Annotated in this window: 34 protein-coding genes; 21 read left to right on the forward strand and 13 right to left on the reverse strand. The window is 74.1% G+C overall.

Annotated features, from left to right (window positions below):
- Positions 1–242 precede the first annotated feature (242 nt).
- From ABTY15_RS34455 to ABTY15_RS34465, 3 genes are all read left to right on the forward strand, one after another.
- Positions 243–710 (forward strand): barstar family protein, encoded by a 468-nt coding sequence (locus ABTY15_RS34455; protein WP_350604616.1) that lies wholly within the window; start codon positions 243–245, stop codon positions 708–710.
- Positions 711–784: 74 nt separating this feature from the next.
- Positions 785–1,612: an arylamine N-acetyltransferase family protein gene (locus ABTY15_RS34460; RefSeq protein WP_350604618.1), complete on the forward strand. Its 828-nt coding sequence runs from the start codon at positions 785–787 to the stop codon at positions 1,610–1,612.
- A 169-nt stretch (positions 1,613–1,781) separates the two neighbouring features.
- Positions 1,782–2,366 carry a hypothetical protein gene (locus tag ABTY15_RS34465; RefSeq protein WP_350604621.1) on the forward strand — a complete coding sequence of 195 codons (585 nt, stop codon included), beginning with the start codon at positions 1,782–1,784 and terminating at the stop codon, positions 2,364–2,366.
- A 38-nt stretch (positions 2,367–2,404) separates the two neighbouring features.
- Here ABTY15_RS34465 and ABTY15_RS34470 read toward each other — a convergent pair whose 3' ends face one another.
- Positions 2,405–3,757, reverse strand: coding sequence for an LCP family protein (locus ABTY15_RS34470; RefSeq protein WP_350604623.1), 1,353 nt, complete (start codon positions 3,755–3,757; stop codon positions 2,405–2,407).
- Positions 3,758–4,116: 359 nt separating this feature from the next.
- On the opposite strand from ABTY15_RS34470, the gene ssuE reads away from it, so the two are divergent.
- From ssuE to ABTY15_RS34495, 5 genes are all read left to right on the forward strand, one after another.
- The gene (ssuE, locus tag ABTY15_RS34475) at positions 4,117–4,671 is read left to right on the forward strand and encodes an NADPH-dependent FMN reductase (RefSeq protein WP_350604624.1); all 555 of its coding nucleotides are present in this window, start codon (positions 4,117–4,119) and stop codon (positions 4,669–4,671) included.
- Positions 4,672–5,005: 334 nt separating this feature from the next.
- Positions 5,006–5,794, forward strand: coding sequence for an ABC transporter ATP-binding protein (locus ABTY15_RS34480; protein WP_502893659.1), 789 nt, complete (start codon positions 5,006–5,008; stop codon positions 5,792–5,794).
- Between the two features lie 19 nt (positions 5,795–5,813).
- Positions 5,814–8,384, forward strand: coding sequence for an ABC transporter permease (locus ABTY15_RS34485; protein ID WP_350604626.1), 2,571 nt, complete (start codon positions 5,814–5,816; stop codon positions 8,382–8,384).
- Between the two features lie 130 nt (positions 8,385–8,514).
- Positions 8,515–10,488: a hypothetical protein gene (locus ABTY15_RS34490; protein ID WP_350604629.1), complete on the forward strand. Its 1,974-nt coding sequence runs from the start codon at positions 8,515–8,517 to the stop codon at positions 10,486–10,488.
- A gap of 295 nt (positions 10,489–10,783) precedes the next feature.
- The gene (locus ABTY15_RS34495; protein ID WP_350604631.1) at positions 10,784–11,824 is read left to right on the forward strand and encodes a glycosyltransferase family 2 protein; all 1,041 of its coding nucleotides are present in this window, start codon (positions 10,784–10,786) and stop codon (positions 11,822–11,824) included.
- 20 nt (positions 11,825–11,844) lie between these two features.
- Here the strand turns inward: ABTY15_RS34495 and ABTY15_RS34500 are convergent, their stop codons facing one another.
- The 3 genes from ABTY15_RS34500 to ABTY15_RS34510 all read right to left on the reverse strand — a co-directional run bounded on the left by ABTY15_RS34500 (position 11,845) and on the right by ABTY15_RS34510 (position 15,724).
- A complete protein-coding gene (locus tag ABTY15_RS34500) occupies positions 11,845–13,443 on the reverse strand; it encodes an LCP family protein (protein WP_350604634.1) in 1,599 nt (532 codons plus the stop codon).
- Between the two features lie 199 nt (positions 13,444–13,642).
- Entirely contained in the window at positions 13,643–14,896 is a 1,254-nt protein-coding gene (locus ABTY15_RS34505; protein ID WP_350604636.1) for an LCP family protein, read from the reverse strand.
- A gap of 36 nt (positions 14,897–14,932) precedes the next feature.
- Positions 14,933–15,724, reverse strand: a complete 792-nt coding sequence (locus ABTY15_RS34510) for a TIGR03089 family protein (protein WP_350604638.1) — start codon at positions 15,722–15,724, stop codon at positions 14,933–14,935.
- 104 nt (positions 15,725–15,828) lie between these two features.
- Here ABTY15_RS34510 and ABTY15_RS34515 point away from each other — a divergent pair, with 104 nt between their 5' ends.
- Complete coding sequence (locus tag ABTY15_RS34515) at positions 15,829–16,944, forward strand: peptidoglycan recognition protein family protein (RefSeq protein ID WP_350604640.1); 1,116 nt, start codon at positions 15,829–15,831, stop codon at positions 16,942–16,944.
- A gap of 17 nt (positions 16,945–16,961) precedes the next feature.
- On the opposite strand, the gene ABTY15_RS34520 is transcribed toward ABTY15_RS34515, so the two are convergent.
- Complete coding sequence (locus tag ABTY15_RS34520; RefSeq protein WP_350604642.1) at positions 16,962–17,453, reverse strand: SgcJ/EcaC family oxidoreductase; 492 nt, start codon at positions 17,451–17,453, stop codon at positions 16,962–16,964.
- A 38-nt stretch (positions 17,454–17,491) separates the two neighbouring features.
- On the opposite strand from ABTY15_RS34520, the gene ABTY15_RS34525 reads away from it, so the two are divergent.
- Complete coding sequence (locus tag ABTY15_RS34525; RefSeq protein WP_502893660.1) at positions 17,492–18,412, forward strand: DNA-3-methyladenine glycosylase family protein; 921 nt, start codon at positions 17,492–17,494, stop codon at positions 18,410–18,412.
- 6 nt (positions 18,413–18,418) lie between these two features.
- Here the strand turns inward: ABTY15_RS34525 and ABTY15_RS34530 are convergent, their stop codons facing one another.
- From ABTY15_RS34530 to ABTY15_RS34540, 3 genes are read right to left on the reverse strand one after another with little or no spacing between them, the layout of a single operon-like run.
- Positions 18,419–19,711: a coenzyme F420-0:L-glutamate ligase gene (locus tag ABTY15_RS34530; RefSeq protein WP_350604644.1), complete on the reverse strand. Its 1,293-nt coding sequence runs from the start codon at positions 19,709–19,711 to the stop codon at positions 18,419–18,421.
- Positions 19,708–20,667 (reverse strand): 2-phospho-L-lactate transferase, encoded by a 960-nt coding sequence (gene cofD, locus ABTY15_RS34535; RefSeq protein ID WP_350604646.1) that lies wholly within the window; start codon positions 20,665–20,667, stop codon positions 19,708–19,710. Before cofD ends, ABTY15_RS34530 begins: the two co-directional genes overlap by 4 nt.
- Before the next feature lie 41 nt (positions 20,668–20,708).
- Positions 20,709–21,344 carry a cysteine dioxygenase gene (locus tag ABTY15_RS34540; RefSeq protein ID WP_350604648.1) on the reverse strand — a complete coding sequence of 212 codons (636 nt, stop codon included), beginning with the start codon at positions 21,342–21,344 and terminating at the stop codon, positions 20,709–20,711.
- 623 nt (positions 21,345–21,967) lie between these two features.
- On the opposite strand from ABTY15_RS34540, the gene ABTY15_RS34545 reads away from it, so the two are divergent.
- The 3 genes from ABTY15_RS34545 to ABTY15_RS34555 all read left to right on the forward strand — a co-directional run bounded on the left by ABTY15_RS34545 (position 21,968) and on the right by ABTY15_RS34555 (position 28,178).
- A complete protein-coding gene (locus tag ABTY15_RS34545) occupies positions 21,968–22,240 on the forward strand; it encodes a WhiB family transcriptional regulator (protein WP_063349134.1) in 273 nt (90 codons plus the stop codon).
- A 298-nt stretch (positions 22,241–22,538) separates the two neighbouring features.
- A complete protein-coding gene (locus tag ABTY15_RS34550) occupies positions 22,539–26,393 on the forward strand; it encodes a glycosyltransferase family 2 protein (protein ID WP_350604651.1) in 3,855 nt (1,284 codons plus the stop codon).
- A 6-nt stretch (positions 26,394–26,399) separates the two neighbouring features.
- A complete protein-coding gene (locus ABTY15_RS34555; RefSeq protein WP_350604653.1) occupies positions 26,400–28,178 on the forward strand; it encodes a DUF5719 family protein in 1,779 nt (592 codons plus the stop codon).
- 45 nt (positions 28,179–28,223) lie between these two features.
- On the opposite strand, the gene ABTY15_RS34560 is transcribed toward ABTY15_RS34555, so the two are convergent.
- On the reverse strand, positions 28,224–28,676 hold the full coding sequence (locus tag ABTY15_RS34560) for a metallopeptidase family protein (protein ID WP_350604655.1): 453 nt from the start codon (positions 28,674–28,676) through the stop codon (positions 28,224–28,226).
- A gap of 162 nt (positions 28,677–28,838) precedes the next feature.
- On the opposite strand from ABTY15_RS34560, the gene ABTY15_RS34565 reads away from it, so the two are divergent.
- From ABTY15_RS34565 to ahcY, 6 genes are all read left to right on the forward strand, one after another.
- The gene (locus ABTY15_RS34565) at positions 28,839–29,204 is read left to right on the forward strand and encodes a DUF3499 domain-containing protein (RefSeq protein WP_350604657.1); all 366 of its coding nucleotides are present in this window, start codon (positions 28,839–28,841) and stop codon (positions 29,202–29,204) included.
- A 133-nt stretch (positions 29,205–29,337) separates the two neighbouring features.
- A complete protein-coding gene (locus tag ABTY15_RS34570) occupies positions 29,338–30,723 on the forward strand; it encodes a phosphomannomutase/phosphoglucomutase (RefSeq protein ID WP_350604659.1) in 1,386 nt (461 codons plus the stop codon).
- An 87-nt stretch (positions 30,724–30,810) separates the two neighbouring features.
- Positions 30,811–30,993: a Trm112 family protein gene (locus ABTY15_RS34575; RefSeq protein ID WP_350604661.1), complete on the forward strand. Its 183-nt coding sequence runs from the start codon at positions 30,811–30,813 to the stop codon at positions 30,991–30,993.
- Positions 30,994–31,073: 80 nt separating this feature from the next.
- A complete protein-coding gene (locus tag ABTY15_RS34580; protein ID WP_350604662.1) occupies positions 31,074–32,324 on the forward strand; it encodes an SIS domain-containing protein in 1,251 nt (416 codons plus the stop codon).
- A gap of 81 nt (positions 32,325–32,405) precedes the next feature.
- Entirely contained in the window at positions 32,406–33,383 is a 978-nt protein-coding gene (locus ABTY15_RS34585; RefSeq protein ID WP_350604664.1) for a cation diffusion facilitator family transporter, read from the forward strand.
- A 379-nt stretch (positions 33,384–33,762) separates the two neighbouring features.
- Positions 33,763–35,211 carry an adenosylhomocysteinase gene (ahcY, locus tag ABTY15_RS34590; protein WP_350604667.1) on the forward strand — a complete coding sequence of 483 codons (1,449 nt, stop codon included), beginning with the start codon at positions 33,763–33,765 and terminating at the stop codon, positions 35,209–35,211.
- Between the two features lie 86 nt (positions 35,212–35,297).
- On the opposite strand, the gene ABTY15_RS34595 is transcribed toward ahcY, so the two are convergent.
- Both ABTY15_RS34595 and ABTY15_RS34600 read right to left on the reverse strand, forming a co-directional pair.
- Positions 35,298–36,395, reverse strand: coding sequence for a hypothetical protein (locus tag ABTY15_RS34595; RefSeq protein WP_350604669.1), 1,098 nt, complete (start codon positions 36,393–36,395; stop codon positions 35,298–35,300).
- The gene (locus ABTY15_RS34600; RefSeq protein WP_350604671.1) at positions 36,395–36,910 is read right to left on the reverse strand and encodes a SigE family RNA polymerase sigma factor; all 516 of its coding nucleotides are present in this window, start codon (positions 36,908–36,910) and stop codon (positions 36,395–36,397) included. Before ABTY15_RS34600 ends, ABTY15_RS34595 begins: the two co-directional genes overlap by 1 nt.
- Positions 36,911–37,063: 153 nt before the next feature.
- On the opposite strand from ABTY15_RS34600, the gene ABTY15_RS34605 reads away from it, so the two are divergent.
- Positions 37,064–37,699: a hypothetical protein gene (locus tag ABTY15_RS34605; protein WP_350604672.1), complete on the forward strand. Its 636-nt coding sequence runs from the start codon at positions 37,064–37,066 to the stop codon at positions 37,697–37,699.
- A 69-nt stretch (positions 37,700–37,768) separates the two neighbouring features.
- Here ABTY15_RS34605 and ABTY15_RS34610 read toward each other — a convergent pair whose 3' ends face one another.
- Positions 37,769–38,932, reverse strand: a complete 1,164-nt coding sequence (locus tag ABTY15_RS34610) for an RDD family protein (protein ID WP_350604674.1) — start codon at positions 38,930–38,932, stop codon at positions 37,769–37,771.
- Between the two features lie 201 nt (positions 38,933–39,133).
- Here ABTY15_RS34610 and ABTY15_RS34615 point away from each other — a divergent pair, with 201 nt between their 5' ends.
- Positions 39,134–40,138 (forward strand): stage II sporulation protein M, encoded by a 1,005-nt coding sequence (locus ABTY15_RS34615; protein WP_350604676.1) that lies wholly within the window; start codon positions 39,134–39,136, stop codon positions 40,136–40,138.
- A 166-nt stretch (positions 40,139–40,304) separates the two neighbouring features.
- Here ABTY15_RS34615 and ABTY15_RS34620 read toward each other — a convergent pair.
- Positions 40,305–40,541: hypothetical protein (locus ABTY15_RS34620; RefSeq protein ID WP_350604678.1), on the reverse strand; the 237-nt coding region annotated here is incomplete at its 5' end.

The raw sequence follows: 40,541 nt of genomic DNA on the forward strand, positions 1-40,541 counted from the left end.
CGTCCCGGGGGGTGTGTGCCGCCGGGTCCCTGTTCGTTTTGGGGCTCCCCGCCGGGGTGTGGTTTGGCGCCTGGCCGACTTCCCACTCCGGGGCGGTGGCGTTCCAGCGGGCCAGATCGGGCGAGCGGCCTGATCGGGCGCGCAGGCTTGATCGGGTGAGCGGGCCTGATCGGGTGAGCGCCCGGGCCCGCACCGGCGCGCCGGGAGCCGCCCGTGCCGCGGCGGCCGGTAGAGCTGGCCGGGTGACGGACCCCAGCCAGCACCCCAGCCCGCCGGAGCGACTGCTCGCCGCCGCCCGGTGGGACCTCCTGCCCGGCCACCCGTGGGCGGGCCTGGTGAGCACCCCGCCCGCGGAGGTGCGCCGGGTCGCCGTCGACGGCCGGCTCTGCCGGACCAAGGACGGGATGCTGAGCACCTGGGCGCGGGCGCTGGCCTTCCCCGAGTACTTCGGGCACAACTGGGACGCCTTCGAGGAGTGCCTCGGCGACATCCTCCACCCCGCCACCGCCCCGGACCGGCCGCGCCCGGGGCTCCTCCTGCTGCTCGACGAGGCCGACGCCCTGCTCGCCGACGCCCCGGAGGCCGAGCTCACCACCCTGCTGCGGATCCTGGACGCGGCCGCCGTCGACCACCTCCTCACCGTCCTGTTCACCAGCCGCGACCCGGTCGCCACCGCCTACCGCCTGCGCACCGCCGCCCTCTCCCTCTGAACCGCCCGCCCCACGCGTGGCGTAGGTCCAAGGACCGATGGCCGACCGGCCGGGTGCCCGGGTGGAATGGTCCGATGGATCACGACGAGCCGTACCGAGGACTGACCCCCGCCGTCCGGGACGCCTACCTGGCGCGCATCGGCCTGCCCGAGCCCGGGCGGCCCTCGCCGGAGGAGCTGGCGCGGTTGCAGGAGGCCCACCTGCGCGCGGTGCCCTTCGAGAACCTGAGCATCCACCTCGGGGAGCCCGTCGTCCTGGAGCCCGGGGCGCTGGTGGCGAAGCTGGTGACCCGCCGCCGGGGCGGGTTCTGCTACGAACTCAACGGCGCCTTCGCCGAGTTGCTGCGGTCGCTCGGCTACCGGGTGAGCCTGCTGGCCGCCCGGGTCTTCGACCCCGAGCAGCGGCCGGGCCCGCCCTTCGACCACCTCGCCCTGCGGGTGGACCTGGACGAACCCTGGCTGGTCGACGTCGGCTTCGGCCGGTTCAGCCGGCACCCGCTGCGCCTCGACGAGCGCGGTCGACAGGCGGACCCGCACGGCGTGTTCACCCTCGCCCCGGTCGCCGGGGGTGAGCAGTCGGACGAGCAGTCGGACGAGCAGTCGGACGAGCTGGACGTCGTGATGGACGGGAGCCCGCAGTACCGGCTCGGCCTGCGTCCGTACCCGCTGGCCGACTTCGTACCGACCTGCTGGTGGCAGAGCACCTCGCCGGAGTCCCACTTCACCCGCTCGACGACCTGCTCCCTGCTCGCCGCGGACGGCGGCCGGATCACCCTCAGCGGCACCCGCCTGATCCGCACCGGCCCGGCCGGCGACCGCACCGAGCGGCAGCTCACCCCGGACGAGGCGCTCGCCGCCTACCGCACCCACTTCGGCATCGCCCTGGACCGCCTCCCGGGCTGAGGATCCCAGCCGGCCCGGCCGTGGCTGGTCCCGGGGCAGAGTAGCGGGCACACGATCGACCGGGGCTGAAATCGCACAATCACTCCGCGCTGCGGTCCGGTCGCTCTAAGCTCTCCTCATGCGGCCGGAGCCGCGACCCAACTCGATTCTCCGGCAAGGTGGTTCAGCGATGGCACAGGGCGCCGACAACGCCGACAACGCCGAGACGACGTACGAGCAGGTCACCGTGGTCTCGCTGGCCGCGGGCGAGCCGCTCAACGTCGCCCGGATCCCGGTCCGGGTGGCCCGCGAGGGCATGACGCTGAAGCGGGTGGCGGGCTACTGGGTGCGCTGGGACGAACGCTGGGCCGAGGACGACATCCGCCACCACGCGCGCTGGGTCCCGGAGGAGGAGTACGTGCAGCCGGGCACCGGCAGCCTGGACGGCACGCTCACCGTGACGGTGGCCGCGTACTGGGCGTACGAGGCGGACGGCTGCCCGCGGCGGCGGTCCACCAGGACCCCGGTGGTCTTCCGGCCGGGCGTGACCGAGCACGAGCTCGTCCTGGAGCGGCCCGACCCGCACCGCCCGGCCGCCCTGACCGTGCACCTGCTGGACGCCCGGTGGGTGGCCGGTGGCGAGGGGCAGGCGATCCACTACGGCTTCGCGGGCGCCACCGAGGGCGTCGGCGGCGAGGGGGACTGGCTGGTCCGCCTCCCCGAGTGCGCCACCGGCCTCCTCCCGCACGCCGGTTGGGCCGGCCAGGCCGGCTAGGGCCTGGCCGCGATCCGTCAGGTGTGGTCCGGCTCCCGCTACTTGAAGTCCGGCACGGCGGTGTCGTTGCGGAAGGCGTCGAAGACCTGCTTGGCCTTGGCGGTGTCCCACTTGACCGCCGACTCGCCCGTGTTGGTGCGGTAGTCGGCGTTGCCGATCGGGACGGTCATGGACTTGCCGCCGCCGCCGTTGACGTCCTTCATGGCGAGGAACAGCGAGCCGAGGTCGGTGAGCCCGGCGTCGTCGTCGACGATCAGGGTGCCGAGGCCGGCGTCGATCAGCGGGTAGAGCGTGAACGGGTTGAGCACCGTGCCGGGCGAGGCGGCCTGGTGGGCGAGGGCGCTGAGGAACTTCTGCTGGTTGCGCATCCGGCCGAGGTCCTGGTCGGCCATCTGGTGGCGCTGGCGGACGAAGGCCAGGGCCTGCTTGCCGTTCAGGGTCTGGTCGCCGGCCTTGAGGTCGAGGCCGGAGTCCTTGTCCTTGATGTCCTGGTCGATGTGCATCTCGACGCCGCCGATCGAGTCGACGATGCCGACGAAGCCGGCGAAGCCGATCTCGGCGTAGTGGTCGATCCGGATGCCGGTGTTCAGCTCGACGGTCTGGACCAGCAGGCGGCCGCCGCCGGAGCCGAAGGCCGAGTTGATCTTCGCGGTGGAGGCCTTGACCGTCTTCCCGCCGGCCTGGTGCTCGGGGATCGGCACCCAGGAGTCGCGCGGGATGCTCATCAGGGTGTTCCCGTTGTCCCCGACGTGCAGGATCATCATCGAGTCGCTGCGCTTGCCCTCGGCGCCGTGGCCGGTGTGCAGGTCGTCCTGCTCGCCCTCGGTGAGGCCCTGGCGGCTGTCGGAGCCGACGATCAGCCAGTTGGTGCCCTTGCCGGCCGCCGGGCGGCCGGGGTAGTCGGCGAGCACGTTCTCGTGGTTGAGCTTGGAGTCGGCCCAGAACCAGGTGGAGACGGCGGTCAGCATGACGGCGATCAGGACGCCGAAGACCGACCACTTGACGATCCGGCGGCGCGGCCAGCGCCGGGCCCGCGCGGCGGGCGGCTGGGTGCCCCCGGGCGTACCGGGCCCGCCCGGACCGCCGGGACCACCCGGCCCCTGCGGCGGGACGCCGGGCCCACCGGGCCGCCCGGGCTGCGTGCCGGGCGCCCCCGGCCCCTGCGGCGGGACGCCGCCGAGCCGGGACGGCTCCGGCTGCCGCGGCGCCGGGGCACCCGGGCCGCGCGGGTTCAGCGAGGACGGCAGCGGCGGTTCGGCGGCCGTGCCGCCTCCGCCGCGCCCGCCCGCGCCGCCGCCCGCGCCGCCGCCGTTCGCGCCGCCCCCATACGGGTTCCCGCTCTGGTACGGGTTCCCGCCGCCGCCCGGGCGGCCCTCCTGCCACGTGTTCATGTGGTCGAGGATGCCCGACCCGGGTCGCGGTGACTCCCCCCGGGTGCCCCACCAGGCAGCTTGTAGCAGTTTTGATGCACGGGTCGGATCGTTCTGCGGCAACGTCCGGACGGCCCGCCGGTTCACCTGCCGAAACGATTCTTGACCGCTCAGAACGGCGCGTGTTTGCATTTCGGCATGGATCAGCGTTGGGCACTCACGCGTCGGCGGCACGTCGACCTGCGGCGTGGTGTGGCCTGTTCGCTCTGTTGCGACTGACGCGCGCCCTCGAAGAACACCCCCGCAGCCTCTCCAGGCTCCCTCCGCAGCCCCCTTCCCCGCTGCGCCGCGCCGTCCCCGCTTCCAGCCAGAGGTGAACCATGGCCACCGTCCTGTCCGTTTCCGGCTCCCCGTCCCCGACCTCCCGCACCACCCGCCTGCTGCGCCACGTCGACGCGCAGCTCGAAGCCCGCGGCCACCAGGTCGTCCCGTTCGAGGCGCGCAGCCTGCCCGCGCACGCGCTGCTCTCGGGCGACTTCGGCCACCCCGAGATCGTCGCCGTCACCGAACTGTTCGCCCGGGCCGACGCCGTCGTCATCGGCACGCCCGTCTACAAGGCCGCCTACTCGGGCCTGTTGAAGGCCCTGCTGGACGTCCTCCCGCAGTACGCGCTCGCGGGCAAGACCGTGCTGCCGCTCGCCACCGGCGGCTCGCCCGCGCACGTCCTCGCGGTGGACTACGCGCTGCGCCCGGTGCTCAGCTCGATGGGCGCCGGCCACATCACCCAGGGCTGGTTCGTGCTGGACCGCCACATCACCGTCCGGGAGGACGGCACGACCCTGGTCGAGCGGGAGACCGAGGTGCTGCTGGCCCCGGTCGTGGCGGGCTTCGCGGCGGCCCTGGAAGGGCTGGCCGCACCCGCGCTGACCGGCTGAGGAAACAGTTGACGGAGGGTCGAGCGGTCCCCGTACGGGGCGACCCCGAGACGGGCCGCGGCGACCCCTAGGGGGAGGGGCGCCGCGCCCCGTAGAACCTTGGTTGGGCCGCTTCATTCCGTCGGATGACGAGCGGATCTCCCGTCGCTCCTAACGTGGTTCACACATCCCCACCCTTCCGAAGCGGGCCCGATTCCGTCGGGTCGGCAGCCCGGTCCACCGGGAGGGTGGGGATAACTCCCGGTCGAGGACTATCGCCAGCACCATGTCGCGGGACAGGTGGCGCCGACCAGGCTGGGGGCCAACGGGTGGGCACACTTCCTAGGAGACTCCAGTGACGACGGCAGCAACAGCCGTGTACGACCCCCAGCTTCCCGGCGGAGCGTCCGCCGTCGCCGCGTCGGCCCGCCAGGTCACCAAGGCGTACGGCTCGGGCGAGACCAGGGTCACCGCGCTCGACGCGGTGGACGTGGACATCCAGCGCGGCCGGTTCACCGCGATCATGGGCCCCTCGGGCTCCGGCAAGTCGACCCTGATGCACTGCCTGGCCGGCCTCGACACGGTCACCAGCGGGCGGATCTGGATCGGCGAGACCGAGATCACCGGTCTCAAGGACAAGCAGCTGACCAGACTGCGCCGGGACAAGATCGGCTTCATCTTCCAGGCGTTCAACCTGCTCCCGACGCTGAACGCGCTGGAGAACATCACGCTCCCGATGGACATCGCGGGCCGCAAGCCCGACCAGGCCTGGCTGGACCAGGTGGTGGAGACCGTCGGCCTGGCCGGCCGGCTCAAGCACCGTCCGACCCAGCTCTCCGGCGGCCAGCAGCAGCGCGTCGCGGTGGCCCGGGCGCTGGCCGCCCGCCCCGAGATCATCTTCGGCGACGAGCCCACCGGGAACCTGGACTCCCGGGCCGGCGCCGAGGTGCTCACCTTCCTGCGCCGCTCGGTCGACGAGCTGGGCCAGACCATCGTCATGGTCACCCACGACCCGGTCGCCGCCGGCTACGCGGACCGCGTGCTCTTCCTCGCCGACGGCGTGATCGTCGACGAGATGCACGCGCCCACCGCCGACTCCGTCCTCGAACGCATGCGCCGTTTCGACGGCAAGCGCACCAGCTGAGCGGGCGGGACACGGAATCATGCTGCTCAAGACCTCCCTGCGGAGCTTCTTCGCGCACAAGGGCCGGATGGCGCTCTCACTGATCGCCGTGGTGCTCTCGGTGGCGTTCGTCTCCGGCACGCTGGTGTTCTCCAACACCGCGACCAGCACCTTCGACAAGCTCTTCGCCGCGACCGCCTCCGACGTCTCGGTCCAGCCGCCCAAGCCGGCCGAGGACGACGAACAACGCGTCGCGGACAAGCCGCTGACCGTCCCGGCCGCGCTCGCCCAGCAGGTCGCCGCGGTGCCCGGGGTGAAGACGGCCGTCGGCCAGGTGTCGGTCGACAACGCGACCCTGGTCAACCCGGCCACCAACAAGCTGGTCGGCCCGACCAGCGGCGCGCCGACCATCGTCGGCAACTGGACCGACACCCCGCGCAACGCGGTGCACATCACCACCGGCCACGTCCCGCAGAACGCGGGCGAGCTGGTGCTGGACGCGGACACCGCGAAGAAGGCCAAGCTGGGCACCGGCGACCGGATCCGGGTCGACAGCGGCACCGGCAAGCACGAGTTCACCATCGCGGGCATCGCCTCCTTCAGCACCACCAACCCGGGTGCCGCGCTGGCCTTCCTGGACACCCCCACCGCGCAGCGCACGCTGCTCGGCGAGTCCGCGTACACCTCGGTCGAGGCGTTCGGCGACGGCAGCCGCAGCGACGTCCAGCTGAAGGCCGACGTGCTGGCCAAGGTGGGCACCGGCTACCAGGCCAAGACCGCCGCGGAGCAGAAGGACGAGAACAACAAGAACGTCGGCGGCGGCCTGGACTTCATGAAGTACGCGATGCTCGGCTTCGCCGGTGTCTCGCTGGTCGTCGGCGGCTTCCTGATCATCAACACCTTCTCGATGCTGGTCGCCCAGCGCACTCGCGAGATCGGCCTGCTGCGCGCCGTCGGCGGCAGCCGGCAGCAGGTGAACCGCTCGGTGCTGGTCGAGGCGCTGATCCTGGGCGTGCTCGGCTCGACCCTCGGCATCGGGGTCGGCCTGGGCGTGGCGGTCGGCCTGATCAAGCTGATGAACGCGCTCGGCATGGGCCTCAGGGCGAGCGACCTGGAGATCGGGCCGGACGTCTTCCTGGCCGGCTACGCGGTGGGCGTCCTGATCACCGTGGTGGCGGCCTGGATCCCGGCCCGCCGGGCGAGCCGGATCGCGCCGATGGCCGCCCTGCGCGACCACGGCACCCCGGCGGAAGCCCGCTCCAACCTCGTCCGCACGGTCCTCGGCCTGCTGCTGACGGCGGGCGGTGGCGCGCTGCTGGTGCTCGCCGGGACGGCGGAGCAGGCGGCCACCGGTGGCCAGTACCTGGGCCTGGGCGTGCTGCTCAGCCTGATCGGCTTCGTGGTGCTCGGCCCGCTGCTGGCCACCGCCGTGATCCGGGTGCTCGGCGCGCTGCTGCCGGCCCTGTTCGGCCCGTCCGGCAAGCTCGCCCAGCGCAACGCGATGCGCAACCCGCGTCGCACCGGCGCCACCGCCGCCGCGCTGATGATCGGCCTGGCGCTGGTGATCGCCGCCTCGGTGTTCAGCTCCTCGGCCGTCACCTCGGCCAGTGCCCAGATCGACCGCTCGGTGGGCGTGGACTACATCATCGAGGGCGGCCGGACCCCGGTCACCACCGAGATGATCGACGCGGTGCGCAGGACCCCGGGCGTGGACCACGTCACCACCCAGAAGGTGTTCGAGGGCGCCAAGCTCGGCGCGCCGGACGGCGGGACGGGGAAGACGACCGTGGCCGCCGTGCCGCCCACCTTCTACGGCTCCGACTTCCACTTCCCGGTGCAGTCCGGCGCGGTGGACTCGATCGGCCGGGGCTCGCTGGGCATCGGCGAGACCTTCGCCCAGGACTTCCACCTCAAGGTCGGCGACCAGGTGACGGTCAACTACGGCCAGGGCCGCACCCAGACGCTGCCGGTGGGCGTCGTGTTCGGCAAGAAGTCGCTCTACGGGAACAGCGCCTTCGTCGACCTCGCCACCATGGCCAAGGTCGTCCCGGCGGCCGACCAGCCCGCGGACCGGGTGTTCTTCGCCAAGGCCGCGGCCGGCGCCGACGTCGCCAAGACGCTGACCGCGCTGGAGGACGCGCTCAAGGAGTACCCGCAGCTGACCATCAAGGACCAGGCGGGCTACAAGGAGCTCGTGCAGTCCCAGGTCAACACCCTGCTCTACCTGATCTACGGCCTGGTCGGCCTCTCCATCACGGTCGCCGTGCTCGGTGTGGTCAACACCCTGGCGCTGTCGGTGGTCGAGCGGACCCGCGAGATCGGTCTGCTGCGGGCGATCGGGATCTCCCGCCGCCAGCTGCGCCGGATGATCCGGCTGGAGTCGGTGGTGATCGCCCTCTTCGGCGCGGTCCTCGGCACCGGGCTGGGCCTGTCCTGGGGCGTCACCGCCCAGCGGGTCCTGCGGGACAAGGGCCTGGACACGCTGGCCGTACCGAGCACCATGATCGCGGTCACGCTGCTCGCCTCGGTGGTGATCGGGCTGCTGGCCGCACTCGTCCCGGCCTTCCGGGCGGGCCGGATGAACGTCCTCGCGGCCATCGCGACGGACTGACCCGGCGTCGGACCGACCCGGCGTCGGGGGGCGCCGGGGGAGGGGGAGCGGGGGCCGGGTGCGCACAGCACCCGGCCCCCGTGGTCGTCACCGGCCCGACCGGGTCCGGACAGGCTGGGATGATCGTCGGATGGTCACCCCGGACGCCCCGCCGCTGCCCAGCGCCGCGCCCCTCACCGCTGCCGCCGCCACCCGCTGGCGCGCCGCCCGCACCGCCTGGCGGCTGGACAGCCGCTGGCTGGCCCTGCTGCCGCTCGGCTTCCTGCTCCTCGCCACCGCGGTGGAACCCGGCGCCACCGAGTGCAACCCGCAGGGCGTCTGCCGGGACGGCTGGGGCAGCCAGCTGGCCGTCTGGTCGACCCTCACCGAGGTCGTCCTGCTGCTCGCCCGGGTCCGCTGGCGCGCGGCCGTCCCGCCGCTCGTCCTGGCGCTGCTCTGGTACCTCCCGGGCGGCCTGGTCACCACCGCCGGGCGGTGGACCGCCGTCCTGCTGCACGGCCTGCTCGCCGCCGTCCTGATCGCCGCCGAACTCGGCCGCCGCACCGCCCGTCAGCAGCTCGACGAGCTGATGGCCCCGCCCGTCCCGTTCCCCTGGTCGGCCGCCGACGCCCCCTCGCCGGTCCCGGCGGACCCCGGGCCGGCGCTGCGCCGGGTGCTCGCCTGGCTGCTGCTCGCGGCCGCCCTGGGACTGACCGGGCTCGGCTGCTCCGACTGGATCCGGGACCGGACCTCGGCCGAGCGCGCGGCCACCGTGGTCGGCACGGCCGGCCCCACCGACCAGGACGGCGTGCTGACCGTCCGCTACCGCCCGTCCGGCGGCGACCCCGAGCGCACCGCCGAACTGGACACCGTCTGGGTCCACCCGCCCCGCCCGGGCGACCAGGTGCGCCTGCGGGTGGACGGCGACTGGGTGCGGGCCGCCGGCGACGAGGAGCCGCTGCCCGACCTCTTCCTCACCGCCGCCCTGGTCGCCCTGCCCGGCCTGCTCCTGCTCGGCTCGGCCGCCACCGCCACCCGCCAGGGCCGCACCTCGGCCTTCCAGGGCGCCGCCCCCGCCCTCGCCGTCCGGGTCCGCGCCGACGCCCGCGGCCACCTGCTGGTGCGGCCGCTGGACGGCCCGCCGGACGGGCCCGCGCTCTGGCGCCTGGTCGAGCGCGACCGCTACCGCTGGGCCCGCTACGGCGCCCCGGACGGCGAGGGCCCGGCCTGGGTACCGGAAGACCTGGAGACCGACGGCGACGAACTGGACTACCCCGAGCCCGACGGCCGCGCGCCGGACGACCGCCTGCGCCCGCCGACCCCCGAGGCCGCCGTCGCCCGCTTCGCCCGGGCCGGGCGGACCGTCGACGCCGTGCTGTACCGGGGCCCGGACGGATTGGACCGGCAGCTGCTCGTCCGGCCCGGACTGCTGGCGCACGACCCGCACTGGGTGGCGGCCGTGGTCGCCCCCGCCGCCCGCGCCCCGCGGCTCGCCCGCAGCGGCGAGCGGTACCGCGAACGCGAGCTCGCCGTCGCCGCGCTGACCGCCGAGACGGTCGCCGCCGCCCCCGAGGCCGGACCGGACACCGAGCCGGTGCTCGCCCGGCGCTGGGAGATGCCGATCGTCCTGCGCGCGGCCGTCGGGCCGGTCACCGCGACGGCCCTGGCCTTCGCCGTCGTGCTGATCGGCGGGACCGGCTGGTGGCAGGGGCTGCTGCGCCCGCTCTGGATCGGCTGCACGGCCATCCTGGCCTGCTGCCACACCCTCTCCTGGCAGATGGTCGCCGACCGGAACGGCCTGCGGGTGGCCGGCCCGCTGGGCACCCGCTCGCTGCGCTGGGCGGACATCAACGCGGCGGCGGTGCACCGCAACCTGCTCACCATCCAGCTGCGCACCGGCCAGGAACTCACCGTCGGCAGCCGCCCGGCCGCCTGGCTGGCCGGCCACCTCGGCGAGCACTACGACCCGGTGGTGCTGGCCCGCACGGTCGCCACCGCCGCCCACCGGCCGGACCTGCGGCCGCGCACCGCCCTCCCGGACCGGCTGGGCCGGCCGCAGCACCTGCTCAACCGGATCTCGCTGGCCGGCTACGCGGTCTTCACCGTCGTTCACCACATGCTCTGAAAACCGTCGTCCACCACGCGATCTGAAACCGTCGTTCACCACGCGCTCCGAACCTGCGCCGAACCTGCACGGAACCCGCCACGTACCCCGCCACGGTCCCGCAGGCCCCGTCCGGGCCCGCGGGACCGGCCGGATCCGGCGCCGGTGGAGCCCGGACGGGGCCCCGCCGCGGGCCCGTCAGGGAAGCGGAGTACGGTGTGCCTGATCCACGGACCGGTCCCGCACGGCGAGGTGTCCGGAGCCGCCCAGACCGGGACAAGACGGAGACGCGTCCGCACCGGTACGGTTGGCCCCGATGAACACCAAGGCTGCTGAGGAGCTGCCGGCTGTCTCCGTGATCATGCCGGTGCTCAACGAGGAACGACACCTGCGCACCGCGGTCCGGCGCATCCTGGAACAGGAGTACCCCGGCCCGCTGGAGGTGGTGATCGCCCTCGGCCCGTCCACCGACCGCACCGCGGAGATCGCCGCCGAGCTGTGCGCCGAGGACCCGCGGGTGCGGACCGTGGCGAACCCGACCGGTCGCACCCCGGCCGGGCTGAACGCCGCGATCCGGGGCTCGCGTCACCCGATAGTGGTGCGCGTGGACGGGCACGGCCTGCTCACCCCCGGCTACATCACCACGGCGGTCCGGCTGCTCGGCGAGATGGAGGCGGCCAACGTCGGCGGCATCATGCACGCCGAGGGCGAGACCGAGTGGGAGCACGCGGTCGCCGCCGCGATGACCTCCAAGATCGGTGTCGGCAACGCGGCCTTCCACACCGGCGGCCTGGCCGGCCCGGCGGACACCGTCTACCTCGGCGTGTTCCGGCGCGAGGTGCTGGAGCGCCTCGGCGGCTACAACGAGGAGTTCATCCGCGCCCAGGACTGGGAGCTCAACTACCGGATCCGCCAGGACGGCGGGCTGATCTGGTTCACCCCGCAGCTCAAGGTCACCTACCGCCCCCGGCGGAACGTGAAGGCGCTGGCCAAGCAGTACAAGGACTACGGCCGTTGGCGCCGGGTGGTCACCCGCTACCACCGTGGCTCGGTCAACCTGCGCTACCTCGCCCCACCGACCGCCCTGCTCGCGGTCACCCTGGGTCTGGTGCTCGGCGTCGCCGTCCACCCGGCCCTGCTCCTGGCGCCCGGCGCCTACCTGATGGGCATCCTCGGCGGCGCCGTGGTCGAGGGCCGCGGCCTGTCGTTCAAGGCGAAGGCGATGCTGCCGGTGGCCTTCGCGACCATGCACCTCAGCTGGGGCTTCGGCTTCCTCACCTCGCCCCGCTCACTGGCCCGCAAGGTGATCCGCAGCGTCGGCCCGGCCCCCTCGGACGTGCTCTCCAGGGCGAGTTGACCCCTCCGGGGGCCCGGTAGCTACTTGGCGCAGATGTCGGTGTCGTCCGCCTGCACCCGCTGGAGGTCCTTCGGGGCCTCGGTCGGGGGCGCGGACGGCGTGGCGGGTGCGGCCAGGACGTCCTTGCCGAGCACCAGCACCAGCGGGCCCTTCGGGTCGGCCTTCGGGTCCGGCCGGACGGCGTCGCCGGGCAGTCCGAGGGCGGCGGCCAGCGCGGCGGCCTCGGCGTCCTGCCCGGTCGGGTAGGAGACCGTGGTGGTCGCCGCGGCGGGCGCGTCGGAGGCCGTCGCGGCCTTGGCGAAGCCCTTCGCGCGGAGCTTCTCCACGGTCGGCCCGGACTGTCCGCGCGTCCCGCTGCCGTTGCGCACGCTGACCCGGACGTCCTTGGGGTCCACCGCCGGGGTGGTGGCGCTCGGCGTCGCCGGGGCGGACGGGGCGGCGGCGGGGGCCGTGGTCTCGGGTGCGGGCGGTGCGGCGGTCTCGGTCAGCGAGCGGTCGCCCGCGATCATCGTGAACAGCTGCCCGGCGTCCGGCTGCTTGAGGACGAGCCGGTCCTTGTCCTTGGGGTCGTCCAGGACGGGCACGGTGGCGAAGGTGATGTTCCTGGTGTCCACCTTGCTGATGTCCAGCGCCAGGTCCTTGAGCTTGTCGACGCTGCCGATCCCGGAGTCCACGGTGAGCGCCTTGGTGGCGGCGTCCGCGAGCTTGTAGAGCTTGGTCGGGCTGGTCAGGGTGTCGTCGCTCTTGATCTTGCGGATCATCGAGCTGATGAACTGCTGCTGGAGCGGGATCCGGGTGAGGTCCCCGCCGAAGCCGACCGCGTGCCGGGTGCGGACGAAGGCTAGCGCCTCGTCGCCCTGGATCACGTGCCGGCCCCGGCTCATCCTCAGGTGCGAGTCCGGGTCGTTGATGTCCTTGGCCGCGCAGACCTCGACCCCGCCGACGGCGGCGGAGAGGGTCTTCACCGCCTCGAAGTTCACCTGTACGAAGTGGTCGACCCGGATCCCGGTGACCTTCTCCACCGTCTTCCAGGTGCAGCCCGGGTCGCGCCCCTCCTGGCCGAGGCTGGTGTTGAACATGTCCCGTGCCGAGCCCGGGATCTTCTTCCCGTCCGCGCTCTGGCACTCCGGGATCGGCACCATCAGGTCGCGCGGGATGCTGATCACCGTCGCGTTGGAGCGGTCCTTGGCGATGTGGAACAGCAGCGTGGTGTCGGCGTGCCCGGTACTGCCCTCGTCGCCGTACTCGCGCCCGAGGCCCTGCCGGCTGTCGGTGCCCAGCACCAGGACGTTCAGCGCGTCCCCGGCGGGCTTGGGCCGTTCCTCCTCGTTGCCCAGCTGCACCTTGACGGAGGTCAGGTTGCTGTTGAAGTGCTGGTACAGGTAGTACGCGCCGCCGCAGCCCGCGGCCATGACCAGGGCGCCGGCCCCGGCCGTCCACTTGAGCGCCCGACGGCGCCGCTGCCGCTTGGCGGCGGCGGCCGCGCGGCGCCGGCTGTCCCGGCGGCCCTCCCCGGCGGGGGCGGCGGCCGGCTCGGCGGTGCCGCGGCGGCGCTGCGGCGGGATTCCGGGGGCCGGATCCAGGCGTTGCCGGCCGGCTTCCGGGTGCTCCTCCTGCACGGGGTTCCCTCCCTCCGACCGGTCCTGTGCTCCGGCGCGCCCGTACGGCGGACCGATCCGGACACACTAGACGAGCCGAATGGGGGAATCGTTCCGGGTGTGACATCCGCCATGTTCAGGTAATCGCCCGGTAAAGCGGACGTCGATCGCGCATTCCCGGAAAACACCCCCGCCGACCTGCGGCGCCGCACTCAGGGCCTCAGTGCTGCGCGCAGGCGTCCACGTCGGCGGTCCGTCCCTCGAAGGTGGGTGACGCGCCCGCCGAGGGTGACGCCGGGGCTCCCGCGGCCCGGTCCGACCCGGCACCCGGCACCGGGCTCGCCGAGGCCCCGGCCGAGGCGCCCGCCGAGACGTCGGCTCCCGCCGTCGGCGAGGGCGTCGAGCCGGGCGGACGGACCGCCACCGGCCGGTCGTCGCGCAGCGCGGTGAACAGCTGCGTGGTCTGCGGCTGCACGAACTCGTCCCGGTCCGAGTCGTACCGGTACGGCCGGCGCGGCGCGGTCAGGAACACCACGTTCGCCGAGGGGACGCCGCGCAGGTCCTGGGTGAGGTCGTACAGCGCGCCGAGCGAGGAGAGCCCGCCGTCCGCCTTGACCGAGGAGGTCGCCGCGTCCAGCACCGGCCAGAGCCGGGCCGGGTTCAGCAGCACCCCTTGCGACTGCACCTTGCGGATCAGCGCGGCCAGGAACTGCTGCTGACGCCCCATCCGCTGGGTGTCGCTGCCGTCGCCCAGGCTCTCCCGGGCCCGGACGTAGCCGAGCGCCTGCTCGCCGTGCAGGGTCTGCCGGCCGGCGGGCAGGTCGAGCTTGGCGTCCTTGTCGTGGATGGCCTGCGGGACGCACACCTCGACCCCGCCGATCGCGTCCACCATCGTCTTGAAGCCGCTGAAGTCGAGGATCACGTAGTGGTCGATCCGGATGCCGCTCAGCTGCTCGACGGTCCGGATCGAGCAGGCCGCGCCGCCCATCTCGAACGCCCAGTTGAACTGCATCAGCCCGGGCTTGCTCCGGGTGCCGTCCGGCTTCTCGCAGGCGGGCACGGTGACCATGACGTCGCGCGGGATGGAGACGGCCGTCGCGTGCTTCCGGTCGGCGGCCAGGTGCAGCAGGATCGTGGTGTCCGAGCGCTGGTTGCCCGGCTCGCCGCCGTACGAGGAGTTCGTGCCGGAGCGGTCGTCGCTGCCGATCAGCAGGATGTTCTCGGAGCCCTTGGCCCCGGCCGTCCGGCTCGGCCGCTCCGCCTCCAGCCGGGCCAGCAGCCGGTCCGTGGTGGTGTCGGTCTGGATGTTGCCGTCCAGCTTCCGGTAGGCGATCCAGAGCAGCACCCCGGTGGCGACCAGCAGGAACGCGACGACGCCGGCGGTGATCATCAGCCACCGCCGGCGCCTGCGCGGGCGTCCGGGTTCGGTCGGGGGGTTGTCGGTCGGGGGGTGCGCGGTGTCGTCCTCGGCCATGGCAGGGATCCCTACCCGCCGGGCCGGGCCCGGGGGTTACCCGAGGCGCAGTGTCACCCGTTCGGATTCGGTCCGCCGCTCCCACTGTTCGGGCGTCAGCCCCTGCGAGTTGCGGCAGAGCACCACCGAGGCGCCCGCCGCCAGCGGCGCCAGCAGGCCCGCCTCCAGGCCCGTCCAGTCGTCGTACGAGAGCGTGGACAGGACCCGGTCGCCGGGGTTCAGGCCGAGCCGGGAGACGCCCTCGCGGGCCAGCGCGACGGTCTGTTCCCCGGTCAGCTTCAGCGACAGCCCGTCCACGGCGGTCTCCAGCGCCTGTCCGTCCGGGGTGACGGGGGAGTACGGCGCGAAGCGGTCGCCCTGGCCGGGCACCTCGGCGGCGTAGTCGAGGAAGCCGTCCGGGCGCTGCGGGAAGCGCCCGCCGAGCGGCCGCAGCGCGAGCGCCACCCGCTCGCCCTCACAGGCCTCGGCGGCGGTCAGGCCGTCCGGGCCGCTGACCACCAGATCGGCGGCGGCCGGGTCGCCGCCCGGCACCGCGGTCACGCCGACCGACCAGCAGGCCAGCAGCCAGACGGCGCTCTGCCAGTGGGCGGGCAGCAGCAGGGCGGCGCGGTCGCCCGGGCCGGCGTTCAGTTCGTCCTGCAAGAGGTTGGCGGTCTTGGCCACCCAGTTGTCGACGGTCCGGGCGGAGAGTTCCACCCGTTCGCCGGTGGCGTCGTCGTAGAAGGTGACCAGCGGGGCCGCGGGGTCGACCGAAGGAGTGCCACCTCGCAGGTATGCGTGCAGCAGCTCGACGGGGGTGCGGGCATCGGCAGCGAAAGGCGCAGTCATGGTGCGCCCCAGCCTACGGCCTTCGGGTGGGCCGTCGGGAGGGGTGGCGGACCGGGCGGCGGGCGGCGTGGCGGACCGCCCGATTTGCCGTCACCATCCCGTTTATGAGCCTTTCACTCCCGGCCGCGCTGCTCGCCGGATGCACCGCCGCCCTGCTCCTCCAGCCCGCCGCCACCGCCGCCCGCGCGGATCCCACCGACCCCGCCGCGCAGCGCCGCGAGTCCGCGGGCGGCGGCTCGGTCACCTCGCTGCCGTTCCCGGACGGCCACGGCCTCGCCCCCCGCACCACCCGTCCGTTCGAACTCCTCGGGGTCGGCTGGGACGGCTCCCCGGACGCCCTGGCCGGCGGATCCGTCCGGGTCCGCACCCGGGACGCCGTCACCGGCCGCTGGGGCGACTGGCACCAGCTGGAGACCGACTCCGAGGACGGCCCCGACCGCTCCCCGCACGGCGCCACCGCACCGCTGTGGACCGGCCGCAGCGACGGCGTCGCGGTCGAGGTGCGGCCCGGCCCGGCCGGACCGCCGCGCGGCCTGCGGCTCGAACTCGTCGACCCCGGCCAGGGTGCGGCCTCACCCGCCGCCCGGGTCCTGCCCGGAGCTCCCGCGGACGGCCACCAGGCCCCGCGCCCCGGCATCGTCACCCGGGCCGGCTGGGGCGCCGACGAGTCGCTGCGCGACCCGACCTTCGAGTACACCGGCCCGGTCCGCGAGGTGTTCATCCACCACACCGCCACCGCGACCGACTACGCCTGCTCCGACGCTCCCCGGGTGATCCGGGGGATCTACCAGTACCACGTTCAGACCAGCGGCTGGCGGGACATCGGCTACAACTTCCTGGTCGACCGCTGCGGCACCATCTACGAGGGCCGCGCGGGCGGCGTCGACCAGCCCGTCCACGGCGCCCACACGCTCGGCTTCAACACCGACTCCTCGGGCGTCGCCGCCATCGGCACCTACGGCTCCGACAGCCCGCCCCAGGACATGCTCGACGGCCTCGCCGCGATCGCCGCCTGGAAACTCGGCCTCACCGACCGCGCCGCCGACGGCCACGCCCAGCTCACCTCGTCCTCCGACGCCAGCCGCTACCCCAAGGGCACCGTCGTCGACTTCGACGCCATCTCCGGCCACCGCGACGCCTTCAACACCGAATGCCCCGGCAAGTCCCTGTACGGGCGACTCCCGGACCTCCGCCGGACCGCGGCCGACCTCCAGTCCTGACGGTCCGTCCCCCGCCGTCACCGCGGTTCCGGCCCCCGCCCGATCAGCCCCCGCAACTCCGCGGTCAGCGCCGCCGCCAGATCCGGCCGGAGGTCGAACCGCGCCGGGGTGTTCTGCATCAGCGCGATCCGCCACCCGGACCCGGCGTTCACCGCGATCACCGTCTGCACCGCGTTGAGCGCCGGGTCCAGGTCCTCCGCGTCCGCCGGCACCAGCCCGGCCACCGCGTCCAACTGCGCCACCCCCGCCCCCAGCGCCCGGACCCGGCGCACCTCGGCCACGTACTCCGGGGTGGCGTGGTCCGCGAAGATCCGCCCGAGCTCGGCGGCGATCACCGACCGCCCGCAGTGCCTGGTCCCGTCGTGGCCGACCACCTCGCCGTCCTCGGCGAACGGCCCGGCGAACGCGGAGCCGTCCCGCCGGTTCCACCCCTCCAACGCCCGGTGGTGGAGCGCCCGCACCGCGTTCTCGTCCCCGGAGGACAGCTCCGGCAGCCGCGTATCGTTCATATCCCCATGGTCGGCGAAGGCGTGAAGGAGGCGCGGCAGTGACGGGCGGCGAGTCGGTACGGCGCTGGCGGCCGGGCTTCCCGCTGGACGCGGCCCGCACCCTGCTGCCGCTGCGCCGCGGCCCCGCCGACCCCTCGTACCGGACGACCGGCGACGGCGCGGTCTGGCGGGCCTCCCGCACCCCGGCCGGGATCGGCACGCTGCGGGTGCTCGCGCACCCGGGGGCGGGTGAGGTGGAGGCCCGGGCCTGGGGCCCGGGCGCGGAGTGGCTGCTGGAGCGGCTGCCCGCGCTGCTGGGAGCGGAGGACGACCCGCAGGCGCTGGTCCTGCCGCCCGGCCCGCTGCGGGACGCCCAACGCCGCACCGCCGCGGTCCGGTTGACGAAGACCGGCCTGGTACTGGAGTCCCTCGTCCCGGCCGTCCTGGAGCAGAAGGTGACCACCGACGAGGCGTACCGCGCCTGGCGCACCCTGCTGCGGGACTTCGGCACCCCGGCGCCGGGCCCGGCCGAGGGCATGCGGGTGGCGCCCTCGGCCCGCGAGTGGGCGCTGGTGCCGAGCTGGGAGTGGCACCGCGCGGGGGTGGATCCGAAGCGCTCGGCGACGGTCATGCGGGCGGTCCGGCTGGCGCCCCGTCTGGAGGAGGCCTCCGCGATGGGCCACGCCGAGGCCTTCGCCCGGCTCACCGCCGTCCCGGGCATCGGGATCTGGACGGCGGCCGAGACGCTGCAACGCAGCAACGGCGACCCGGACGCGGTCTCGGTCGGCGACTTCCACCTGCCCAACCTGGTCGGCTGGGCCCTGGCCGGCCGCCCCCGCAGCGACGACGCCCAGATGCTCGCGCTGCTGGAGCCCTACCGCCCGCACCGCTACCGGGTCTGCCGCCTCCTGATGGCCACCGGCGCCCGCGCCCCCCGCTACGGCCCGCGCCTCACCCCCAACGACCACCGCGGCAGGTGACCGGGCCTACCGCACCTCGATGAAGGCGTCCGCACTGCGCTCGGGCCGCGGGCGCGGGGGTTCGGCGGGGCGGCCGACGGCGACGGCGCCCATCGGGTCCCAGTCGGCCGGGAGGTCGAGGGCTTCGCGCACGGTGTCGCGGCAGAACATGGTGGACGAGACCCAGGCCGAGCCGTAGCCCTCGCCGGTCAGCGCCACCAGCAGGTTCTGCACCGCGGCGCCCGCGGCGACGGTGAACATCTCCCGCTCGGCGGTGGCGCGCCGCTGGTCCGGGTAGTCGTGCGAGCCGTCCATCACCCGGCAGGGCACCACCAGGTACGGCGCGTCGCGCAGCACGTCGCCGCGGGCGGTGCGGCGGGCGATCCGGGCCTCGTCCCAGCCGTCGAGTTCGCGCAGGTCGCGCCGCCAGGCGTCGAGCATCGCGTCGAGCAGTCGGGTGCGGGTGGCGGCGGACTCCAGCAGCACGAACCGCCACGGGGTGGTGTGGTGCGGCGCGGGCGCGGTGACCGCGGCGGCGACCGCGCGGCGCACCGCGGCCGGGTCGACGGGCTCGGCGGTGAAGGAGCGGACGGTGCGCCGCAGCGTGACGGCCTGCCGCAGCGCCTCGGAGGTGCCGAGCCGGAACATGTCGTCGGCGGCCGGGCGGACCAGCGGCCGGGTGCCCTCGCCGTCCTCGGCGGTGACGAGGTGGCCCAGCCCGCGCACGACGGCCACCGGCACCCCGGTGGCCTTGCCCTTCACCAGGTCGGCGGCGGCGGCGAGTTCGTCGGCGGTCGCGGTGACGGTCAGCACCAGCTCGTTGCCGTGGCTGTCGGTGCGCCCCCGGTGGTCGTCCAGGACGGCCAGCCCGGCCGCGCCGATGGCGACGTCGGTGAGCCCGTTGCGCCAGGGCCGGCCGAAGGTGTCGGTGACGACCACGGCGAGCCGGCGGCCGGTCAGCCGCTGGAGTGCGGCGCGCAGCGCGCGGGCGGAGCCGTCCGGGTCCTCGGGCAGCAGCAGGACGGTGCCGGGGGCGGTGTTGGAGGCGTCGACGCCGGCGGCGGCCATCACGAAGCCGTTGCGGTTCTCGACGATCCGGGCCGGACCGCGCCGGGCGACCACCCGGACGGTCTCGGCATCGATCGCGGCCTCCCGGTCGGCGGCGTGCAGCAGCCGGCCCTCGGCCTTGCTGACGATCTTCGAGGTGACCAGCAGGATGTCGCCGTCCTGGTACGTCCCCGCCTTGGCGATGAGCGCGCCGAGGTCGGCCCCGGCCTCGACCTCGGGCAGCCCGGCGACCGGGAGGATCTCCACCGTCACGCGCGCACCTGCTCGGCGAGGGCCAGCGCGGCCCGTGCCATCTCCGCGGTGGCCTCGACGTCGGTCATCAGCAGCGGGACGGCCCGGCAGGCGATCCCGGCCGCCTCGACGGCGGCCACCGCGTCGGCGTCGGCGGTGTCGACCAGCCACCCGTCGAGCAAGGCGGAGCCGTAGTTGACCGCGACCGCCTCGGCGGTGGCCTCGACGCCGACCGCGGCGAGCACCTTGTCGGCCATGCCCCGGACGGGCGCCCCGCCGATGATCGGGGAGAGCCCGACGACCGGCGCCGGGGCGGCGGCGACGGCCTCCCGGATGCCGGGTACGGCGAGGATGGTGCCGATGGAGACGACCGGGTTGGACGGCGGGAAGAGGATGACGTCGGCCTGGGCGATCGCCTCCAGCACGCCGGGCGCGGGCTTGGCGGTGTCCGCACCGACCGGGATGATCGCCTCGGCGTCGACGGCGGCGTGCAGCCTGACCCAGTACTCCTGGAAGTGGACGGCCCGGGTGCCCTGCTCGTCGGTGATCCGCACGTGCGTCTCGACCCGGTCGTCGCTCATCGGCAGCAGCCGCACGCCGGGCTTCCAGCGCACGCACAGCGCCTCGGTGACCTGGCTGAGGCTGTACCCGGCGGTGAGCATCTGGCTGCGGACGAGGTGGGTGGCGAAGTCGCGGTCGCCGAGCCCGAACCACTCGGGGCCGACGCCGTACTCCTTCATCTCGGCCTTGATGGACCAGGTCTCGTCCTGCCGGCCCCAGCCCTGTTCCTCGTTGATGCCACCGCCGAGGGTGTACATCACGGTGTCGAGGTCGGGGCAGACCTTGAGACCGTAGAGGTGGATGTCGTCGCCGGTGTTGCCGATGACGGTGATCTCGTCCTGCGGGCCGACCGCCGCGAGGAGTCCGCGCAGGAAGCGCGCCCCGCCGATTCCGCCTGCCAAAGCCACGATGCGCATGCGCCCATCCTGCCACGGCCCGACTGCCCGTCAGCCGTCGCTCAGTGCGTCTCGGCCTGGGCCTGCGGGTGCTGCTCGGGGACGGTGGCGCCGCCGCCGTACTGGTTCATCTCGGTGAGGCCCGGCGTGTAGAGGTGGATGGAGACGGCGGGCTCCAGCGCGCCGTTGACCACCTCGTGCAGGTAGCCGGCGGAGAACACGCGCTGCCCGCCGGGGCGCAGCGTGCGGGCCCCCTCGCCCGCCTGGGTGAGGGAGCGCTCGATGAGCTCGCCCTGGACGACGGTCATCACGCCGGAGGACTCGCCGTGGTCGTGGAAGCCGCTGCTCTGGCCGGGCAGCCAGCTGAGCAGCCAGACCTCGTAGCCGGGGCCGGTCTCCAGCCGGGCGTACCAGCGGGTGAGCGCGTCGTAGCGGACCAGCGGCTCCCAGCGGGTGCGGTCGGCGGCGATCTCGCGGACCAGCCGGGCGTAGCCGGCGACGGTGGTGGGGTGGGCCGGCAGGTCGGTGCGGGCCAGGTGCGGGAAGGCGAGCGGGTCGCCGGCGATGGAGACGTCGCTGAGGCCGTCGGTCCAGCGCCGCACGGGCGCGGCGGGCGCGACGGTGGTGACGGGGGCGTGGCCACGGCGGGCGGGCTTGTTGCGGTCGCGGTTCCGCTTGCGGATGCGGGTCATGCGCACGGGAGTCGTCCTCGGATCTGCGGCTGGTTCGTCAGGGATCAGCCGGATCCGGGATGTCCTGGGACGGGAATCGCGGGCGGCCTCTGTGCTTCCTGGGGGCGGCGCGCGGTGGGACGCGGGCGCCTAGATACAGCAGGAACAGAGGCGACAACAAGAGTTCACGGCACGGCGGAGCGTGGAACCGCTCCGGGGGCTGGTGAACTCTGACATGGGGGAAAGGAGACCTCATCGGCAGGTGCGGTGTCAAACCCTGACTTGCGGCATTCGAGGGGGTTAGGTCCGGAAGTTTCCCTGATGGGGTGATTAATCACGCTCTATGTTTCGATGAGAAGATCGCCGGGAAGGGAGCCGGATGACCGGCCTGTGACGGTGACCGGGCGTCACTCGGCGGATGGTTGTGGATGGTTCGACGCCGTCCGGCACTTTCGGGCGAAACGCCCGATGTGTCCAATTATGTACACTATTCGTAATGGCTTGGTGCCGGGGAGTGAATCCTGACCCCAATACCAGAGCTCGGCTTGACTGGGCCAGAGTGACGCAACTGTAATTTCACTCGTGTCGTCGGCCGCACGAGGCAACGGCAACCACGGGGACGCCAAGTAGGGGCAGAGGAGGCGCGCCACATGAGCGAGCTCTTTGAGCTGTTGATCGGTGACGGCATCGCGGAGGAAGAGGAAGAACTCGGTTGGCAGGAGCGCGCGTTGTGCGCCCAGACCGACCCGGAGTCCTTCTTCCCCGAGAAGGGCGGCTCCACCCGCGAGGCCAAGAAGGTCTGCCTCGCCTGCGAGGTCCGCTCCGAGTGCCTGGAGTACGCCCTCGCCAACGACGAGCGCTTCGGGATCTGGGGCGGCCTCTCCGAGCGTGAGCGCCGCCGGCTCAAGAAGAGCGCGGTCTGACCGGGGTGGCCCCTGACCCCCGCTGACCCTTCGACAACCACACAGCAGTACGGGCGCCTCACCGCGGTGGTGGGGCGCTTTCGTGTTCCCCGGGCCCGCTCCCGGCCCGCCCCGGGCCCGGTCCCGCCCCTGGTCCCGGGCCCGGTCCCGGCCCGCTCCAGGCCTGGTCGAGGCCCGTCCTTCACCGGTTCCGCACCGGCACCGCGGACGAAGGCGCCACCTGGAGCCGTTAGTGTGGTGCGCCATCCGGTTGCCGTTCACCGGCTGTGTCCACCGAGAACTGGGGCCCGCGCACTCGATGACCGTCTACAGCCACCAGAGCGGCTTCACCGCTGCCAGGCCGCCCGCCTATCCGCGCCACCTGGTCACCGCCGTGATCGTCTCGCACGACGGCGCCCGCTGGCTGCCGCAGGCCCTCGCCGGCCTGCTCGGCCAGGACCGCCAGGTCCAGCGGGTACTCGCGGTCGACACCGGCTCCACCGACAACTCCCCGCAGCTGCTCGCCGACACCCTGGCCGACTGGCTGCCCGAGAGCGGGCCGACCGTCCTCGGCCGCCGGGCCGGCTTCGGCACCGCCGTCGCCGAGGCGGTCTTCAACAGCCCGCCGCTGCGCCCCGAGGACCTGCCCTACCGGCTCGACCCCTCCGGCTACGACCCGGTCACCGGCGGCTGGGACGACTTCGGCGACCCGCTCGCCCAGGAGGACGACCTCGGCCGCGGCGGCCCGCGCGAGACCCAGCCGGTCGAGTGGCTCTGGCTGCTGCACGACGACTGCGAGCCGCAGACCGACGCGCTGCGCCGCCTGCTCCAGGTCGCCGACTCCACCCCCAGCGCCGCCGTCGTCGGCCCCAAGCTGCGCAGCTGGTACGACCGCCGCCAGCTCCTCGAGGTCGGCGTCACCATCGCCCGCTCCGGCCGTCGCTGGACCGGGCTCGACCGCCGCGAGCAGGACCAGGGCCAGCACGACCAGGTCCGCCCGGTGCTCGCCGTCTCCAGCGCCGGCATGCTGGTGCGCCGCGACGTCTTCGAGGAGCTCGGCGGCTTCGACAAGGCGCTGCCGCTGATGCGCGACGACACCGACTTCTGCTGGCGGGTCAACGCCGCCGGTCACCGGGTCGTGGTCGCCCCCGACGCCGTGCTGCGGCACGCCGAGGCGGCCAGCCGTGAGCGCCGCGCCATCGACTGCGGCCCCTCCCACCCGCACCGGGTGGACAAGGCCGGTGCCGTCTACACCCTGCTCGCCAACTGCAAGGGCGCGCTCTTCCCCTACGTCCTGCTCCGGATGGTGCTCGGCACGCTGCTGCGCGCCGTCACCAACCTGCTCGGCAAGGACCCGCGCCAGGCCTTCGACGAGCTCGCCGGCCTCGGCCACGAACTCGTCCGCTTCCCCCGGCTGCTCGCCGCGCGCAAGCGCCGGGCCCGTACCCGGGCCGCCGACGCCCTGGACGACCGCACGCTCTTCCCGGCGCCCGGCGCCACCGCCCGGCTCGCCGTCGAGGGCGTCATCGGCTCGCTCGGCATAGGGGGCGGCGACGACTCCGGCGGCCGGCACGGCTCGGTCGAGGCCGGCGGCGACGAGGACGCCGAGGACCTCGTCGTCGAACAGTTCGCGCTGATCAAGAAGCTGGCCCGGCGCCCGGCGCCGGTGCTGTTCGCCGCGCTGCTGGTGTTCGCCCTGGTCGCCTGCCGCGGCCTGCTGGGCAGCGGCGAGCTGTTCGGCGGCGCCCTGCTCCCGGCCACCGACGGCGCGGGCGGCCTCTGGTCGATGTACGCCGACGCCTGGCACCCGGTCGGCACCGGCTCCACCGCCGCCGCGCCGCCGTACCTCGGCGTGCTCGCGGTGCTCTCCTGGATCCTGTTCGACCACGCCGACCTCGCGGTCACCGTGCTGGTCGTGCTGGCGGTGCCGCTGTCCGCGGTCAGCGCCTACCTGGTGTCGCGGCCGCTGCTGGACTCCAAGCTGGTCCGCGCGTGGGCCAGCGCCACCTACGCCCTGCTGCCCGCCGCGACCGGCGCACTCGCCCAGGGCCGGATCGGCACCGCCGTCCTCGCGGTGCTGCTGCCGCCGCTGGCCCGCGCCGCGGCGATCGCCGCCGGCCTCGGCATCCGCGAGGAGAGCGCGGCCAAGGGCGCCCGGCCCGGCTGGCGGCCGGTCTGGATGGCCGTCCTGCTGCTCACCCTGGCCACCGCCTTCGTGCCGCTGACCTGGGCGCTCGCGGTGCCGCTCTGCCTGGCGACGCTGGCCGTCGCCGTCGTGCGCGGCGGCGCCTTCGGCTCCGGCGGGGCTGCACTGCGGCTGCTCGGCCTGCGCGTCCTGGTGATCCTCGCGGTGCCGGTGCTGGTGCTCGCGCCGTGGTCGCTGACCGTGCTGTCGCACCCGCAGTGGCTGCTGCTGGAGGCCGGTCTGCCGGGCCTGCACGGCACCGGCGCGAGCGCGGCCGGCCTGCTGCTGGTCAACCCCGGCGGCGCCGGGGTGCCGCCGGTGTGGCTGTCGGCCGGTGTGGTGCTCGCCGCGCTCGCCGCGCTGCTGCGCGCCGACCGCCGCCGGGCGGTGCTCGCCGCCTGGGGCGCGGCCGGTGCGGGCCTGGTCTTCTCGGTCCTGGTCGCCGGCGCCTCGGTCACCCCGGCCCTCGGTGGCCCGGCGGTGCCCGCCTGGGCCGGCCCGGCCACCCTGATCGCCGGGATCGCCCTGCTGGCCGCCGCCGCGATCGGCGCCGACGGCGCCAACGCCCGCGTGGCCGGGATCGCCTTCGGCTGGCGCCAGCCGGTGGCCGCCCTGGTGGTGGCCGCCGCGGTGCTGGCCCCGCTGGGCACCGGCCTGTGGTGGGCGCTGACCGGCGCGGACGGTCCGCTGCACCGCGCCGCGGCCGGCCAGGTGCCCGCGTTCGTCGCCGAGGAGGCGGGCACCACCGACCGGGCCCGCACCCTGGTGGTCACCGGCGACCCGAGCGGCGGCTCGGTCCGCTACACCGTGGTGCGCGCCGCCGGTCTGACCCTCGGCCAGGCCGAGTCGACCGTCGACCCGGCGACCGGCACCCAGGACGGCCTCAACAAGGTGGTCGGCAGCCTGCTGGCCGGCTCCGGCGCCGACCAGGCCGGCGCGCTCTCCGGCTACGGCATCGCCTACGTGGTGGTCCAGCAGCCGGTGATCAACACCTACCGGGACGTCCTGGACACCACCCCCGGCCTGGTCAAGGCCAACCAGGACGGCAACGCCGCGCTCTGGCAGGTCAACGGCGCCCCGGCCGTCCGCGCGGTGATCACCGCCCCGGGCGCCGCCCCGGTGGTCGTCCCCTCCGGCGTCCGCGACGTGGACGCCACCGTCGCGGCCGGTCCGGACGGCCGGGTGCTGCGCCTGGCCGAGTCCGCCGCCCCGGAGTGGAAGGCCACCCTGGACGGCACCGCGCTGGAGGCCACCACGGTCGACGGCTGGGCGCAGGGCTTCAAGCTCCCGGCCGGCGGCGGCAAGCTGAGCGTCACCCGCGAGGGCAGCCTGACGCACACCGGCTGGATCTGGGCCCAGGTGCTGCTCGGCCTGACCACCCTGGTGCTGGCCCTGCCCGGCCGCCGCAGCCACAAGGACGACGACCTGCCGGAGGAGGTGGTGGCCGCCGCCGCGCTGGCCGCCGCCGCCCAGGCGCAGGCGCCCGCCCCGGGCAGCCGCCGGGCCCGTCGGATGGCCGAGCGCGGCGAGGGCGGCGAGGCCGGCGACGAGGACACCGGGGTCTACGCGGGCGCCGTCCCGGCCCAGCCCGCCGGCGAACCGGTGACCGAGGCGGTCCAGGCGGCCGCCGCCGCCCAGGAGGCCGAGCCCTACGCGGACCCGTACCAGACGTACCAGCAGGCCGACCCGTACAGCTACGACCAGTACGCGGCCCAGCAGCCGGTGGCCGCGCCCTACGGCGGCCAGGGGTACGACGGTCAGGGCTACGACGGCCAGGGGTACGAGGGCTTCCCGCAGCAGCCGGCGTACCCGCAGCAGGGCTACGAGCAGCCGTACCCGCAGGACGGCCAGTACGGCTACGACCCTTACCAGCAGACGGAGCACCAGCAGCCGTGGGCGCCGGGGCAGCCGCAGGCCGAGCCCTACTACGACCCGAACGACCCCAACGGCACGGGCCGGTACCCGCACCACCACGGATCGGGGAGCTGACCCGCGATGAAGAAGCCCGCCTTCAGGAAGAAGTCCGCCCAGGGCGCCGCCGACGACTTCGCGGCCGCCGAGGCCTTCGAGACGACCGAGCCCGCCGAGACCGCCGAGCCCGCCGGCACCACGCAGCCCTTCGAGGCCGGGCCGGGGGCCGCCCCGGCGGCGCCCGGCCGGTTCGCCGGGCGCTCCGGCGGCACCAGGACCACCCAGTCCCTGCTGGCCGCGGCCGCCGTGCTCGCCGTGGTGTTCGGGATCGCCCAGGTGCGCCCGCCGGCCGTGCCGGCCAAGGCCGACCAGGGCGGGTCCGCGGCCACCGCGCAGGTCGAGCGGACCGCGGTGGTCTGCCCGCAGCCCTTGCAGGGCCTGACCGGCTCCACCAGCCTCACCGCCTACACCCCGCCCGGCACCGGCGGCGCCACCGGCGGCGCCGGCTGGTTCTCCGACGCGGCCGCGCCCGCGACCCCGCCGACCACGGCCCCGTCCGCCCCGGCCTCGGCCGCTCCGGCGCCGACCGCCGCCGCGACCGGCTCGGCGGCCCCGGGTGCCGGGGACAAGGGCGGCGCGGACAAGGGCGGCGCGCCCTCCGACGCCCGGCTGACCCTGACCAAGCCGGGCACCCCGGTGACCGGTCCGGCCGCCAACGGCGACGCCGCGCCCGGCGGCGGGGCCGTCGCCACCGGCGCCCTCGCGCCCGGCTTCACCGTCACCCAGACCACCGTGGTCACCGAACAGCGCGGCCTCGGTCTGTCCGGCCTCACCTGCACCCCGGCCGGCACCGGCTTCTGGTTCGCCGGTGCCAGCACCGCGGACAACCGCGTCGACTACGTCAGCCTGGTCAACCCCGAGTCCTCGGCGGCCGTGGTCGACATCAAGCTGTACGGCGACAAGGGCCTGATCGAGAACGACGCCGCCAACGGCCTCACCGTCGCCGCGGGCAGCTCCCAGGCCATCCTGCTGTCGACCATCAGCAAGGGCGCGGTCGGCGACCTGGTCGTGCACGTGGTCGTCCGCAGCGGGCGGGTCGGCGCCGCGCTGCACGCCGCCGACGGCAACAAGGGCGCCGACTGGGTGCCCGCCTCGGCCGACCCGGCCGCCACCCAGGTGCTGCCCGGCCTGCCCGCCGACACCACGGCCGCCCGCCTGGTGGTCTGGGCCCCGCCGGAGGACGACGCCGACCTGAAGATCCAGCTCTCCGGCAAGAACGGCTGGTTCACCCCGGCCGGGAACGAGTCGATCCACGTCAAGGCGGGCATGGTCGCCGCCGTGGACCTCGGCAAGGTCACCCGCGAGGAGGTCGCCGGCCTGCGGCTGTCGCCCAGCGACGACAAGCACCCGACCGCGGTCGTGGCCGGCCTGCGGGTCGACCGGGCCGGCGCCAACGGCAAGTCCGACGCGGCCTGGCTCACCGGCAGCGCGCCGGTCGGCGCCCGCGCCACCGTCGCCGACAACCGGGCCGGCGCGTCCACCCTGTTCCTGACCTCCACCGGCGACGCCGCCACCGTCCGGGTCACCGCTTCGGCGGGCACCGGCGGCGGCACTCCGGTGAGCAAGGACGTCCAGCTGCCGGCCGGCGGCACGGTCGCCGTCCCGGCACCCGAGCCGGGCGGGCTGAACGGGAGCTTCGCGCTCACCGTGGAGACCGTCTCCGGCGGTCCGGTGGTGGCCGCCCGGATGCTCTCGCTGCCCGCCAAGGACGTGCCGATGTTCACCGTCCAGGCACTGCGCGACGACCACAGCACCGTCAAGGTGCCGCAGGCCGCCCAGGACCCGGGCGTCGTCCTGCACTGAGCACGCCGACAGGGCGGCACCCTTCCGGTGCCGCCCTGCTGGGCGTCAGTCCTCGTCGTAGCGCGGGTCGATGGCGTCCGGCGACAGCCCGAGCAGCTCGGCCACCTGCTCGATCAGGATCTCGTGGACCAGCGCCGCGCGGTCCTCCCGGGTCTTCGCCCGGATCTCCACCGGCCGCCGGTACACCACGATCTGGCTCTTGCGGCCCTGTTTGCCCGGCGAGACCCGGCCCAGCGGCACGCCGTCCTCGGCGTCGGCGGCGTCCGGCTCGTGCAGCGGCACCTCCTGGACGGCGAACTCGACCTCGATCAACTGCGGCCAACGCCGTTCAAGACGCTCCACCGACTCGCGCACGTAGTCGTCGAACAGTTCGGAGCGGGTGAGCGAGATCGGCACCTGGGGCGGCGCCAGCGGGCCGCGCAGCCCCCTGCCGTGCCGGTCGCGGTGCCGGGGACGGCGCGAGGGTCCCGTCGATGACTGCGGTGCAGAGCTGTCCATATCACTGCCGAGGGTAGTCCTTGGACGGTCGGAAGTGGACCACTCCGGCGGGGAATCGCCGGGTGCGGCGGGGCACATGCGGAGCGCGCGGCGACGACACGGGACCCCTGCCGGGCAGGCGGTCTTCGCTCCCCGGCGAGGAGTGCGGTACCGTCCACCCTCGTGAGCTCTGTACGTCGTTGTTCGCGGACCGCGTGCGGCCGTCCGGCCGTCGCGACGCTGACGTACGTCTACGCGGACTCCACCGCCGTCCTGGGCCCGCTCGCCACCTACGCCGAGCCGCACTGCTACGACCTGTGCGCCGAGCACGCCGAGCGGCTGACCGCACCGCGCGGCTGGGAGGTCGTCCGGCTCGCCGCCGAGGCCGGGCCGCTGCGCCGCAGCAGCGACGACCTGGAGGCGCTGGCCAACGCCGTCCGCGAGGCCGCCCGCCCGCAGACCCCCCGTCAGGGCCGCGTGCCCGATGGCGAGTCCACCGAGGGCGGTCGGCGCGGCCACCTCCGGGTCCTCCGCTCGCCGGAGAACTGACCGCTCACCCGGCACAGGCCCCCGGTCCGGCCCGGGTACGCTGCCGGTCTACCGTCATGCCGCCCGTCGACCGAACGGGTGGCGATCCCGGCGGGTCGTGACCGACCAGTACAGAGACCAGGGTGGAGCCGCAGTGCGCGACCTCAAGCAGCTCGTGAAGGCGTACGACGTCCGAGGCGTCGTCCCGGACCAGTGGGACGAGAGCCTGTCCCGGGCCTTCGGCGCGGCGTTCGTGCAGGTCACCGGCGCGTCCGCGATCGTGATCGGCCACGACATGCGGCCCTCCTCCCCGTCGCTCAGCCGGGCCTTCGCCGAGGGCGCCGCGGCCTACGGCGCCGACGTGGTCCAGATCGGGCTCTGCTCGACCGACCAGCTCTACTACGCCAGCGGCAAGCTCGACCTGCCCGGCGCGATGTTCACCGCCAGCCACAACCCGGCCCAGTACAACGGCATCAAGCTGTGCCGGGCCGGCGCCGCCCCGGTCGGCCAGGACACCGGCCTCGCCGAGATCCGCGAGCTGGTCGAGTCCTGGACCGCCGAGGACGACACCGTCACCGTCCCGGCCAAGGACGTGGAGCCGGGCGCGCTGTCCGCGCAGGACACCCTGCGCGGCTACGCCGACCACCTGCTGAGCCTGGTCGACCTCACCGCGATCCGCCCGCTCAAGGTCGCGGTGGACGCGGGCAACGGCATGGGCGGCCACACCGTCCCGACCGTCTTCGACGGCCTGCCGATCGAGCTCGTCCCGATGTACTTCGAGCTGGACGGCACCTTCCCGAACCACGAGGCCAACCCGCTCGACCCGAAGAACCTCGTCGACCTCCAGGCGAAGGTGCGCGAGGTCGGCGCCGACCTCGGCCTGGCCTTCGACGGCGACGCCGACCGCTGCTTCGTCGTCGACGAGCGCGGCGAGCCGGTCTCCCCGTCCGCGATCACCGCCCTGGTCGCCGCCCGCGAGATCGCCCGCGCCAAGGCCGCCGGCGAGGCCGAGCCGACGATCATCCACAACCTGATCACCTCCTGGACCGTCCCCGAGGTGGTCCGCGAGCTCGGCGCCGTCCCGGTCCGCACCCGGGTCGGCCACTCCTTCATCAAGCAGGAGATGGCCGTCACCGACGCCGTCTTCGGCGGCGAGCACTCCGCGCACTACTACTTCCGCGACTTCTGGCGCGCCGACACCGGCATGCTGGCCGCCCTGCACGTGCTGGCCGCCCTCGGCGGGCAGTCGGGCACCCTGTCCGAGCTCACCGCCGCGTACGACCGGTACGCCGCCTCCGGCGAGATCAACAGCACCGTCGCCGACCAGGCCGCCAGCACCGCCGCCGTCCGCGCCGCCTACGCCGGCCTGGAGGGCACCACCGTCGACGAGCTGGACGGCCTCACCGTGGCCGGCCCGGACTGGTGGTTCAACCTGCGCGCCTCCAACACCGAGCCGCTGCTGCGCCTCAACGTCGAGGCCAAGGACCCGGCCAGGATGGCCGAGCTGCGCGACGGCGTGCTGGCCATCGTCCGCGCCTGACCCGATCCCCGCATGCCCCGGCCGGTAGGGTTGCCTATCGGCCGGGGCACCGCCGTGCCACCCCCGATGTCTGGAGTGCGACACCCCATGAAGCTCGAATCGTTCCTGCTGGAGATCCTGGTCTGCCCGCAGTGCCGGGCCGCGCTCACCGAGGGCGGTACCGAGGAGCACCCCGAGCTGGTCTGCACCGGCGCGGACTGCGGCCTCGCGTACCCGGTCCGGGACGGCATTCCGGTCCTTCTGGTGGACGAGGCCCGCCGCCCGGCCTGATCCTGGGGGGCGGACGACCGTCCCCCAGCCCAGCGCTCCCCGCCAGCCAGCGCCCAGGACAGCAGCCGGAGGCCCGCCGCATGCTCGACGACACCCTGCTCGACGACCCGGCCGCCCTCCAGCGCGCCGACCGCGACCGCGCGCTGCTGGCCCTGGCCGGCGCCGGCGCACGGGTGCGCACCGCACTGCGGCTGGCCGATGCGGCCGGCCTCGACCGGCTGCGCCCCGACGGCCGTCCGCGCGCCGTCCTGGTCGCCGGGCACGGCAGCGCGCTGACCGCGGCCGAGATCCTGGCCGCGCTGGCCGGCACCGCCACCCTGGTCGCCCCGCTGGCGCCGACCGAGGCCGCCGCCCCGCGCGCCGACCGGTCCGGCGCGCCGCCCGCCTTCACCGCGGGGCTCGGCTGGCAGCTGCCCGGCTGGGCCGGCCCGCTCGACCTGCTGGTGATCAGTTCCGCCGACGGTGGTGAGCAGGGCCTGATCGGCCTCGCCGAGCAGGCGTACGCACGCGGCTGTGCCGTCGTCGTCACCGCCCCGGCCGGCAGTCGGCTGGCCGAGGCCGCGCTCCAGGTCCGGGCGCTGCCGCTGCCGTACGTGCCGTCCGCGCTGCCGGAGGAGGCCGGGCCGGCCGGGGCCGCCGCCGAACCCGACCTGCCCGCCGAGGACCCGGCCGCGCTCTGGTCCCACCTCACCCCGCTGCTCGCGCTCGCCCAGAAGCTCGGCCTCACCCAGCTGCCGTACGACGCGCTGCCGGCCGTCGCCGACCTGCTGGACGCGACCGCCGTGCGCTGCCGCCCCGACGCCGCCGCGTACACCAACCCGGCGAAGGGCCTGGCCGCCCGGCTCGCCGGCACCGTCCCGCTGCTCTGGGCCGAGGGCCCGGTCGCCGGGGCGGCCGCCGTCCGCTTCGCCGCCCAGCTGGCCGACCGGGCCGGCCGGCCGGCGCTGGCCGGCTCGCTGCCGCAGGTGCTCACCGCCCACCGCGGCATGTTCACCGGCCAGTTGGGCGCGGGCGCCGACCCGGACGACTTCTTCCGCGACCGGGTCGAGGAGCCGGACCCGCTGCACCTCCAGGTCCTGCTGCTGCGTCACGTCCCGGGCGGGTCCGGCGGCCCGACGGACGAGGAGGAGGGCCCGGCCGAGGTGCCGGAGGACGACGAGCGCCCGCGCAGCTTCGGCGTCACCCGGGCGCACCGGCTGGCCGCCGCCCACGACGTCCGGCTGACCGAGTACGCGAGCGAGCGGCCGGACCCGCTGCACGCCCTGGCCGACCTGGTCGCGCTGACCGACTTCGCCGCCGTCTACCTGGGGCTCGCCGCCGCCCAGTCCTGAGCCGGTCGGACGGCGGGTGTCGCGGGGCCGGTACGGTAAGCGCTCGACGACGCTGACCCGACCCTGTGAGGATTTCCCGGCATGAGTACCGAAGGCGGCACCAAGGCACTGGTCGCGGCCCTGTCCGCGAACCTGGCGATCGCAGCCGGCAAGTTCACCGCCTTCGGCTTCACCGGCTCCTCGTCGATGCTGGCCGAGGGCGTGCACTCGGTCGCCGACTCCGGCAACCAGGTGCTGCTGCTGATCGGCGGCAAGCGGGCGCGCCGGGCGGCGGACGAGGAGCACCCGTTCGGGTACGGCCGCGAGCGCTACGTGTACGGCTTCCTGGTGGCCATCGTGCTGTTCACGGTCGGTGGCCTGTTCGCGATCTACGAGGGCTGGCACAAGGTCACCCACCCGGAGACGCTGGACTCCTGGGGCTGGGCGGTCGGCGTGCTGGTCTTCGCCATCGCGATGGAGGGCTGGTCCTTCCTCACCGCGATGCGCGAGTCGGCGAAGGCCAAGGGCACCCAGGGCTGGGTGCAGTTCATCCGCACCGCCAAGGCGCCGGAGCTGCCGGTGGTGCTGCTGGAGGACGCCGGCGCGATGGTCGGCCTGGTGCTCGCGCTGTTCGGCGTCGGGCTCACCGTGATCACCGGCGACGGCGTCTGGGACGGCGTCGGCACCCTGTGCATCGGCGCCCTGCTGGTGGTGATCGCCGTGGTGCTCGCGCTGGAGACCAAGTCGCTGCTGCTGGGGGAGGCCGCCGACAAGGAGTCGGTGGGGCTCATCCGCGCGGCGCTGGTGGACGGGGAGACGGTCACCGGGGTGATCCACATGCGCACCCTGCACCTGGGCCCGGAGGAGCTGCTGGTCGCCGCCAAGATCGCCGTCAACGCGGAGGACAGCGCCGCCCAGGTGGCGGAGGCGATCGACGCGGCCGAGGTGCGGGTGCGCGCGGCCGTCCCGATCGCCCGGGCGATCTACCTGGAGCCCGACGTCTACAGCGCCGAGAAGGCCGCCGCCGGCGAGGACCCGGCGGCCACCCCGGGCGGGCCCGGGCCCGAGGCCGCGCACTGACGGTCCGACGAGCCGGCCGTTCGGCGCGCTGTCGTCCGATGAGGCGGTCGTCCGACGATCGGCTCGGGTCCGGCTTGAGGGGCGGCTGCGTCGGGGCCGAAAAACAGTCATCGGCAGACGGCCGATGGGGCCACCGGTGTAGATTCGTCACCAGAGCCAGAACGTCGCTGCTGATGGCGGTCGATCGGTGGCCCGTACCCGTAGGGTGTGCGCCGGTCGAGGGAGAGAGGTCCTCCGACGGTTTGTGCTGCGCAGCAGGGAACCGGTCCGTCGCGGCCCGGTCGCCCCGGCGTAGCCGTGCACCCGTTACGGCCCCGCCGCGCTGCGACGCACACCACGACCGTGGCCCCGCCCCACCCCATCAGCGAGGAGCAGACGCATGTCGACCGACATCACCGGTGACTTCAAGGTCGCCGACCTTTCCCTGGCGCCGTTCGGCCGCAAGGAGATCCAGCTGGCCGAGCACGAGATGCCCGGCCTGATGTCCATCCGCGCCGAGTACGCCGAGTCGCAGCCGCTGGCCGGCGCCCGCATCACCGGCTCGCTGCACATGACCGTGCAGACCGCCGTGCTGATCGAGACCCTGACGGCCCTCGGTGCCGAGGTCCGCTGGTGCTCCTGCAACATCTTCTCCACCCAGGACCACGCGGCCGCCGCCATCGCCGTCGGCCCGGAGGGCACCCCGGAGAACCCGCAGGGCGTGCCGGTCTTCGCCTGGAAGGGCGAGACGCTGGAGGAGTACTGGTGGTGCACCGAGCAGGCGCTGACCTGGCCTGACGGCACGACCCCGAACATGATCCTGGACGACGGCGGCGACGCCACCCTGCTGATCCACAAGGGTGTCGAGTTCGAGAAGGCCGGCGCCGCTCCGGACCCGTCCACCGCGGACAACGACGAGTTCCGGATCATCCTGGAGCTGCTCAACCGCACCCTGAAGGACACCCCGAACAAGTGGACCGAGGTCGCCGCCACCATCAAGGGCGTGACCGAGGAGACCACCACCGGTGTCCACCGCCTGTACGAGATGCACCGTGACGGCAAGCTGCTGTTCCCGGCGATCAACGTCAACGACTCGGTCACCAAGTCGAAGTTCGACAACAAGTACGGCTGCCGCCACTCGCTGATCGACGGCATCAACCGCGCCACCGACGTCCTGATCGGCGGCAAGGTCGCGGTCGTCTGCGGCTACGGCGACGTCGGCAAGGGCTGCGCCGAGTCGCTGCGCGGCCAGGGCGCCCGCGTCATCGTCACCGAGATCGACCCGATCTGCGCGCTCCAGGCGGCGATGGACGGCTACCAGGTCGCCACCCTGGAGGACGTCGTCGAGACGGCCGACATCTTCATCACCACCACCGGCAACAAGGACATCATCCTGGCCTCCCACATGGAGCGGATGAAGCACCAGGCCATCGTCGGCAACATCGGCCACTTCGACAACGAGATCGACATGGCCGGCCTGGCGAAGCTGCCGGGTGTGGTGAAGACCGAGGTCAAGCCGCAGGTCCACGAGTGGCGCAAGGCCGACGGCCGCACCATCATCGTGCTCTCCGAGGGCCGCCTGCTGAACCTGGGCAACGCGACCGGCCACCCGTCGTTCGTGATGTCCAACTCCTTCGCCAACCAGACGATCGCCCAGATCGAGCTGTTCACGAAGACCGAGCAGTACCCGATCGGTGTCTACGTGCTGCCGAAGCACCTGGACGAGAAGGTCGCCCGCCTGCACCTCGACGCGCTGGGCGTGAAGCTGACCACCCTGACCCAGGACCAGGCCGACTACATCGGCGTCCCGGTCGAGGGCCCGTACAAGTCGGAGCAGTACCGCTACTGATGCGGTGACGTACGCAGGTCGGTGGCCGGCACCCCGGGCGGGGTGCCGGCCACCGGCGTGTTCGGATGTTCGCGGTATCGGTGTCGCTAGCGGACGACGTCGGTCGTCCAGGTGCTCTCGTCCACGCCCAGGGCCTTGGTGTGGGCGAGCATCGCCGGCAGGCCGCCGAGCTGCTCCAGCTCCGGCGGGACGCCGGCGCCCGCGCCCACGCAGAGCTGGATCCCGTTGGAGACCTGGCACAGCGGCGGGTTGGGATCGGTGTACGGCGAGCCGTCCGTGCCGGTGGGGGAGGGCTCGGGGTTCGGGCCCTGGGCGGCCGGCTCCATGGTGACCGAGACGTTCTGCTGCCCGACCTGGAACATCAGCCACATTCCCCAGGGGTGGTCCTCCCAGGACAGGCCGGGCTTGTTGAGCGAGACGTCGGTGGCCTTGAACGATCCGGGCAGGCCGGTGAACTGCACCGGCAGCGGCACGTCCCAGTGCCCGAACCGGACGTCGGCGGCCACCTTGAGCAGGACTTCCCGGGTGACGTCCGACCGCTGGCCGCCGTAGCCGGAGAGCTCGGCCCAGCGGCCGGAGGGGGCCAGCCAGTGCAGCGTCAGCTGGACCGGGGTGTCGCCCTCGGCTGCAACCGCCCAGAACGCCTCCCGTCCGTTGACCTGCGGGGCCTCCTCCTTGACCAGCTTCTGGTGGCCGCCGAACGCCGTCATCGACGGCTCGGAACCGGCCGGTTGGAGCGAGAGCAGGATCCGGGCCGGGTCCTGGCCCCTGCCGCGGGCCTGGGCGTAGATGCCGTGGTACCCGGTCTCGTACCCGACGCCGGCCTGGCCGCCGACCCAGTCGGGCAGCCAGCCGAAGTGCACCTCGGTGGTCAGCGGGTCGATCCCGGCCCGGGTCGGGGTGGGCGTCGGGGCGGCGGTCGGAGTGGTGCTCGGCGTCGCGGTCAGCGTGGGGGCGGCCGGGGGAGCGGGGGCGGCGTTGCTGCCCCCGGGGCCCAGCAGCAGGGCGCCCGCCACCACCACCGCGGTGGCGGCGGCCGCGGCGCCGATCGCGGCCCGGCGGCGCCGACGCAGCCGGGCGCGGCCCTCGACCACGGACCGGGCGGGATCGAAGCCCGGCGGCGGCGCGGGCGACTCGGCGAGGGAGACCAACTGCTCGGCCAGGTCGCGGTGTTCGTCGGTCATCATGACGTCCTCTCGGCGACGACGGGGCGGACGGTCAGGGAGCGGCGCAGCGTGTCCAGGCCGCGCGAGGTCTGGCTCTTCACGTTGCCGGGTGAACAGCCCATGGCGTCGGCGGTCTGGTCGATCGTCAGATCGCAGTAGTAGCGGAGCACCACGGTGGCCCGCTGGCGGGCCGGCAGCGCCGACAGCGCCTGCCGCAGGTCGAGCGAGGCGTCGAGGTCGACGAGCGGCCCGGACTCGCCGTCCAGGTCGCCGCCCGACCGGCTGGTCCGCCGCCACCAGGAGGTGCGCTGCTCGGCCAGGAAGGTGTTGACCAACACCCGGCGGGCGTAGCCGTCCACGTTCTCCAGCCGGCCGGCCCGGGACCAGTTGACGTAGAGCTTGGTGACGCTCTCCTGGACCAGGTCGTCCGCCCGGTGCCAGTCCCCGCACAGCAGATAGGCGACCTTCCGCAGCCAGCCGCTCCGGGACGCCACGTACTCGGTGAACTCCTCGTCGCGTGCCTGCTTCGCCATCTGTGCCCCCCTTCGTTCCTCGAACCGCCGGCGCTCCGCGCGCCGTGCACCCCCCTAATGCGGGCGGCCGCCCGGAACGTTGCACGCGATCGGCGGCGATCGACGGGAGATCGGCGGAGAGCGTTCTCAGGTCGTCCACGTAGGCTTTCGGGCATGCCCAACGGCCGGTACTCGCTCCACGACACCCATGACCACGTGCTGCTCGGCGAGGAGCGCTTCAGCTGCGCCCCCGGGCCGGCCGGCTGGCGGTACGTCTCCAAGACCTACGCACCGGACGGCCGGGTCATCGGCACCACCGACCTCACCCTCGACTCGCGGGCCCGCCCGCTGCGGATGGAGCTGCGGGCCGGCGGCTGGCAGGTGCGCGGTGGCGCGGTGGACGGGGTGGCCTGGGTGCGCACCGACGCGGCGGACCCGGGCGGCGAGCACGCGGTGGAGGGGCACGACCGGGCCCACGGGTTCACCGGCCGTTCCCCGGCCTTCCTGATCGCCACCGCCCGGCTGCTGCGGCTGGGGGAGGGGGCGAGCGCGCGGGTGCGGCTGGTCGCGTTCACCGAGCCGGTGCTGGCGCCGCGCACCTTCGACCAGGGGTGGCTGCTGGAGGCCGTCGACACGCACGAGACGGACTCCGGGCCGCTGTCGGTCGAGCGGTACCAGGTCGCGGACCTGGAGACCGGCGAGCAGCAGGTGGTGCACCTGGCGGGGGACGTGGTGCTGGCGGCGGGCGGGATCGAGCTGGAGGAGTTGGAGTCGCCGCCGAACGCCTGGCCGGCCGAGTTCGGCGGGTAGCCGGCGGGGACCTGGGTGCCAGGCTCGCGTCGGTGGGGTTCAGGCGGGTGGGGCTCAGGCGGGTGGGGCTCAGGCGGGTGGGGCGAAGCCCGTGCCGGGGGTCGGCCGGTCGTCGGGGGTGGGCTGCGCGGGCTGCGGGGCGGGCTTCACCAAGGACGGGCCCGCAGGTGCGGCCGGCGCGCCCGGCGCGACCGGTGTCGCCGGGGCCGGGGCCGCCGGTGCGGACGGGGTCACCGGTGCGGACGGGGTCACCGGCGACACCGGGGTGGACGGCCGCACCGCCCGGGTGAGCGGCTGCCGCTGCGCCGGCATCGCCATCGGCGCGGCCATCGACATCGGGGCGTGCCCGGGCGCCGACGCCGCCGCCGCCTGCTGCTGCTGGCGCTGGACCCGCAGCCACTCCCGCCGCTGCCGCTCGGTGAGCACCGCGCCCAGGTACGCCGCCGGGTGCAGCCCCGGCGGGATCGGGTGGCTCGTCCGTGCGGCCAGGTCCTCCGCCAGCCGGACGGACATCCGGTTCGTCACGGCCGGGTCCAACTGTCCCATCCGGCCCAGCAGTTGGCGGATCCCCAGCCAGAGCGGCTCCGGGACGGCGGACAGGTCCATCGCCACCAGCTCGCGGCCCATCAGCTGGAGCAGCTGCGGGTGCACCTGCGGCACCGGGGACGCCGTACCGCCGGCGCCCGGGGTGCGCTCGCGCACGACCACCGTCCCCGCGAAGATGTCGCCCAGCCGCTTGCCGTCCAGGTGTACCGCGGAGGTGATGACCGCCGGCACGCCGCTGAAGGCGACCAACTCGACGAAACCGACCAGCCCGCGCACCAGGGAGTGGCGGAACCGCACCGGGCCGCCGTCGACCCGCACCACCCGCAGGCCGAGTGCGGCCTTGCCGAGCGAGCGGCCGTGGGTGAGCGTCTCGACCATCACGGGCACCGCGACCAGGAAGAACACCATCAGGCCGAGCACGGTGGCGGTCAGCGCGGCGCCGTCGAGGCTGACCAGGGCGACGCTCAGGATCAGCGTGGTCACCAACAGGGCGGCGAACTCCACCAGCAGGTCGAGCGCGATCGCCAGCGCCCGGCTCGGAAGCTTCGCCGTGTGCAGGTCGAGGACGACCGCCTCACCCGTCACCAGGTCGCTCAAGACACCCGTCCGTTCACGCTCGTGGAGCCCGTACAGCTCGCTCATGGGGCCGCCGGGAACGGCGGTGGCCGAGGAAGAGAGGGTAGTCACCCGGATCCGCCCCCTGACGACCCGCTCCCCGCAGTCTGATCCGCAGTCGCCAACATACGGCGCCCGGCGGGCGCACGGGAAGTGAGATCCCGACGGCTCCGGCGTCCGCTCCTGCTGGCATGCTGGGCCGCACGTGTCCGTACGTACCCGCCCGCCCGCGCCGGTGCGCCCCGCGCCCGCCGCCGACCATGGAGCCGCCGAATGGACCTGGACGTCTTCGTCGCCACCCACCAGGGGGAGTGGGCCCGGCTGGACGCCCTCGCCGGCCGGCGCCGACTCGGCGGCGACGAGGTGGACGAACTGGTCACCCTCTACCAGCGCGTCACCGGTCACCTGGCCAAGGTCCAGGCCGCCGCGCCGGATCCGGCCCTGGTGGGCCGGCTGACCAGCCTGGTCTCCCGCGCCCGCAGCGCGGTGACCGGCTCCCGCACCAACGGCTGGCAGGACGTCGCGCGCTACTACACGGTGAGCTTCCCGGCCGCCCTCTACCGGTCGCGCCGCTGGTGGCTGCCGGTCGCGGCCGTCTCGCTGTTCGCCGCCGTCCTGATCGCGTGGTGGATGGCCACCCACCCCGAGGTGCGCAACGGCCTCATCGGCCCGGACTGGCTGCACGAGCTGACCCGCCCCGGCGGGAAGTTCGAGGCCTACTACTCGGACCGGCCGGCCAGCTCCTTCGCCGCCCAGGTCTGGACGAACAACGCCTGGATCGCCGTGCAGTGCCTCGTGTACGGCATCGCGTTCGGCATTCCGGTGGTCTACGTGATGTGGACGAACGTGGTGAACCTCGGCGTCGGCCTCGGACTGATGGCCTCCGCCGGGCGGCTCGACGTCTTCCTCGGCCTGCTCCTCCCGCACGGACTGCTGGAGCTGACCACGGTCTTCGTCGCAGGCGGCCTGGGCCTGCGCCTGGGCTGGACGATCATCGATCCCGGCCCGCGCACCCGTGCCGTGGCCCTCGCCGAGCAGGGCCGCTCCATCATCGGCATGTCGATCGGCCTGGCGACGACGCTGGCCGTCGCCGGTGTCATCGAGGCCTTCGTGACGCCGTCCGGCCTGCCCACCTGGGCCCGCATCTCGATCGGCGTAGTGGTCGAGGTCCTCTTCCTCCTCTACGCACTGGTGCTGGGCCGGCAGGCCGCCCGGTCGGGCGAGGTGGGCGACGTCGATGCGGCCGACCGGGCGGACCTACAGCCCGTCGCCGGCTGAGCCGATGTGATCAACAGGCCCCTGACCTGCTACTCTTCTCGCATCCCGGTCAGACCATTGACGTGGTAGGGCTGGGCTAGTAGGTTTGAACGGTTGGGACTGACTGGACAACGGTCAGGCCCGGGCGTTAGTGTCTACGACACCGCCGAATCGAGGCGAGCGCGTTTCACGAAATGCGCGCCCTCCGACGAAGCAAATCCCGCGGACTGAGCACACCGAATGCTTTGATAAGCTTCGGAGCGAAGTTTGCAGGAAATCCCTCCAGCGGGAATTCAGAGAAACGAAGCCGGTAAGAAACGGCCGCGAGGATCTGATAAGCTGGAAACACGAAAGAACGAAGCGCCCGGAGGGCCCGCTGGAAGGCGGTCCGAAGGAAGTGTCCGTTCCTTGAGAACTCAACAGC

The sequence above is a fragment of the Kitasatospora sp. NPDC097643 genome (genome assembly GCF_040302625.1).
Taxonomy (GTDB): domain Bacteria; phylum Actinomycetota; class Actinomycetes; order Streptomycetales; family Streptomycetaceae; genus Kitasatospora.

Excerpts from the sequence above, each read along its gene's own strand:
- ABTY15_RS34515 (WP_350604640.1), top strand. The coding sequence starts at position 15,829 with ATGAGCCTTTCACTCCCGGCCGCGCTGCTCGCCGGATGCACCGCCGCC.
- ABTY15_RS34545 (WP_063349134.1), top strand. The coding sequence starts at position 21,968 with ATGAGCGAGCTCTTTGAGCTGTTGATCGGTGACGGCATCGCGGAGGAA.
- ABTY15_RS34575 (WP_350604661.1), top strand. The coding sequence starts at position 30,811 with ATGAAGCTCGAATCGTTCCTGCTGGAGATCCTGGTCTGCCCGCAGTGC.
- ABTY15_RS34470 (WP_350604623.1), bottom strand. The coding sequence starts at position 3,757 with ATGAACACGTGGCAGGAGGGCCGCCCGGGCGGCGGCGGGAACCCGTAC.
- ABTY15_RS34560 (WP_350604655.1), bottom strand. The coding sequence starts at position 28,676 with ATGGACAGCTCTGCACCGCAGTCATCGACGGGACCCTCGCGCCGTCCC.
- cofD (WP_350604646.1), bottom strand. The coding sequence starts at position 20,667 with ATGCGCATCGTGGCTTTGGCAGGCGGAATCGGCGGGGCGCGCTTCCTG.
- ABTY15_RS34490 (WP_350604629.1), top strand. The coding sequence starts at position 8,515 with ATGGTCACCCCGGACGCCCCGCCGCTGCCCAGCGCCGCGCCCCTCACC.
- ABTY15_RS34615 (WP_350604676.1), top strand. The coding sequence starts at position 39,134 with ATGGACCTGGACGTCTTCGTCGCCACCCACCAGGGGGAGTGGGCCCGG.
- ABTY15_RS34520 (WP_350604642.1), bottom strand. The coding sequence starts at position 17,453 with ATGAACGATACGCGGCTGCCGGAGCTGTCCTCCGGGGACGAGAACGCG.
- ABTY15_RS34495 (WP_350604631.1), top strand. The coding sequence starts at position 10,784 with ATGAACACCAAGGCTGCTGAGGAGCTGCCGGCTGTCTCCGTGATCATG.
- ABTY15_RS34555 (WP_350604653.1), top strand. The coding sequence starts at position 26,400 with ATGAAGAAGCCCGCCTTCAGGAAGAAGTCCGCCCAGGGCGCCGCCGAC.
- ABTY15_RS34485 (WP_350604626.1), top strand. The coding sequence starts at position 5,814 with ATGCTGCTCAAGACCTCCCTGCGGAGCTTCTTCGCGCACAAGGGCCGG.
- ABTY15_RS34580 (WP_350604662.1), top strand. The coding sequence starts at position 31,074 with ATGCTCGACGACACCCTGCTCGACGACCCGGCCGCCCTCCAGCGCGCC.
- ABTY15_RS34550 (WP_350604651.1), top strand. The coding sequence starts at position 22,539 with ATGACCGTCTACAGCCACCAGAGCGGCTTCACCGCTGCCAGGCCGCCC.
- ABTY15_RS34595 (WP_350604669.1), bottom strand. The coding sequence starts at position 36,395 with ATGACCGACGAACACCGCGACCTGGCCGAGCAGTTGGTCTCCCTCGCC.
- ssuE (WP_350604624.1), top strand. The coding sequence starts at position 4,117 with ATGGCCACCGTCCTGTCCGTTTCCGGCTCCCCGTCCCCGACCTCCCGC.
- ABTY15_RS34465 (WP_350604621.1), top strand. The coding sequence starts at position 1,782 with ATGGCACAGGGCGCCGACAACGCCGACAACGCCGAGACGACGTACGAG.
- ABTY15_RS34600 (WP_350604671.1), bottom strand. The coding sequence starts at position 36,910 with ATGGCGAAGCAGGCACGCGACGAGGAGTTCACCGAGTACGTGGCGTCC.
- ABTY15_RS34460 (WP_350604618.1), top strand. The coding sequence starts at position 785 with ATGGATCACGACGAGCCGTACCGAGGACTGACCCCCGCCGTCCGGGAC.
- ahcY (WP_350604667.1), top strand. The coding sequence starts at position 33,763 with ATGTCGACCGACATCACCGGTGACTTCAAGGTCGCCGACCTTTCCCTG.
- ABTY15_RS34605 (WP_350604672.1), top strand. The coding sequence starts at position 37,064 with ATGCCCAACGGCCGGTACTCGCTCCACGACACCCATGACCACGTGCTG.
- ABTY15_RS34510 (WP_350604638.1), bottom strand. The coding sequence starts at position 15,724 with ATGACTGCGCCTTTCGCTGCCGATGCCCGCACCCCCGTCGAGCTGCTG.
- ABTY15_RS34505 (WP_350604636.1), bottom strand. The coding sequence starts at position 14,896 with ATGGCCGAGGACGACACCGCGCACCCCCCGACCGACAACCCCCCGACC.
- ABTY15_RS34585 (WP_350604664.1), top strand. The coding sequence starts at position 32,406 with ATGAGTACCGAAGGCGGCACCAAGGCACTGGTCGCGGCCCTGTCCGCG.